Annotated in this window: 47 protein-coding genes (1 of these 47 cut by a window edge); 16 read left to right on the forward strand and 31 right to left on the reverse strand. The window is 60.7% G+C overall.

What is annotated here, in order from left to right; translation table 11 throughout:
* The 4 genes from ACIPY2_RS14165 to pdhA all read right to left on the reverse strand — a co-directional run.
* Positions 1-2,095: S8 family serine peptidase (locus tag ACIPY2_RS14165; RefSeq protein ID WP_400267027.1), on the reverse strand; the 2,095-nt coding region annotated here is incomplete at its 3' end.
* A gap of 201 nt (positions 2,096-2,296) precedes the next feature.
* A complete protein-coding gene (locus tag ACIPY2_RS14170) occupies positions 2,297-3,742 on the reverse strand; it encodes a dihydrolipoamide acetyltransferase family protein (RefSeq protein ID WP_400267028.1) in 1,446 nt (481 codons plus the stop codon).
* Positions 3,743-3,744: 2 nt separating this feature from the next.
* Positions 3,745-4,833 (reverse strand): alpha-ketoacid dehydrogenase subunit beta, encoded by a 1,089-nt coding sequence (locus ACIPY2_RS14175; protein ID WP_400267029.1) that lies wholly within the window; start codon positions 4,831-4,833, stop codon positions 3,745-3,747.
* Positions 4,811-6,022: a pyruvate dehydrogenase (acetyl-transferring) E1 component subunit alpha gene (gene pdhA / locus ACIPY2_RS14180; protein ID WP_400267030.1), complete on the reverse strand. Its 1,212-nt coding sequence runs from the start codon at positions 6,020-6,022 to the stop codon at positions 4,811-4,813. The genes ACIPY2_RS14175 and pdhA overlap by 23 nt, the downstream gene beginning before the upstream one ends.
* Before the next feature lie 171 nt (positions 6,023-6,193).
* Here pdhA and ACIPY2_RS14185 point away from each other — a divergent pair, with 171 nt between their 5' ends.
* From ACIPY2_RS14185 to ACIPY2_RS14210, 6 genes are all read left to right on the forward strand, one after another.
* Entirely contained in the window at positions 6,194-6,658 is a 465-nt protein-coding gene (locus ACIPY2_RS14185) for an Lrp/AsnC family transcriptional regulator (RefSeq protein ID WP_400267031.1), read from the forward strand.
* A gap of 59 nt (positions 6,659-6,717) precedes the next feature.
* Positions 6,718-7,281, forward strand: coding sequence for a YdcF family protein (locus tag ACIPY2_RS14190; protein WP_400267032.1), 564 nt, complete (start codon positions 6,718-6,720; stop codon positions 7,279-7,281).
* 194 nt (positions 7,282-7,475) lie between these two features.
* On the forward strand, positions 7,476-9,125 hold the full coding sequence (locus ACIPY2_RS14195) for a hypothetical protein (RefSeq protein WP_400267033.1): 1,650 nt from the start codon (positions 7,476-7,478) through the stop codon (positions 9,123-9,125).
* 611 nt (positions 9,126-9,736) lie between these two features.
* Entirely contained in the window at positions 9,737-10,897 is a 1,161-nt protein-coding gene (gene wecB, locus ACIPY2_RS14200; RefSeq protein WP_400267034.1) for a non-hydrolyzing UDP-N-acetylglucosamine 2-epimerase, read from the forward strand.
* A 65-nt stretch (positions 10,898-10,962) separates the two neighbouring features.
* On the forward strand, positions 10,963-13,860 hold the full coding sequence (locus ACIPY2_RS14205) for a glycosyltransferase (RefSeq protein WP_400267035.1): 2,898 nt from the start codon (positions 10,963-10,965) through the stop codon (positions 13,858-13,860).
* A gap of 10 nt (positions 13,861-13,870) precedes the next feature.
* Positions 13,871-15,838, forward strand: a complete 1,968-nt coding sequence (locus ACIPY2_RS14210) for a glycosyltransferase (protein ID WP_400267036.1) — start codon at positions 13,871-13,873, stop codon at positions 15,836-15,838.
* Positions 15,839-15,916: 78 nt separating this feature from the next.
* Here the strand turns inward: ACIPY2_RS14210 and ACIPY2_RS14215 are convergent, their stop codons facing one another.
* The 4 genes from ACIPY2_RS14215 to ACIPY2_RS14230 all read right to left on the reverse strand — a co-directional run bounded on the left by ACIPY2_RS14215 (position 15,917) and on the right by ACIPY2_RS14230 (position 20,542).
* Positions 15,917-16,726, reverse strand: a complete 810-nt coding sequence (locus tag ACIPY2_RS14215; RefSeq protein WP_400267037.1) for an SGNH/GDSL hydrolase family protein — start codon at positions 16,724-16,726, stop codon at positions 15,917-15,919.
* Between the two features lie 179 nt (positions 16,727-16,905).
* On the reverse strand, positions 16,906-17,895 hold the full coding sequence (locus tag ACIPY2_RS14220; protein ID WP_400267038.1) for an FkbM family methyltransferase: 990 nt from the start codon (positions 17,893-17,895) through the stop codon (positions 16,906-16,908).
* Between the two features lie 159 nt (positions 17,896-18,054).
* On the reverse strand, positions 18,055-19,344 hold the full coding sequence (gene wecC, locus ACIPY2_RS14225; RefSeq protein ID WP_400267039.1) for a UDP-N-acetyl-D-mannosamine dehydrogenase: 1,290 nt from the start codon (positions 19,342-19,344) through the stop codon (positions 18,055-18,057).
* A 13-nt stretch (positions 19,345-19,357) separates the two neighbouring features.
* Entirely contained in the window at positions 19,358-20,542 is a 1,185-nt protein-coding gene (locus ACIPY2_RS14230; RefSeq protein ID WP_400267040.1) for a glycosyltransferase, read from the reverse strand.
* Between the two features lie 3 nt (positions 20,543-20,545).
* On the opposite strand from ACIPY2_RS14230, the gene ACIPY2_RS14235 reads away from it, so the two are divergent.
* The gene (locus ACIPY2_RS14235) at positions 20,546-20,917 is read left to right on the forward strand and encodes a hypothetical protein (RefSeq protein ID WP_400267041.1); all 372 of its coding nucleotides are present in this window, start codon (positions 20,546-20,548) and stop codon (positions 20,915-20,917) included.
* A gap of 338 nt (positions 20,918-21,255) precedes the next feature.
* Here ACIPY2_RS14235 and ACIPY2_RS14240 read toward each other — a convergent pair whose 3' ends face one another.
* The 5 genes from ACIPY2_RS14240 to ACIPY2_RS14260 all read right to left on the reverse strand — a co-directional run bounded on the left by ACIPY2_RS14240 (position 21,256) and on the right by ACIPY2_RS14260 (position 26,370).
* Positions 21,256-22,149, reverse strand: coding sequence for an ABC transporter ATP-binding protein (locus tag ACIPY2_RS14240; RefSeq protein ID WP_400267042.1), 894 nt, complete (start codon positions 22,147-22,149; stop codon positions 21,256-21,258).
* A complete protein-coding gene (locus tag ACIPY2_RS14245) occupies positions 22,136-23,023 on the reverse strand; it encodes an ABC transporter permease (RefSeq protein WP_400267043.1) in 888 nt (295 codons plus the stop codon). The genes ACIPY2_RS14240 and ACIPY2_RS14245 overlap by 14 nt, the downstream gene beginning before the upstream one ends.
* A complete protein-coding gene (locus tag ACIPY2_RS14250; RefSeq protein WP_400267044.1) occupies positions 23,023-24,606 on the reverse strand; it encodes a glycosyltransferase in 1,584 nt (527 codons plus the stop codon). Before ACIPY2_RS14250 ends, ACIPY2_RS14245 begins: the two co-directional genes overlap by 1 nt.
* Before the next feature lie 164 nt (positions 24,607-24,770).
* Positions 24,771-26,045: a glycosyltransferase family 4 protein gene (locus ACIPY2_RS14255; protein WP_400267045.1), complete on the reverse strand. Its 1,275-nt coding sequence runs from the start codon at positions 26,043-26,045 to the stop codon at positions 24,771-24,773.
* A gap of 4 nt (positions 26,046-26,049) precedes the next feature.
* Complete coding sequence (locus ACIPY2_RS14260; RefSeq protein WP_400267046.1) at positions 26,050-26,370, reverse strand: hypothetical protein; 321 nt, start codon at positions 26,368-26,370, stop codon at positions 26,050-26,052.
* Positions 26,371-27,114: 744 nt separating this feature from the next.
* Between ACIPY2_RS14260 and ACIPY2_RS14265 the strand changes: the two genes are divergently transcribed.
* The 3 genes from ACIPY2_RS14265 to ACIPY2_RS14275 all read left to right on the forward strand — a co-directional run bounded on the left by ACIPY2_RS14265 (position 27,115) and on the right by ACIPY2_RS14275 (position 30,660).
* Positions 27,115-28,683, forward strand: coding sequence for a hypothetical protein (locus ACIPY2_RS14265; protein WP_400267047.1), 1,569 nt, complete (start codon positions 27,115-27,117; stop codon positions 28,681-28,683).
* A gap of 95 nt (positions 28,684-28,778) precedes the next feature.
* Positions 28,779-29,855, forward strand: a complete 1,077-nt coding sequence (locus ACIPY2_RS14270; protein WP_400267048.1) for an LCP family protein — start codon at positions 28,779-28,781, stop codon at positions 29,853-29,855.
* Between the two features lie 82 nt (positions 29,856-29,937).
* Entirely contained in the window at positions 29,938-30,660 is a 723-nt protein-coding gene (locus tag ACIPY2_RS14275; RefSeq protein WP_400267049.1) for a DUF6270 domain-containing protein, read from the forward strand.
* A gap of 22 nt (positions 30,661-30,682) precedes the next feature.
* Here ACIPY2_RS14275 and ACIPY2_RS14280 read toward each other — a convergent pair whose 3' ends face one another.
* The gene (locus ACIPY2_RS14280) at positions 30,683-31,501 is read right to left on the reverse strand and encodes an alpha/beta fold hydrolase (RefSeq protein ID WP_400267050.1); all 819 of its coding nucleotides are present in this window, start codon (positions 31,499-31,501) and stop codon (positions 30,683-30,685) included.
* Between the two features lie 46 nt (positions 31,502-31,547).
* A complete protein-coding gene (locus ACIPY2_RS14285) occupies positions 31,548-32,126 on the reverse strand; it encodes a hypothetical protein (RefSeq protein WP_400267051.1) in 579 nt (192 codons plus the stop codon).
* Positions 32,127-32,407: 281 nt separating this feature from the next.
* Between ACIPY2_RS14285 and ACIPY2_RS14290 the strand changes: the two genes are divergently transcribed.
* Positions 32,408-32,806: a hypothetical protein gene (locus tag ACIPY2_RS14290; protein ID WP_400267052.1), complete on the forward strand. Its 399-nt coding sequence runs from the start codon at positions 32,408-32,410 to the stop codon at positions 32,804-32,806.
* A 337-nt stretch (positions 32,807-33,143) separates the two neighbouring features.
* On the opposite strand, the gene lepB is transcribed toward ACIPY2_RS14290, so the two are convergent.
* The 5 genes from lepB to ACIPY2_RS14315 all read right to left on the reverse strand — a co-directional run bounded on the left by lepB (position 33,144) and on the right by ACIPY2_RS14315 (position 37,626).
* On the reverse strand, positions 33,144-33,866 hold the full coding sequence (gene lepB / locus ACIPY2_RS14295) for a signal peptidase I (protein WP_400267053.1): 723 nt from the start codon (positions 33,864-33,866) through the stop codon (positions 33,144-33,146).
* Positions 33,863-34,849: a hypothetical protein gene (locus ACIPY2_RS14300; RefSeq protein ID WP_400267054.1), complete on the reverse strand. Its 987-nt coding sequence runs from the start codon at positions 34,847-34,849 to the stop codon at positions 33,863-33,865. Before ACIPY2_RS14300 ends, lepB begins: the two co-directional genes overlap by 4 nt.
* A gap of 296 nt (positions 34,850-35,145) precedes the next feature.
* A complete protein-coding gene (locus ACIPY2_RS14305) occupies positions 35,146-35,787 on the reverse strand; it encodes a hypothetical protein (protein ID WP_400267055.1) in 642 nt (213 codons plus the stop codon).
* 204 nt (positions 35,788-35,991) lie between these two features.
* Positions 35,992-36,708 carry a helix-turn-helix domain-containing protein gene (locus ACIPY2_RS14310; protein WP_400267056.1) on the reverse strand — a complete coding sequence of 239 codons (717 nt, stop codon included), beginning with the start codon at positions 36,706-36,708 and terminating at the stop codon, positions 35,992-35,994.
* Positions 36,709-37,179: 471 nt separating this feature from the next.
* Positions 37,180-37,626: a VanZ family protein gene (locus ACIPY2_RS14315; protein ID WP_400267057.1), complete on the reverse strand. Its 447-nt coding sequence runs from the start codon at positions 37,624-37,626 to the stop codon at positions 37,180-37,182.
* Positions 37,627-37,702: 76 nt separating this feature from the next.
* Here ACIPY2_RS14315 and ACIPY2_RS14320 point away from each other — a divergent pair, with 76 nt between their 5' ends.
* Together ACIPY2_RS14320 and ACIPY2_RS14325 are read left to right on the forward strand one after the other, a co-directional pair.
* Positions 37,703-37,957 (forward strand): hypothetical protein, encoded by a 255-nt coding sequence (locus tag ACIPY2_RS14320; RefSeq protein WP_400267058.1) that lies wholly within the window; start codon positions 37,703-37,705, stop codon positions 37,955-37,957.
* 50 nt (positions 37,958-38,007) lie between these two features.
* On the forward strand, positions 38,008-39,564 hold the full coding sequence (locus tag ACIPY2_RS14325) for an FG-GAP-like repeat-containing protein (protein ID WP_400267059.1): 1,557 nt from the start codon (positions 38,008-38,010) through the stop codon (positions 39,562-39,564).
* A 21-nt stretch (positions 39,565-39,585) separates the two neighbouring features.
* On the opposite strand, the gene ACIPY2_RS14330 is transcribed toward ACIPY2_RS14325, so the two are convergent.
* From ACIPY2_RS14330 to ACIPY2_RS14365, 8 genes are all read right to left on the reverse strand, one after another.
* Complete coding sequence (locus ACIPY2_RS14330) at positions 39,586-39,840, reverse strand: hypothetical protein (protein ID WP_400267060.1); 255 nt, start codon at positions 39,838-39,840, stop codon at positions 39,586-39,588.
* 66 nt (positions 39,841-39,906) lie between these two features.
* Positions 39,907-40,686 (reverse strand): enoyl-CoA hydratase/isomerase family protein, encoded by a 780-nt coding sequence (locus ACIPY2_RS14335; RefSeq protein WP_400267061.1) that lies wholly within the window; start codon positions 40,684-40,686, stop codon positions 39,907-39,909.
* Positions 40,687-40,695: 9 nt separating this feature from the next.
* Positions 40,696-41,901, reverse strand: a complete 1,206-nt coding sequence (gene paaE / locus ACIPY2_RS14340) for a 1,2-phenylacetyl-CoA epoxidase subunit PaaE (RefSeq protein WP_400267062.1) — start codon at positions 41,899-41,901, stop codon at positions 40,696-40,698.
* A gap of 8 nt (positions 41,902-41,909) precedes the next feature.
* Positions 41,910-42,458: a 1,2-phenylacetyl-CoA epoxidase subunit PaaD gene (paaD, locus tag ACIPY2_RS14345; RefSeq protein ID WP_400267063.1), complete on the reverse strand. Its 549-nt coding sequence runs from the start codon at positions 42,456-42,458 to the stop codon at positions 41,910-41,912.
* Between the two features lie 5 nt (positions 42,459-42,463).
* Positions 42,464-43,381 carry a 1,2-phenylacetyl-CoA epoxidase subunit PaaC gene (gene paaC, locus ACIPY2_RS14350; protein ID WP_400267064.1) on the reverse strand — a complete coding sequence of 306 codons (918 nt, stop codon included), beginning with the start codon at positions 43,379-43,381 and terminating at the stop codon, positions 42,464-42,466.
* The gene (gene paaB, locus ACIPY2_RS14355) at positions 43,378-43,806 is read right to left on the reverse strand and encodes a 1,2-phenylacetyl-CoA epoxidase subunit PaaB (RefSeq protein ID WP_400267065.1); all 429 of its coding nucleotides are present in this window, start codon (positions 43,804-43,806) and stop codon (positions 43,378-43,380) included. Before paaB ends, paaC begins: the two co-directional genes overlap by 4 nt.
* Positions 43,806-44,801: a 1,2-phenylacetyl-CoA epoxidase subunit PaaA gene (paaA, locus tag ACIPY2_RS14360; protein WP_144659203.1), complete on the reverse strand. Its 996-nt coding sequence runs from the start codon at positions 44,799-44,801 to the stop codon at positions 43,806-43,808. The genes paaB and paaA overlap by 1 nt, the downstream gene beginning before the upstream one ends.
* A 225-nt stretch (positions 44,802-45,026) precedes the next feature.
* Positions 45,027-47,387, reverse strand: a complete 2,361-nt coding sequence (locus ACIPY2_RS14365; protein WP_400267066.1) for a glycosyltransferase family 2 protein — start codon at positions 47,385-47,387, stop codon at positions 45,027-45,029.
* A 220-nt stretch (positions 47,388-47,607) separates the two neighbouring features.
* On the opposite strand from ACIPY2_RS14365, the gene ACIPY2_RS14370 reads away from it, so the two are divergent.
* Positions 47,608-49,176, forward strand: a complete 1,569-nt coding sequence (locus ACIPY2_RS14370) for a chitinase (RefSeq protein ID WP_400267067.1) — start codon at positions 47,608-47,610, stop codon at positions 49,174-49,176.
* On the opposite strand, the gene ACIPY2_RS14375 is transcribed toward ACIPY2_RS14370, so the two are convergent.
* Positions 49,177-50,253 carry a hypothetical protein gene (locus ACIPY2_RS14375; protein WP_400267068.1) on the reverse strand — a complete coding sequence of 359 codons (1,077 nt, stop codon included), beginning with the start codon at positions 50,251-50,253 and terminating at the stop codon, positions 49,177-49,179.
* A 360-nt stretch (positions 50,254-50,613) separates the two neighbouring features.
* On the opposite strand from ACIPY2_RS14375, the gene ACIPY2_RS14380 reads away from it, so the two are divergent.
* Together ACIPY2_RS14380 and ACIPY2_RS14385 are read left to right on the forward strand one after the other, a co-directional pair.
* Positions 50,614-54,042, forward strand: a complete 3,429-nt coding sequence (locus tag ACIPY2_RS14380; protein ID WP_400267069.1) for a response regulator — start codon at positions 50,614-50,616, stop codon at positions 54,040-54,042.
* Entirely contained in the window at positions 54,039-54,956 is a 918-nt protein-coding gene (locus ACIPY2_RS14385; protein ID WP_400267070.1) for a diguanylate cyclase, read from the forward strand. The genes ACIPY2_RS14380 and ACIPY2_RS14385 overlap by 4 nt, the downstream gene beginning before the upstream one ends.
* Positions 54,957-54,964: 8 nt before the next feature.
* Here the strand turns inward: ACIPY2_RS14385 and ACIPY2_RS14390 are convergent, their stop codons facing one another.
* The gene (locus ACIPY2_RS14390; RefSeq protein WP_400267071.1) at positions 54,965-56,251 is read right to left on the reverse strand and encodes a hypothetical protein; all 1,287 of its coding nucleotides are present in this window, start codon (positions 56,249-56,251) and stop codon (positions 54,965-54,967) included.
* 11 nt (positions 56,252-56,262) lie between these two features.
* Positions 56,263-57,671, reverse strand: partial view of an ArnT family glycosyltransferase gene (locus ACIPY2_RS14395; protein WP_400267072.1) — the 3' portion only. Its footprint extends 178 nt past the window's final position; only the last 1,409 of its 1,587 coding nucleotides appear in the window; its start codon lies beyond the right edge, outside the window; it ends in the stop codon at positions 56,263-56,265.

Consider the following 57,671-nt stretch of genomic DNA (forward strand, 5'->3'; position numbering starts at 1 on the left):
AACCGATCTGCTTCGCAGCGAGCCATCCGCCCGATCCGTTGCCAGGGTACAGCCACAGAACACCATTGCCGTCGCGGGCGATCACGTCCGCCTTGCCATCCCCGTTGAAGTCACCCGGCGCATCGATGGCCGTCATCACATTCCAGCCGGAACCGATCTGCTTCGCAGCGAGCCATCCGCCCGATCCGTTGCCAGGGTACAGCCACAGAACACCATTGCCGTCGCGGGCGATCACGTCCGCCTTGCCGTCCCCGTTGAAGTCACCGGCAGACTCGATGGCCGTCATCACATTCCAGCCGAAACCGACCTGCTTGGCCGGAAGCCATCCCCCTGAGCCGTTACCCGGGTACAGCCACAGCACACCGTTAGTGTCTCGCGCGAGGACGTCCGATTTTCCGTCCCCGTTGAAGTCCGTGATCTTGATCCAAGTGGACTTGAAAGCGTGGGTCCATGTGGTGGTGGCGCCTGCGGCCATGACATAATCCTTGGCCGCCCGTGCCGTAACAGTAACGGTGCCAGTGGCGGGATACGTCCCGGCTGCAACCACGTTGCCATCCACCAAATACTCGGCGCCTTCTACCGGCGGGATCTCGAACGTGTCTTTGGCTGTCCCATCAAGGTCGTGGAAAAGCACCTGAGACGGAGCTACCGGCAGGTGGCCGCCATAGGCGATCATGGCAGCCGAGGCATCTACCAGGCCGGCTCCGCATCCTGCGGGGCATCCCGCGGGCAGCGGCCTGGAGGTGTCCTTCAGCTGCTGCTCCAAGGTGTCGGGAGTCAGAGCGCTGCCTTCAGCCGAGAACAAGAGGGCGGCCAATCCGGAGACGTGCGGAGCAGCCATGGACGTTCCCTGCGCAAATGCATAGGCGGGGTCCGCCTGCGTGGTGGTCCCGTAGTTGAAGGTGGACAGAATGCCATTTCGCGCGTCCGTGGTCATGTCCCCACCAGGCGCAGTTACGTCGATGGCGGCTCCATAGTTGGAGTAGGCGGCCCGGGCACCTGTCCTGGTGCTCGCGGCAACCGCGATGACGTTCTGGCAGTTTGCAGGGCTGACATCAGCTGCAGGCCGGTTGGAGTTTCCAGCGGCCACGACGACGACGGCGCCCGCGTTGTGCGCAAAGTTGATCGCATTCTGGTACGTCGCAGAGCAGGTTTTGACCCCGCCGAGGCTCAGGTTGATGACCTTGGCCGGGTTTGGATTGACAGGCACGCCCGTCACCACACCGCCGGCGGCCCAAATGATGGAGTCCGCGATATCGGAGGTGTATCCACCACAGAACGTCATTGCCCTGACGGGAAGGATCTTCGCCCGCGGGGCTACGCCACTGATGCCGCGGCTGTTATCGGCTACTCCCGCGATGGTTCCCGCCACGTGGGTGCCGTGCCAGGAGGAATTCTCAGCGGGGCTGCCCACTGCGCATTCGTTGGCGGGAGCCCAGTCACCCATATCCGTGGGGTCGGGATCCCGGCCGTCACCATCGCGGGCGTCCGCCGCGGTGGAGATCATGTCGTAACCGGGCAGCACGTTGGCATCGAGATCAGGGTGCCTGGTGATGCCGGTGTCCACCACTGCCACCACCACCCCTTCGCCATGGGTGTAGTCCCACGCCAACGGAATGCGCATGCCCCCTGGGCTCTCCCACAAGTCCCACTGTTCGTTGAAGTAGGTGTCGTTCGGCGTCGAAGCGATGTGCATCACCGTGTCCGGCTCCGCATACGCCACGTCAGGGTCCAAGCGCAGGGATTGCACGAACTTTTCGGCCTCCGTGCCCGAAAGGGCGTGGTCAACCTTCACCACGTGGCCGCCGGTAGCAGTGTCGTGGACAGTCCTTGCTGCGACACCCAGTTTCGAGGCAGCCTTGTCGGCTGCATCCTCCACTGATGCCTTGGCGGCTTGGACCGTGTTGTCCTTGACGCCAACGATGAACTGGTCGGTTCTCGATTCAGGAGTCGGCTGCAGCGTCTGTGGTGCGCTGGGAAGAATGTCGTTGTCGCCGGCCAAGGCCGGCTGGACGCCAAACCCTCCGCCGATGAGAAGGGCAACGGCAGTTAAGCCGATGAATCTTAGCGATTTCCTAGCTGAGTTTTTTACCATGATTTGGCATCCTCGGAACATCGCGACAAACCATGGAAGGGGTCGATCGCGGGCAGACTGGAGACCACCAGCTGACCCCCAGTGCATTGTAAGCAGAAATTTTCCGGGTGAGGTGCAACACTCGAATATGACGAGTCCCAAGAACAGCAACAGGTCCCCGATCAGTTCATCGGGGACCTGCTTTGGTGCATGGGGCTGGACCTACATATCCGCGAGCGCACCACCCGGGTTTTCGATTGCGTCTGCCACGTACCGGAGGAAGCCCGCCGCCGTCTCGCCGTCGCACACGCGGTGGTCGAAGGCCAGGGTCAGCTCGGTCACCTTCCGGACGGCCAGCTCACCGTTGACCACCCAAGGCTTGTCGATGATGCGTCCGACTCCGAGCATTGCGACCTCGGGGTAGTTGATGATCGCCGCTGAACCGTCGACGCCGAACACACCATAGTTGTTCAGCGTGAAGGTGCCCGAGCCCAGTTCCGTCGGGGTCGCCTTTCCGTCACGCGCGACGGCGGTGAGTCGCCGGATCTCGGCGTCCAGTTCGCGGGCACTCATCGTGTGCGCGTTCCGTATAGACGGGACCACGAGTCCGCGGTCGGTCTGGGCAGCGAAACCGAGGTTGATTCCGTCGAAGCCCACGATCTCCTGAGACCCATCGGCGCCGGTCTCAAAGCGGGTGTTCAAGGCCGGGTACTTTTTTAACCCAGCCGTGACAAAACGGGCGATGAAGGCCAAGAGACCGGGGGTGTCGTGCGGCGAGCGCTTCTTCAGCTTCGCCCGCATGTCGAGCAGTGCCGTGGCATCCACGTCCACCCACACGGTGGCTTCGGGAATCTCCGAACGGCTCTTCGTCATGTTCGCCGCCACTGCCTTGCGCACGCCACGAACAGGCGTCCGCGCCGACACCGCCAGGCCGGTCCGGCCATCAACCGAGCCCTCGGCAGCCGGAGCCGAAGAAGCAGCGGGAGCGGGAGGAGGGGCAGCAGCCGGAGCCTCCGGTGCAGAAATCGCGGCCTCAACATCCCGGCGCATGATCAGCCCACTGGCCCCCGAACCCTCGATCGAGTCCAGCGAAACGCCGTGGTCACGCGCCATCTTCCGCACCAGCGGGGAGATGACGGCGCTGAGCTTGCCCGGGATGCGGGTCCCGGCTACGGCCGGCTCAAGCGACACCTCGGGGACAGCAGCAGGCTCGACGACGGCGACACTCGCCTTCCGCGGCCGGGTCCGGCCACCGGTGGCTCCCCCAGGGGTGCCGTAGCCGATGAGCACGTTCCCGGAGCCGGCCTTCTCCTCGGTCCGGTACGTCTCCGCAGCTGCGGAAACCTCGGCCGAGGCCTGCACCCCGGTGGAGATAGGGTCTTCAGCTGCGGCGGGAGCCTCCGGCGCAACTGGAGCGGCACCCACGCGAGCGATCGAGATCAGCGGCTTGCCGACGTCGAGCGTTTGACCGGCCTCCCCGTGCAGTTCGGCGACGGTGCCGGCGTAAGGCGAAGGCACCTCGACCATGGACTTGGCGGTCTCGACTTCGGCGATGGGCTGGTCCACTTTGACCTGGTCCCCCACGGCTACGAGCCAGTTGACCAGTTCGGCTTCGGTGAGTCCTTCGCCGAGGTCGGGCAGACGGAATACCTGCATATCTGAGCTCATGGTTAGTCCTCCCACTGAAGGTCGTCGACGGCGTCGAGGATGCGGTCGACGCTTGGCAGGTAGTAGTGCTCCAACTTGGGAGACGGAAACGGGACGTCGAAGCCGGTGACGCGCAGGATCGGCGCCGCCAAGTAGTGGAAGGCACGTTCCTGGACGCGGGCCACGATTTCGGAGGACACGGACGCGAAGCCGTGGGCTTCGGCAATTACGACGGCGCGTCCCGTCTTGCGGACGGACGCGCAGACGGTCTCGTCGTCGAAGGGGACGATGGTGCGCACGTCGATCACTTCGAGCGAGCGGCCTTCCTCGGCGGCGGCAGCGGCAGCGGCCAGCGCGGTGGGAACGGACGGGCCATAGGCGATGAGGGTGGCGTCCGTGCCGGGACGGGCAACAGCCGCGCGGCCCTCGGTGGAGGTCCCGGCGTCGTGCTCTGCGCGCAAGGCACCCAAGTCCACCTGATCCTTGGACCAGTAGAGCTTCTTGGGTTCCATGAACATGACGGGATCGTCGGAGTCGATGGCTTCGCGGAGCATGCGGTAACCGTCTGCAACGGTGGCAGGGGTGTAGACCTTCAGGCCGGCGGTGTGTGCGTAGTAGGACTCGGAGGAGTCGCAGTGGTGCTCCACTCCCCCGATGCCCCCCGCGTATGGGACACGAATAACCATGGGCATTTTGAGCTTGCCCTTGGTGCGGTTGTGCATCTTGGCGACGTGGCTGACGATCTGTTCAAAGGCCGGGTAGGCGAACGCGTCGAACTGCATTTCGATGACGGGGCGCATGCCGTTGATGGCCATACCCACGGCCATGCCGACGATGCCGGACTCCGCGAGCGGGGTGTCGAAGCAGCGCTGTTCGCCGAATTCGGCCATGAGGCCGTCGGTGATGCGGAAGACGCCGCCGAGCATTCCGACGTCTTCACCGAAAACGAGCACGGAAGAGTCGGCGCGCATGGCGTCGGCCATCGCCGTGTTGAGTGCCTTGGCCATGGTGATGCTCTGTGGGCCGCTTGCCTCGGCGGTGGCTGCGGCTGATGCGGCGGCGCTGGCGGTGGCAGCGCTGACGTTTCCGTTAACGGTGGTGGTGACGGTCATTTGCGCTCTCCTCGCGGGCAAGTTCGCTGGCCAGCAGCTCAGACTGTTCTTTCAACTGCGGGGTTTGCTTGTCGAAGACGTACTTGAAGAGGTCCAGCGGCTGTACCGGAACGTCCTCGCCCAGGCCTTCGCGGAGCTGGGTGGCAACGGCTTCGGCGTGTTCGGCAATCTTGGCGCTGGCTGCGTCGTCCAAGAGGCCCGTGTCAGTCAGGTAGGCCTTCATGCGGGTCAGCGGGTCCTTGGCCTGCCACTCGGCGACTTCGCTGTCCGGGCGATAGCGGGTGGCGTCGTCGGCGTTGGTGTGGGCCTGCATGCGGTAGGTGTGGGCCTCGATCAGCAGCGGTCCGGAGCCTTCGCGCGCCAGCTTCACCGCGCGATCCATGACGGCGAGCAGCGCGACGAGGTCGTTGCCGTCCACGCGCTCACCGGCCATGCCGTAGCCAACAGCCTTGTGGGCCAGCGACGGCGCCACGGACTGGTGGCTCAGCGGCACCGAGATGGCGTACTTGTTGTTCTGCACGAAGAAGATCACCGGCAGGTGGAAGACGGCGGCAAAGTTCAGTGCCTCGTGGAAGTCACCTTCGCTGGTGGCGCCATCCCCGCACATGGCCATCACTACGGTGTCTTCACCGCGCAGCTTCGCGGCATGGGCGACGCCGACGGCGTGCAGCAACTGGGTGGTCAGCGGCGTGCACTGGATGCCGACGTTGTGCTCTTTGGGGTCGTACCCGCCGTGCCAGTCGCCGCGGAAGATGGTCATCACTTCTACCGGGTCCACACCGCGGGTCATGACGGCGACAGCGTCACGGTAGGTGGGGAACAGCCAGTCGCCTTCCTTGAGGCACATGGCAGCTGCCACCTGGCAGGCTTCCTGGCCGTGGCTTGAGGGATAGACGGCCATCCGGCCCTGCCGGACAAGCGCTGAGTTCTGGTCGTTGACGCGACGTCCGACGACGAGCTGCTCGTAAGCGGCCATCAGTTCGGCGTCGCTGGGCGTGGGGTACTCGTGGCCGGGTTCGGTGCCTTGCTCGTCGTGCGGGCGGAGGGTGCCGTCCGGGTTCACCATCTGGATCTGGTGCCGGGCGGGGAGCATATAGTCCTCAACGCTGATGCCGAATTTTGTCCGAACGTCAGCAGCCTGGTCCTCCACAGCCGTTTCCGGCGCAGAGTGGTCTGCATGGATCGTCATTGGTCCGTCCTTCTCTAGCCACTATGTGCTTCCAGTATGTTCCCCGGCGATGTTTCGTATCCAGCTTTTGGCCGAATCATGGAAGGGCTTTGAAAATGGGACTATTCTGGAAGACAAATTGTCAGTGTGAGCTAGGTAACTGGCTGCGTTGTAGACGAATTGGAGACGCCGTTGAGCGAGACCGAGGCTGAGCAGAGTGCCGTGCCCCTGGACAACGTGGACCGGGACATCATCCGGGAGCTCACCACGGACGGCCGCATGTCCATCACCCAAGTGGCCGAGAACGTACATATCAGCCGAGCGCACGCCTACTCACGGCTGGCGCGGCTTACAGGCGAAGGCGTGCTAACCAAGTTCACTGCCCTGGTGGACCCCATCAAAGCCGGGCTGCGTTCTTCCGCTTACGTAACCCTGAAAGTCCAGCAACACTCCTGGCGGGAGCTGAAGGAACAGTTACGGTCCATCCCCGAGGTGCATCACATTGCCCTGGTCGGCGGCGACTTTGACGTGATTCTCCTCGTCCGGGCCACAGACAACATCCACCTCCGCCGTGTGATCTTCGACCAACTTCAGTCCATGGACGGCGTGCTGGATACGCAGACTTTCCTTGTTTTCGAGGATGTTGATACGCGGTAATCCTCGCTGGCGGATTTGACGCGTGGGGAACATCCAGTTTGGGACCATAAACTTTCTCCGTGCCCACCAAAACTGCCTCCGTCACGCGCGCCGCGGTGTGGGCCGCCCTGGTGGCTACGGCCGGGTTTATTGTGTGGCTGCTCCTGGCCATCCAGTTCTTCGCTATGCCCCCGCAGGCGACGCCCCACCACACTGATGCTGTGGTGGTTCTGGGAGGCATGAGCCGTGAGCGCCTACCAATTGCCCAGGACCTTCAACGATCCCTCGACATACCCGTCCTGGCGGTTTCGACAACCGGGCTCTCCGGCAACGCGGAGGGTGATCAACTCTGCGACGAAAACTCCGGCGACCCTGATCTTGTGTGCTTTCGACCCAACCCCCTTAACACGCGCGGCGAAGCAGACGCCGTGGCGAAATTGGTTGCTGAACACGGATGGAAGTCCGTCACCGTGGTTACGTCCGATTACCACCTGATGCGGGCAGGCACTTTGATGCGCCAGTGCACGAATGTTGAAGTGCAAATGGTGGGCTCGGAACCCGAGCTTTCCGCAGGGGCATGGCTGGACCGGTTCGTGGTCGAAACGGGCGGGCTCATCGATGTGTGGATGCAGCCGGAGTGTTAGTTGCGGGCACCGGTCTGTGACAAATTCGGTGTTGTTTAATTCCAGCTGGAAAGTCTTCTGTCACAGATGTTTCAGGACGCGCAATAATTTGCTGCCACTTGAAGGTTCCGGTCAAAGCATTGAGTTTGCATAGGTCCGCATGCATCCTTTTGCCATAGGTCCATGGTCTCACCCTACGAGCCCAAGGATCCGCCGTGGCAAAAATCAAAGCCGGGACGTTCATCGACAACGATGTCAACGTACGGCATATAGCAGCGAGCCTTTTGGCCGCACTCGCCCTGATGCTGGGGTTACTTCACGGAAGCCCAGTCCAAGCCGCCGCTCCTCCCCCTGTCTATCCGATCAGCGGATATTTCATTTTCGGCAGTACAAGTGATGACGCCAATCTGAAAAAGTTGACCGACATCAAGTCTGTGGGTGGAGATACTGTCATCACGTTCGGCTCCGTAGTCAAGCCAACAACCCTTGCTCAGTTGCCCTCTGATTGCTCCATATCCGGAGTCAACTGCGTGGCAGCTGCAACCTCGGATGTCAAAGTGAACAGGTATTTCAGTTACAGCGACGGAAACACGTGGGGCGCCCCATCCCTGGCATGCCCACGTGACAAGAGCGTTACGAGTGGTGCCAACGTTTATACGGTGATGGTGATCCCAACGCAAGGCACCGGTTGCAACTCGTCCAATGGCCTTTACGACGTCATATTCATAACCAGTGGAACGGCATCAATCTCTGTGTCGGTTGCCAAGGCTGCCACTTCCCTGGGAATGAAGTTCTACGCTGGCATGCCGGCGCCCAGCAAGAGCACAACCATCACCTACGTTCCCGACCTGACCTACCAATCCACATTCACGGCGTTCACGGCCCGCTTCATCAAGTTCCAAGCGAAAGTTAACAATGTCGCCGGGCTGGCAGGTTTTTACCATCACACGGAGATGCCAGTAGGAAACGGCTCTGTTTGGAACGCAACGCTTACCGTTTATTCCATTCAGAATTCGGCCATCGCTGCCTACATGCCCAGTCGGGCCGCCCTCATCAGCCCCTACATGGACACGAGGACAGACTATTCAGCGCATATTACTGTTGCGCAGGCGAGTGCAGGCATTCGAAACATCGCTGGTACCGCAAACGGTGTGAAGTTGGCCATCGCCGTTCAAGACGGGATGGGTACAGGAAAGGCAGGCTCGTTCTTCAGCAGCGACAGCGGGCAGCAAGTTGACGCTTACGCTGCGTCAATAGCTGGCAGCGGCACATGGGGATCCCGCTATCTGGCCCCGAATCGCGACTACTTTTACGCCATGGCCGATGCCCTTGATGGGACTGGGGTGCAGCTCTGGGGAAACATGGAAGGAATGGCGCCCGGGACGAGTCAAAACCCGTGTGATGGCAACTACCGTGGACAAAGCACGAAAGCTCGGCATGACAAACAGCTCCAGCAGATGGGCAATGCCCCTGTCAAGGTCATCTCCTACATGTGGGATCCTTTCTACACTTGCCGCGGAACCTGGGCGCCAATGATCGACCAGATGAAATCCGGTGCTATGACACCAGTGATCACCGACTCCATCTTTTATGGCAATGGCGACGTACTCGTCACTGGGCAAAATCTCAGCGGCGGCACCATTCAGGTGAAGTGGACGGACACTTACGGCCGGGTGTTCGACAAGACCGTGACGTCTGCCGACTTCAACCCTGGCTACGGCAAACAAACACGCATGAACCCTCTTCTGGAGTCTGTTACGGCCAAGCTGGGTAGCACTTCCCTGGGCACAGGCAAGTACTACTTTGTGAACGTCATCAACGGTTCCGGCGCAAGGAACGACGCTACATATTCCGACCGCGGTTGAGACACAAAAGAGGCGGCCCGCAGACTCAACCTGCGGGCCGCCTCTTGGTCTGCGCATATGGGGAAAGCACGGCCGGCGACCGGCTGCAAGTTGGTACCTCCAGTGGGCGCGAATGTTGCCAAGCGCCGTGCGAGTGCAAGAATTGGTTTGGCCTGATCCTTCTGGACGCAGCTGAGGAGTGAACAAGTGACGGATACTGTCGGACAACCGGTAGTCCTTTCGCCCTCCCCTCGTCACATGCGCAAACGGCGCCTGCTTGGGGACATTTCGGCCTCACAACTGCCCATAAGCCCCACTATCATGAAGCCGATTCCAGAGGGACGCCCGGACGAAGCCCCGGCACCCCTGGCCCCCGAACCTGGCCGTCGTCCTGCCGCGCCAACAAACGCCCGGCCGTTTGTGCGGAATTCGCCTTTCAAAAAGGCCAGCCGCAAGCAAAAACGGCTGATAGCGTTGGTCGCTGTGATCCTCGTCTCGCTCAGCATTCCACTTCTGGTCCTGACCTTGATGTTTGCTGGCTGACAGGATTAGTTCGTCATACACAATTAATCACCTCGATTGGCTTTGCGATAGCATCGGCTGGTCAGCCACTGTCTTTCCCGGGGGAATCCATGCCCAGCGTCATGCCAATTTTCGGTACCCGTCCGGAAGCCATCAAGATGGCTCCCATCGTGAACGCCCTGCAACAGTCGGCAGAGTTCGACTGCGTCGTGACTGTGACGGGCCAGCACCGGGAAATGCTGGACCAGGTGAACCACCTCTTCGGTATTGTTCCGGACCACGACCTCAACATCCTCCAGCAGCGCCAGTCACTCTCCGCGATCATGACGCGCACAATCGACGGTTTGGACAAGCTGTTCTCGGCAAACAAGCCTGACGCTGTGGTGGTCCAAGGCGATACGACGACGTCGACAGCCGGAGCCATCGCCGCCTTCTACCACGGAATTCCCGTCGTCCACGTTGAGGCCGGTCTCCGCAGCGGCAATCTCTTTTCGCCGTTCCCCGAGGAGGCCAACAGGAAGATAACGAGCCAGATTGCCAGCCTCCATCTGGCTCCGACCAGCACAAGCAGGGCTAACCTTCTGGCCGAAGGCATACCGGCTGCCGACATCGTTGTTACAGGCAATACAGTCATCGATGCCCTGCTAACCACCGTCGATAAAAAGGTTGCGTTCTCGGACCCAAAGCTTGAGGAACTCGCCGTCAGCGGCAGAAGGGTCCTTCTCGTCACCACCCACCGCCGCGAAAACCAAGGCGACGCAATGCGTGGCGTGGGCCGTGCGTTGGCGCGAATCGCAGACGCCGAACCGGACCTCACTATCGTCCTGCCGGCACACAAGAATCCCGTTGTGCGCGAAGCTGTCCTGCCAGCGATCGAGGACAAGCCAAACGTAATCGTCACCGAACCGCTTGCCTATGGCGAGTTCACGCGAATGCTCGCACTGGCGCACGTTGTCCTCACGGATTCCGGCGGAGTCCAAGAAGAAGCACCCAGTTTGGGGAAGCCCGTGCTGGTGATGCGTGAAAACACTGAGCGCCCCGAAGCAGTGCACGCCGGCACGGTGGCCCTGATCGGAACAGACGAAGAACAGATCGTCAGGGAGGTGGATCGCCTGCTCAACAGGCAGGACGCCTTCGACTCCATGGCGAACGCCGTAAATCCCTACGGCGATGGCAAGGCCGCCGAAAGGACAGTTGCGGCCATAGCAGAACTCCTGGGAATTGGCGTCCGCATCCCAGAGTTCGACAGTGAAGCACAGCCTGTCAGCTAGGGACCTGGCACGGATGCCGACGCCCGCCATCGTTACTCCCCGACCTGAGAAAATGGAGCCAAGCGTTGCTTCGCAAAATCTTTGATCGCCCTGTACAGCAACAACCCATTTGGACAGACGAGGAGACGGCACAACCGCGGTCTGTGGTGCTGCTGGATGCCAACGAGGCTGCCTCCAACCACGTGATGCTGCGCAAGCGGCCCACTGAGGTCCGGCTTGAAGTTGTCCCTGGCTCTGAGGTAACTGCACGGTTCCAGACAATCAGCAGCCCGGATCAGCACGGCACCAAAGCCGGAATCATCTGGGTTAAGTTCCTGGATGCGACCGGAAACGAGGTGCCAAGCAGGGGCCGCATTAGTAAGGGACGCCAAGGTAACTACATCTACATCGTCCCGGATGCACTTGGCTGGGGCGAGGCAAAGCTATTTGTTCCTTGGGATTGCACAGAGGTAGTCCTTGGCTTTGCCCTGTGGAAGGGATATCCAGGGAGCCTTTCACTCAACAATGAGATGACAGTCACCCACAGCGTACTTCCGCCCTTCCCGGCAAAGGCCGGTCCGGAATTGCGCCGGAACCGCGTGGCACTGTTCACGGGCAGCCAAGCAAGTGCCGGGGTGGCACTCTCAAAGGACCCGTATTCGCTCCATCTCTCCACTCTCGATTCCAAGCATTTCCGGATAGAAGGGAAGTTCGTTGGCACCCCGGCGATCGGCCCCCGTGATGTCGTTGTGCTCCTGAAGTTTGAGGACAAAGACGGGGTCGAGGTTGGCAGCCTGACCGAAGTACCAAGAGGACCAATCGGCGAGTATCTGTATTTGGTGCCCGCTTCCGATGGAACCTACGCGTTCGAGCTTCACGCACCCATCGACTGCGTCAGTGTGCACGTCTCGATAGCTGCCTGGCACGCCGGCGAGGGCACCCTGCGAATCCTGAACGCTGTGGATATCGTTGAACTCGCGCCTGAGTCCGCAAACAAACTTCGCCCTGGTTATGGCGCCCCGCAAACAAACCCGAAGGCCCTGGTTTTCGATCGTCTGCACGACTCCGAAGCAAGCATCAGCGTGACTTCCAGAGCTCAGTGGACACGATTACCTCTAAGCCATGTCCGGGGCCGAACGCTGACGGTGAAGTTCTCGGTACTTCCCAGAGTTGAAGGCCTTTCGAAAAAGAGCGGGCTGGCCTTGGTGGAGTTCGCCGACAGCGGTGGTGGAAGGATTCTTCCCGCCGAGCTTTCCAAGTCTGAGCATGGTCCCTACAAGTACATTGACGGCCGCCAGGCCAACGACTTGATCCTCACTCTGGCAGTTCCCAAGGATGCGGCCGAAGTCAGGGTAGGAACGATGCTTTGGGATGCAGCTAAAAACCAACTGCAGATCAGCAACGGATTCTCGGTCGAAGGAGGGAATGTCCGGTCGGGAGACAAAGCTGTTGCTGCTCAATCATCCCCAGGTAACCAACCCGGTAACTTTGGGAAAAATGACGATGATCCAAAACGGGCCAAAAACCTTAAAGTCGCACTGATTGCGGATGAATTCACTTACAACTGCTTCAAGTACGAGTTCAGTCCCATTATCATTGAGCCGGACAATTGGCGGGAGCGGTTCGAAGCCGAACGCCCGGACCTCTTCTTGTGTGAGTCCGCCTGGTCGGGCGTTGATAGTGTGCGACGGCCTTGGAAGGGCCGCGTATACACGAGTTCAAACTTTGCGCGCGAAAACCGCAGCGAACTCCTTGAAATTCTTGCGTGGTGCAAACGCGAGGGCGTACCGACTGTTTTCTGGAACAAAGAAGATCCCACCCACTTCGACGATAAAGTGCATAACTTTATCGACACGGCTGTCCGGTTTGATCATATTTTCACCACCGATCTCACCTGCGTACCCCGGTACCAGGAAGAATACGACCACCCCAGCGTGCATTGCCTGCCGTTCGCGACCCAGCCAAGACTCTTTAACCCGGTAGAGACTTCGACGCGCACGGAGGGCGTCTCCTTCGCTGGAAGCTGGTACGCGAATCATAAGGAGCGTTCGGCAGAAATGTCCACCATCTTCGAGCAGATACTCGAGGCGGGCCTGGACCTTCGTATTTTTGACCGGTTCTGGGGCTCGGAAGACGAACTGCACCACTTCCCTGTGGAGTATCGCCACCTCACGGAGCCCGCGATTCCACACTCCAAGATCGCAGACGCCTACAAGTCGAAAACTATCGGTTTGAACATCAACACTGTGACCTCCTCGCCTACGATGTTCGCACGTCGAATTTTTGAACTGATGTCCTGTAACACATTGGTTGTCTCAAACTACTCCCCGGGCGTCGCTGCCTTCTTCAAGGACCGGATACTGTTCGCAGGAGAAGGACATTCCGACATTATCGGCCTTGATGCCGGGAGCGCTTCTGCGATCCGACATGCGGCTCTTCATGACGTCCTGGCCAATCACACGTATGAACGACGGTTTGAACGCATCCTGGATGCGATCGCTTTCGACTACGTCAAGACAAACCGCCTTTTGACGCTGGTGTGCCCCGTGGAGAACGAGGCGGAGTTGAAGCAGGCCATAGCGCGTCAGGGCGAGTATGCCGATATTGCCGACCGACTCATCGTTGTTCTGGGCGCGGGATTCGAGAAAAGCGATGCTGCGCACTACCAGGCTAAATATGGTCGGTTTGGCGTCGTGGTTCTTTCCCATGCCTGGGCGAAGAATGAGAACCTCGATGCCGCCAGTTATATAAGTGGTGACGCTTTTGCAGTGATCTCACCACGGTCCGAGGTATCAGCGAAAACCATCTACGAGGCAAGCCTCCACCTCAGCTATGCCGATGGCCCCATCGCCATGGGTGCGGATGCACCGTATCGCTACGTCACGGAACATGCAATTGACAACATCGTTGCTCCTCAAGCGTTCCTCAAGAAGGCCGTCAGCAACTATGGTCTGACCATGTCCGATAACTTCTACCTCGTATAAAGAGTTGAACATGCCAACGCAAGTCCCCGAGGAATCTCCGGTTATGAAGCTAAGCATTGTCGTTCCCTGCTACAACGCAGCAACCAAGATCGGGCCGTGCCTTGAGTCCTTGGAGCGAATCGACCTCCCCGAGCACGATTTCGAAGTGCTCTTCGTCGACGATCATTCGACGGACGGGACCCTGCCCCTGCTTGAACAACGCTGCAGTGCACACTCCAACTGGAGGGTCGTGCCGTTGGGAGCCAACAGCGGCTCTCCATCACGTCCGAGAAATGTAGGGACGTCCAATGCCCTGGGCCAGTACGTCTTTTTCCTTGATTGCGACGACGAGATCCTGCCGGCGGCTCTGAAGCATCAACTTGAGCTGGCGTCCAATGAGGATTCAGACATAGTACGTGCGTCTTTGTACACGGTAGAGCGCGGTAAGAAGCCCCTGCTCCTGAATCGGGTCGCTGACTTCAATGCCTCCGATTCGAGGACGGAGAAGATTGCGAAAATAATACGCGATCAAAGTACGACCAATTCTTCATTAATTCGACGGCGACTTCTCATCGACAACGGAATTATCTGGCCCGAGCACTTGCACATGGGCGAGGACACCGTTTTTCTGAATAACGTGCTGTCGGTTGCCCGGAACATTTCCTACCTAGACGAACCAGCCATTGTCTACCACAAAACCATAGGGTTCATCAGGTCATCCACCCAACAGTATGGTGCACGTGAGCTGGCTTCCCACCTGGAGGTCTGGGAAAGCGCCGAAGCCACTTTGGCACAAGTGGGCCTGAGCTACATGGCTATTCGTGGGCACGTGGCCCTCAGGGTGGCCATAGAGTCGCTTTATCGCTTCAACCGTGGTGATATCGATGCCGGCCTGTTCTCCAAGCTGTCAAGGCTGGTTCACAGCAACTGGGAGGCCATCAGCCAGCGAACGTTCCGGCCTCGGATCAGGGAGACCCTTGAGGTCATCAACGCCGGCGATTACGACGCCTTCCAGCAGAACATCAAACAGCGCTTGTTAATTGCGGGTATGGATCTCAAGTTCATCTCCCCAGCTATCCCTGCAATGCGGGAACTGTATGACATCCGATTGGACGAATGGACCGGCCACGACGCCCACGATCCGGAAAAGAGCAGAGAGCTTCTCGAGTGGGCTGACGTTATCTTCTGCGAATGGTTGCTGGGCAACGCTGTTTGGTACGCCAAGCACAAACGCCCCCACCAGCGGCTTGTGGTCCGCCTCCACCGATTTGAGCTCAACGCAAGGTTTGGTCATGAAGTTGACCAGTCAAAAGTGGACTGCTTCATCTCCGTCTCACTCCACACGAGTGAGGACATGATACGTACTTTCGGCATGGACCGCACCAAGGTCAGGATCATTCCCAATTATCTGGATGTTAAGGCTTACGAGAAAAGCAGCAACCCCGGGAAAACCACCAGGCTGGCGATGGTGGGGATGCTTCCAAAACTGAAGGGCTATCACCGGGCTCTGGAACTGCTTCACTATCTGAACACCCACGGCGATTTCACATTGACCGTCTTTGGTAAAGGTCCTCTTGACCTTCCCTGGGTCTACAAGAACCCCATTGAACGCTCCTACTATGAAAGCTGCGAACAATATATCGTGGACCACAACCTCTCGGAGAAGGTTACTTTCTCCGGCTGGGTGGACACAAAAACTGCCTTGGCCGACTTCGGTTTTGTATTGTCCCTAAGCGATTTGGAGAGTTTCCATGTTGCCCCGGCCGAGGGCTTCGCATCGGGAAACCAAGGCGTCTTCCTGACCTGGCACGGCGTTGACTACATTTATCCCGAGGACTACATCTTCGACGACATCTTTGGGATCAGGGACTACATTTTACGAAATCAAGATCTCGACACCTTCAATAGGAACGCGGAGCGCGGCCAGAAGTTTGTACGGGAACGTTACTCCCTTGAGTTCTTTGTCTCGCTGGTTCAAGAGGCATTGGAAGAAGTCTAGGCATTCTTCAAGATCAACAAAAAGCGGCGCCGCCCCGTCAAGGGGAGGGCGCCGCAATTGCGTGCAGTTCAACGCGTACTAAGTCGTTAGCTTGATGCGCAATTGGTCGGCCAACCAAGCAGCGAAGATGTCGTGCCCTGAGTCGTTCAAGTGCAACTCATCATAGAATGCTGAAGGTTTGTCCAGGAACTCCGTATCAGCATCTATGAATGTAACACCGCTGGTTGCCACAAACTTCTGAACTGCCGTTCGAATGTCTTCCCGCCGCTGCAGCAGGGACAGGTGCTGGTCCGCAGAAATACGGCGGGACAAGTAAGCATCATCCTCCCGCGTGGCATTGCGGTGCGGCGACGAGACAAGGATCAGGTCGATGCCGAATTCCTGTGCCGCCCAGACGGCCAAGCCAAGAATCGCAGTCAGCGCGCTGGAACCTCGCGGCAAATCTCCTGCGGTGGGCTCCACCGGGGGGAGCAGTGGCGCGTAACGGTCCGTGGGGTACCAGTAGCTGTGCGGCCGGAAGTAGATCGGCAGATCGGACTGTGGGAGGAAAAACACAACCTTGCCCCCACGACCAACCAACGGGACCACCTTATTGAGGAACACGTTGAACAGTTGCAAGGTGGTAGCGCCCGAATATCCTCCGTTGAGGCATCGGAAGGTTAGCCCGTCGCTCTGCAGGTGGCGCTCGACCTGGGACACGAACCGGACGTTCTCAGGTGTGAAGGTGGCTTCGACGAACGAGTCACCGAGGAAGACCAGCGGAGGAGCACCTTCAGTCACTTCATTACCCGTAATGATGAAGCCATGCTCATCGGTCCGGACTCGCCACGGACCTTCCCCCACTGTGCCGTCGGTCGCTTCCAGGTACCCCTCGGGCCGGGGCCTCATACCATCCAGATTTGGCGTGGATTCCTTCAGCCGGATGAAGCGGCGCTCTGACACTGTGGGGCTCCCCAAGGATACGACGGACTACAACCTGTCGATCCTATCGTCTGTGCCCCAAAGCCCTGTAATCCGCTACCTTTCGAGGCTGGACCCGCCCCTGAAACCAGAAGGCCCCGACACACCTATAGGACGGGCGGCCTATCTTCGTCATTGTCTTCGGCGCTCCCTTGCCGATCGGCCAGTTGGTTGGAGAGTGCCTGAACATCACCCTCCAACTGCCGGACGCGTGCCGAAAGGGCCGCCAACAACTCTGGAACATCTGCGCCAGCGGCTACCAGTGGAACATTCGTTTCCTGCACATCGCGGACAGTTCGGAGGTCGCTGTTGACCAACCCAAGCCGATAATAGAGGTCCCGCGTATTCCAGTGCGTCCGGGTTACCAGGCTGGCAGCACGGCGTTCGATTTTTGCACGCTCAAGCGGGGTAGCGGAGGGCGCCAGCACGTAAGTGGGCGTAGCGTTGAATTCCGCGATGAATGCGTAGCCCGCCTCGGCAGCGAATTGCTCCAGGTTTCTTTGGTCTGACTTGGTCGCGGCTTCCACCGCAATGATCGGCCGGTCCCGTGAAATCAGTCCTGCAGCACCGCGAAGCACTTGCAAGTCCATACCTTCGGCGTCGACCTTGATGAGGGCCACCTGTCGGTTGATGTTCTCCGCATCCAGGGAGCTCACTTCGAACTCGCCATCAGTGTCCACGGAAAATGACGTCGCACCAACGTTTGCCAAATCAAGCTTCTCCAACTTGGCCTTCGCAGGTGCCGCGCCCACAGCCTTTTGCTGCACTTCAATTTTCGTTTCGAGGGAATTGGCACGAACGTTGCGCTGAAGTACCTCGAAGGCGAGTGGCAGCGGCTCAAAGGCAATCACGTCAGCCCCGCACACCCCGGAGAAGTAGAGGCTATGGTTTCCGATGTTGGCTCCGACGTCGATGACCAGGTCCCCGGGCTCCAGATACTCAGCCAAGGTCCCAAGGAACTGCCACTCGTAGAATTTCCTGCTGGCAGCAAGGGTCGCACCTATGTGGTCACCAGCAACAACTTCCACGACAAAGCGCTTATCACCATGTTCCACGTCAAGCTTTGTGGTTTCGATTGATTCGGTAGAACTTTCCATAGCTTCTTTCACGAGTGATGCCGGTCTCATCTTATGAGTGGATTCTCCCACATGTGCCCGCAGATCCTATATTCGCGCTGCCATTGCAAACGGAGAAGGCCGGGGCACTATGCCCCGGCCGACTCTTGCCGCATATTCTTCTTTCGAATCTCCCTGAAACTAGGCCTTCGCCGCGGCGGAGATCTCCTCGGTCACCTTGTCACGCCAAATACCACGTGTATCGATGATGGACTTATCTGCCAGGGCTTCGGGCGACACCGCCTTGAACTCATCGTGATCCACGAGTACGACCACAACATCGGCTTGGGCAATGGCGTCGTTGGTGTCCGCAAGCAGGACATTGGCCCGGCCTTCAAGGGCCCGAGGCAACGCATCCACGTGCGGTTCGGCCACAAGGAGCTTCGACCCCGGAAGCTTATCCGCCAGCTCCGCCGCGATGCCGATAGCCGGGGACTCGCGCAGATCGTCAATGTTCGCCTTGAACGCCAGTCCAAGCGCTGCAATCCTGGGCTCATTTCCGTGAGCCAGGGCTGCCTCCCGAACCTTTGCGACAACCCATTCGGGCTTTGCGTCGTTGACTTCCCTCGCAGTCCTGATGAGCCGTGATTCCTCCGGGGCAGCGTCCACGATGAACCAAGGATCCACGGCGATGCAGTGACCTCCAACGCCGGGACCTGGCTGAAGAATGTTGACGCGAGGGTGGTGGTTAGCCAGACGGATCAGTTCCCAAACATCGATGCCGAGTTTGTCGCTGATGACCGAAAGTTCGTTGGCAAAGGCGATGTTCACATCACGGTAGGAGTTCTCAACGAGTTTGGCCATCTCGGCAGTGACGTCATCCGTCAGGAGAATCTCACCTTGGCAGAACACTGCGTACAGGTCCTTCGCCAATTGGGCGGCCTCGGACGTGATGCCACCAACAATGCGGTCGTTGGTGACAAGTTCGATCATCACGCGTCCTGGAAGGACCCTTTCGGGGCAATGCGCAAAGTGGATGACAGGTGCGCCGCCCGCTCCATCCAGAGACAGATCCGGGCGCAACTCCAGAATGTAATCTGCGAGATGGCGTGTAGCACGCGGAGGCGACGTCGATTCGAGAATGATCAGTTCATCGCCAGTCAACTGTGGTGCGATGCCCCGGGCGGCGGCCTCAATGTAACTTAGATCGGCAGAACGGTCGTCCAGGAATGGTGTCGGGACCGCAACGATGTAGGCCTGCGAAGCAGGGGTCTCTGTGGTCGCGCGCAGGTTTCCTTGGCTGACCGCGCCGGCAACGTGCACCCCGAGGTCCGGTTCCACGAAAGGCACTTCCCCGCGATTTACGGCGTCGACAGTCTTTTGATTCACATCCACGCCTACAACGCTGATGCCGTTGGTGGCCAGGATCGCGGCGGTAGGCAGCCCGATGTAGCCTAGTCCAATCACTGCAACGGAATTGATATCAGTCATTTCTTCCCCTTTTTTAAACAGTTATGTGTTCTTTGGGATCTCCAAAGAACTGAATTTCGCCGGAAGCCGCCAATTCTTCATCAGAGGCATTCCAGGTATGGCCTTCGGAGTTCCGGATCTGACAGAAGTTGAATCTGTCCGAGGCGTAAATGAGGCCGCCGGCATCCGACACAGATTTGAGGAATGCCGTATCTTCGCCTCGGTTGAGGGGTTCGAAAGGATGCGACTCGAAGACCTCCCGGGTAGCCGTGATGGTGGGACCCATGACGAACCGGCTGTACTGATGCTCATGCTGGGGCATGCGCAAAACGGTCATCTTGCTCAAAGTGAAGTGCATGTGATGTGCGTGCTTCCCGACAACGTCAGCCTTGGAGTAATCAAGGGCATGAAGCAAGTCCGCCAGATAATTCGGACCGTAGTAGTCGTCATCATCCATTTTCGATAGCACCGCTCCCGACGCAGCCGCAACACATTTATTGAGGCACTCCCCGAGCGTGGTCTCCCTGGGTTGAGAGAGAACCGTGAACCTGCCGACCCCGTGCTTGGACGCCAGTTGTTGTAATTCCCCGGCAGCGGCCTCAAAACCGTGTGTCAGAAGTACCAACTCCACGTCGACGCCTTCCTGGGCGCCCACTGTGGCGAAGATGTGTTCCACCTGCTGCGGCCTGATCGTCGAAACCAGTGCGCTAACGGAAGGCAGCACCACCGGAATGCTTCGCTCAGGCAGGACCGAGGCAACGACGGTCTCCGCTCGATGGGCGTAGGTGTTGCCGCGCCAGATGCGACGCTGGCCCCTGTGCACGACCCGGGCGTTGAACTCAGGGCTCCGGGCCAGCATCCGTATCTGGTTTGCACCCTCCTTCCGTGTCTCTGCAACCAGCACTTCATCGGCGGCAAAGAACTCCCGGATCGCAGCACTCTTGGCGGATACCACCGGTGTTCCGGAAGCAGTAATCTCAAAAATTCGTCGCGCACACATGCTGGGCGAATCCACGACGGAGTTCACATTCAGGAATACCTTGTAGGCCCTGTAGGCAGTCAGCATTCGGGAGTATTCCAAGCTGCCAACAACATGCTCGTTGAACGGGACAGGAAATTGGTAGTTTGAGTCTCCGCCCAGTTGGCGCGAGTAGATCTCCAGCTCCGGGCCACCGGTGCGCGTAGATGCGTCCCGCGCCGCCGAGAGGATCAAATCCATCTGTTGACGCCGTTCGGGGTACTTGTGGGCAAAATACATTCCCGCGAAGGCTACCCCACGGGCGTGCCAACCCGGCCCCACCCTCACCGGGTTGTGGATGGCTGGCTGCGCGGCAAATGGAAGTGCCGCTACGCGGGCATGACCCAAATCGCGCTGATAAGACGGGATTTTTCCGGAATCGCTTGTGAATACGACGTCGAACTCTTTGGCCGCTGGAAGAAAATCATCGTAATGTGGCGGGTCTTCCTTATTCCAAAATACGGTTGGAATTCCGTGCTGCCTGCACCAAGCAAGGAGTGCCAAAAACTCTGGCTTCGGACCGGAAGCACCCATCAGCTGGTATTTCCAGGATCCGCCGTTGCCATTCCAGGCTGATTCCACGAACAAGAAGTCCACGGATGTCGCAGACAGCTGCTGCAGCCATTGGTCCTTGCGCAACTGGACAATGTTCCACTCGAATGAAAAAGCCGCGGCGGAGAAGTCGTCCAAAATGACACCAACAGTCAGATCGGACCGTCGCGGATTCCGATCAGGAATCCGGTGGGGCGCAAAAACCGGAGGGCCGAGCTGCTCGGGTCCTCGGTCTCCGGAGCGTTCGTTCCAGGCACCGATACGCTTTTCTATTCCGCGGCGCCGCCTCCATTCCGTGAACTGGAGCAAGCCCCCTTTTCGAAGGTGCCACAGTGCCTTGCGTGCATCACCCAGAACTGCCATCAGCGTCCCTCCAACCGGCGACCGCTTGCGCGCTCAAGAACCTGCGTGGCCACAAGGTTCGCTCTCGCTTGGTCTTTGATCTTGGCAGCAGTGATGTTGTTTCCCTTGGAAAGATGCGAGGAGAACTCGTGATAGAGCTGGGTGGTCTCCTCAGTGTCTCCATCCATGATCAATTCCCCTTTGTCCAGCCAAATCACCCGGCTGCACATCGTTCGGATCGTATCGAGGCTGTGGCTGACGATGAACACGCAGCCGGCCTGGGCCCGCAACTCGTCCATGCGGGCCTTGCTCCTGTTGTTGAACTGCGCGTCGCCTGTATTCAGGGCTTCGTCGACAAGCAGGATTTCCGGATTAACGGATGCGGCAATTGCGAAGCGGAGCCTTGAAGCCATACCCGATGAATAAGACTTCATTGGGAGGTAGATGGCGGAGTCGAGTCCAGAGACTTCGACAATGCTGTCGAAACGCTCGTTTATCTGCTCCAGATCCATGCCCATCGCGAGGCATCCCAAGACGACGTTCTGGTCCCCGGAAAGATCGGGGACCAGTGCCGCGTGGACGCCAAGCAACACGGGGGTGCTCGAAGCGTAAACAGCTCCGTGAGTTGGGGCGACCTGACCGCTGATGAGCTTCATCATTGTGCTCTTGCCTGAGCCATTGCGCCCGATTATTCCCACCGACTCACCTCGCTCAACTACCAGCGAGATCTCCTTCAGTGCGCTGACCGTGACGAGGTTGGACTGCTGGAAGAGCTTCTTTATGGCACCCCGGAAGCCGCTTCTACGGGCCGAGGTCCGGCCATCGGAGGAGGGAACTTTGTAGGTCATCCGCACCTTGTCGACGACGACGCACGGTGGGCCGTCCAGGAACACGGCTTCATCAATCGCGACCATAAGTCTCTTCACCCCTCCAGAAGAAAACAAAACCGATCAGCAGTGCCGCAAGGGCTACGACGGACAAACTTGCCCACGACTCCCAAGACGGAACGGTGTCGTATAGAACGCAACTGCGAACGATGTCAATCACGTTGAAAAGTGGGTTGTATTTCATCACGGCCAGCAAGGTGGGTTCATGGATGAAGCGTTCGTAAGAATAGAAGACAGCCGACGCATACATCCAGGCGCGGATGGCAAATGGGAGCAAATGCGTTACGTCATTCACCATCGATATGATGCGAGCGAGGATCATGCCGATACCCAGGTTGAAGATACCCTGAAGAACCACTGCCGGCACGATGAGCAGCCATAGCCAACTGATCTTTTCTGCCGGCGGAATGATGACGATGAGAAGCAGCATGCCAAGAATCAGCGGCACCGAAGACAGGATCTCACGGATATTGGCCCCGATGGGAAGAGCCGCCCTTGGAAAGTTGAAGGCCTGCACAACAGACTTTCCATTGCGAATGGAGCGGGCACCCTCGGTGATCGCACCGGCACTGAACTGGAACATGAAAATGCCCACAATCAGATAACCAAGAAAGTTCTCGATCCCGCCCTTTGTGTTGAGAAGCAGACCGAAAATTAGATAATACGTCAACCCGTTGAACACGGGATTGAGCAGCAGCCAAGCGCTACCCAGGCGGTCCTTGCGGGTTCCAGTCTGCACTCTGGCCCGGGCATCGTAGAAAATAAACTGCCGATAGTCCCAAAGCTGGACCAGATAGTCGAGAAAGCCGGGTCTCGATCCAACCCGGGACAGCTTGCGCATGTCCACGGACATCGGCTGGATGGCCGCTGGCGGCGGAAGCTTTGCCTTTTTTGCGGACACTAACTGGCTCTCCTCATTTTCCGGCGCACCAAATCTTCATAGGCATGTCCATACGCCTGGGCATTGGAATCCCACGTTCTGGTGCGCAGCACCTGTTGACGACCCGCAGCTCCATAAACCCGGCGTGTCTCTTCTTCTTCGAGCAACTCCAGCAGCACTTTCGCCAAGAGTTCTGGATTTTCGGGCTCGGTCAGCTTTCCGTTGACGCCGTCCTGCACGATCTCGCCGAGGGCTTCCAGTCGGCTGGCCACCACTGGTCGACTTGATGCCAAGGCCTCAACAGGCTTTAGCGGCGTAACTGAGCGCGTCACGGCCAAGTCCTTTCGGGGTACTACAAATACGTCCAAGGCCAAATGATAAAGGCGGGCCCTGTCCGGACTAACTCGCCCCGTGAAGATGGTCCTCTCGGAAAGCCCCAGTTGGCGCACTTGCTCCCGAAGGGCGGGGGCGGCAACACCATCACCCACCAAAACCAGTTTCAACTGTGGCAGCCGCGGCGCCAGCAATGCAAATGCTGTGACGAGGTCATCCAGCCCCTCATAGTCAACCAGGCTGCTCACTGTACCGATGAAGAGGCCCTGGGCTTCGAGATGCAGTGCCCTTCTTGCAACGGCGTGATGCAAGGGCTCTGCAAGGTAGTCGTCACCGACGGCATTGGGAGCGATCAGGATCTTCCCGGCCGGAATGCCAACACCCTCGATATTCCGTTTCATGGTTTCGCCCAGCGTGACAACGAGGTCCGCGCTCCTCATGACTTCTGCTTCCCGCTCCACAAACAGCTGATACCGCTCGCTTCGGCGCGCGGCCTCCCCTCGAGTAGAGGCCCAGGTGTCAGCCAACTGGCCACGAACTTCGTAAACCCAGGGGATGTCCAACGCATCTGCGACCTCCCGGGCTACCAAGCCATTAACGAAGTGCGTGGTTGTGTGCAGGATGGACGGTCGGAAGTTCCTGGCCACGGCGAGCAAGTCCTCGGCTTGCTGCTGCAGGCGTCCGTCCATGGTTGGCTTCATGCGCCCGGGCAATAGCCGCTGGTACGGAATGCTGTCGACCAGATCATGTGCGCGGGCCGTCAACGCACCCACCTGAACGGGATAACCCAAACGTGTCACGGCCAGGGGTTCCCAACCAGCACTCTTTTGGGCCTTCAATATGGAGTGGGAACGCCGCGCGTATCCGCTGCCCGTATGGGGAACAGAGTTGGTCAGCAGATGGAGCACCTTGCCATCGCGCGCATCGGCGTTTGTTCGCTGCAAAACAGGCCGCCAGCCGCCAAATACCCGAAGCTCGGACCGAAGGCGTTGGCCCTGCTTGGAAGTGTCCATCCCGTCGTTTTTCAATACGGCGATGGCTCCTGACATATCGCCGTCGTACCACCGACGGCGGGCAAGAGTTGCCGAAACCTTGGGAGCACCTTGCGCTTCGGCAAGAAAACGGTCGGCCCATCCCGGATGTCCGGCAGCCAAGGCAACCTCTGCCGCCTGTCTGGCCCGCGCCGCCGTGGGGTCGGACGAGATTCCGTGCTCAAATCGGGCGTGTAGTCCCTTTGCATCCCCCGCAGCAAAGGATGCAAGCAAGAGCACCGGGTGGCATGACGTCGGGGCGAACCTCGCCACCGCCCGGGCAAACGGCCTCACCAAGCGTGTGGGAAGTTTTCGAAGTACCTGGATTGCCAATAAGAACGGTGACTCTGTCAGCTGCTCCGATACTGTCGCAGCAGCCAACCGCATATTTCGCAGGACCTGCATTACGAAGTCCGCCCTGGACGGGCCACCGCGGCGGAACCAACAAGAGTGGTGATGGCTTCCATGTACCGGCCCGCCAGATTTGCGTAGTCCGCGTTACGGCGTACCCAGTCACGACCGCTCCTACCGGAGGAGAGACGGCTGCGGTCCAGTGCCAATTCCTGCCACAACCTCGCCACTGCCTCCGGGCTTGCTGCAACAACGTCGCCGCCATGAGCCTCCAAAATGATGCGTTCGGCTTCACCGCGCACGACTGCAGTCACATGGCGACCGATGGCAAGGACCTCATAAGTCTTGGATGGGATTGTCGTCTCAAACGACTTCCAGTCGTCTCGCAGGGAAACGATGCACGTATCCGCTTCACGGTACTTTTCCATGACAGCCGGGCCGTGGAGCGATGGAAAGAATGTGACGGGCGCATTCAGTTCACGGGCCAACTTCACCAGCTGAGGCCTGCTGGTGCCTTGACCGACGAGGGTCAGATGAAACTTGTCGCCCAGGAGCGCGCTCGCCCTGATGAGGATGTCCAGCCGCTGGCTCTTGCCGTGGTTTCCAAGATAAAGCGCATGAAACACATCCCTCTGCGCCGGAGGTGGCTCCAGGAAGGGCATGGATCCAAGATCGAGACCGTTGCTCACGGTGACTACGTTGGCCAGGCCGCGGTCCCGGAGTGTCTCGGCAAAACCCTCTGTAACGGTCACGACCAGTTCTGCACGAAATTGTACAAATTCAACGACCCGCTCGATGAGGCTCTTGACGCTGCCTTGCACGATGCGGGCATCGCGGGCGAGGTCTGGCCAGGCATCCCGCATCTCCACTATCAGAGGCACCTGACGAAGTCGGGAAAGTACATATCCAGTAGCCAATGTCGGAAGGCTTGGTGCTGTCGCCACGATCGCATGAGGTCTGGGCCCGAGGAGCCCTACGGGAACAGAAACGACAGCAGAGAAAAGTTGATCAATGAAGCGCGCCAGGGAGGACGAACCAATATGTCGCACATAGGGGACCCGCCATATGGTTTCGCCGTGGGGACCTTGTTGTTGGGAAAAGGCAACGCCGGCTTCCCGACGCGGCAGGTTTCGGCGTCCATTCGGGTAGTGCGCAACTGGCGCTACGACATCCACCTTCCATCCTGCTTTACGGAATTCCCGGACCAGGGACGACCATCGGCGTTGGGGTGGGCTGTGCTCCGGCCAGTACGAATGCGTCAATAACATGAGCCGCACCGGCGATGCCGGATTCTTGGCAGCCCGGTCCCTTGACAGGGATCTAAACATGGCCCTACTTGCCGTTTAGACGGGGTCCGCGGATCCCTTTGGTACGAAGGGCGCGGAAGTAGGCCACGCCCAAAAGGATGAGGACCAGGACCATCAACCCTTGAGCCAGTGGATTATTTTCAGCCACAGGGGCAAGGGCCACCTTGAGGGGACCTGCAATGTCCGCGCTTGCCACTGGAGGCACTGCCGTCTTGGTCGGCGCCGGCGTAGGTGTCGGCGCAACTGTCTCTTCCACCGCAGTGCTCGGCTCCGGCTCGGCGGGCGTTTCAGGTTCCGGAACGTAAGTTTGCGCTCCGAAATCCACGGGCACCGTGGGCAATGGCACTATTGGCACCACAGGAGCGATGGTTGGTTCCGCAGGAGGAGCAACCGGCGCTGGAATTTGAACCGGGGCCGACGGTTCCGCTGGAGCCGGTACAGTCTCCTGTGGTGGCTGAACGGAGGGTACGGGTTCCGGTTCCAACGGTGAAGGGCTCGGATCCGCGATCACTGGCGGAATAATGGGCGGGATGATGGGCTCAGTGCTCCCATCGCCGGGTCCTGGTTGTTCTGTTCCCGGTGCGGGATCCGTTTCGGTAGCAAGGGCAGGTTGGGTTCCAAGGAACCCGAGGATCGCCAGCAAGAAAACGACCATCGCGGCCTGAACACGTCTGATTCCAGTGCCCAACTTCCCCCCTTTACATGTACTTCCAGAACGCTGTCAGCGCTAAGTAAATCGTTGCCGCCCGAGACGAGGGCACCAACGAGCCTGCCACTGTAGGAGGCCAGCGCGATTTAGTTTATCGTATGGATTAGCCACCTCAACTCCCCGCGATCTCCCGTACCCGCTGCCGGTTTGGTTGATAGAGTCGTCATGCTGTCGCCGACAACCTAGGAGCCCATGACACCCCGGACGTCGCCCAGGCAGAGGTCTGGGCGGATTTCCCAGTTCACCTGGCAAGTTCCCTTTGGAGACAGAGGCCCGCTTTGGCTCTTGCCTCTTGTCCTTCTCATGGCGACCGTGCTGCTCACCAGCGACTCCCTTGTAGCTTCCTTTGAGCCTCCTCGTGTCCAGGCACAACAGTCCCTCATGCCTGAGCCACCGGTCCAGGCACCGGTGGCGACACCCCTGACCACGCCAACGTATCCAATCAGTGGCTTTTTTATTGCCGCCAGCTCGCGGGATTCCGCCAACTCCCAAAAGCTGTCGGACATCAAAACGTTCGGTGGCGACACGGTCATAACCTTTGGGACTGCGCTCCAACCCGTCAGCCAGAAGACTCTTCCGAGGGACTGTCTCATCGACGGAAAGAGTTGCGCTACCGTCGTGGCGGGGCCCCTCAAAATCAACCGATACTTCACGTTTCTGGACGGCAGCCACTGGGGACCGTCGATATTGCGATGCCCCGGAGACAGAAGTGTCGTAAACAACGGTTTGACCTTTGCCGTGCTGCTCATCCCCAACGAGGGCCAAGGGTGCACCTCCACCAACGGAAGCTATGACGTTGTGGTGGCGGGAGGCAGCGCGGCCAATGCCAGCGATCAGTATTCATCCCTCGCGTCGGCGGCGACGAAACTCAAGATGAAATACTTCGCGGGCTTGCCGGCGCCGGCCAAAAGAGCGGATATCCGATACCTTCCGGATCTGTCCTACACGCGAACGTTGGCGATTTTCACCGAAAGGTTCTTGCAGTATCAATCACAGGAGAACGACCTCCCCGGCTTGGCGGGCTTCTATCACCACACCGAGATACCCCTGGCAGACAGCCCAACCTATGATTCGGTACTGGCTCTCTACGCAAGCCAAAACCAACTGATTCATCGGATCCTGCCGGATCGGCAAGCCGTTGTCAGTCCTTACATTGAGGCACGGCTTGGCAAAGCCAGCTCCAGTCCGCAAGAGGCCGGTGTTGCTGTCCGCAAGATCGCGCAGACCTCCAATGGCGTGGTTCTCAACATAGCCATCCAGGACGGCATGGGCACCGGAAAGGGCGGGGCATTCTCATCCAGCGAAGCAAACTCACCTGTAGATCCATCGAGTGCCGCCGCCGTAGGCAAGGGATCCTGGGCCAGTAAATACGTAGCGCCCAACCGAGACTATTTCGCGGCTGCCGCAGCAGGCGTCGCCGGCACGAGCGCCGTGCTCTGGGCAAACGTGGAAGGCATGACCCCTGCCAGCAACACGTCATCCTGTGGGGACGGCTTCCGCGGTCTGACCACTAAAGCACGATTGGACCGGCAGCTGAAGCAGGTGGTCAACGCGCAAAAAATCGTCTCCTACATGTGGGACTCTTTCTTCAACTGCGCCGGCAAAGGTACTGCGCTCAAAGACCAGCTTGAGGCAGGGCTGAAAACCCCGATCCTGACGGATGTCACCTTCAGACCCGACACGGGCCAGATTCAGGTGGCGGGTTTCAATCTCCAGGGAAGCTCAGTTAAAGTGCGCTGGACCACAGCGGAGGGTCATCCCCAACTCAAAGTCCTTAAAGCCTCAGGGACAAATGCCGGCTATGGTCTGCAACACGGACTAAATCCGGGGCTTGAGATGATTTCAATCGGCGTCGGAAAAACAACGATTGAAACGGGCTCAACCTACTCACTCACTGTGACGAATGGCTGGGGTGGAACTGCGCCGCAGTTCTTTTCCTCGCTTGGATAAGCGGTGTCATTGACCGTGGCTTGGGAGCCCACTGCGGCAGCATCCTCTGGGCACTTGATACGATCAACTCTGCTGAAGCCAACACCAAGGAACACATGACGCTCCCGACTGACACAGAAAATACCTCAAGGGAATCCCGTCCCCGACGTCAGAAGAGGGGCAACAAGACGGCACGCAATGTGCTCCTCGGCTTTGCGGCCGTGGTTCTTGTAGTGGGCCTGGTTTGTGGGTTGTACCTCTTCAACCTTGCCCAGACATTCAACAACGGAAGCAACAAGATTGACTCCGCCTTCCCGGAAGAATCCACCCGTCCACAAAAGACCGAACCCGTAAACGGGACAGCTGCCATGAACATCCTCGTCATGGGCAGTGACACCAGGGGATCCGATCACGTGGATCTGGAGACCAACGCGGCAACAGACCAGCGGTCCGACACGCTGATGCTCGTGCACGTCCCGGCCGACCGGAAGAATGTCTATGCAGTTTCCCTGATGCGCGATCTCTGGGTGAACATCCCGGGGAAGGGCGAGTCCAAGATCAATTCCGCACTTGCCTACGGCGGCGTTCCACTGGTTGTACAGACTGTCGAGTCCTTGTTCCAACAACGCATTGACCACGTCGCAATGGTGGATTTCGAAGGATTCAAAGGTCTCACCGATGCATTGGGCGGAGTTGAGGTTGACGTCAAGATTCCCTTCGCCCCGGCATCAGGGCCGATGAAGGGCCACTATTACGCAGCCGGCAAGCAAACGTTGAACGGCGACGAGGCCCTCGCCTTCGTCCGCGAACGAAAGTCCTTCAGCGACGGCGACTACCAACGAGTGCGCAACCAGCAGGCCTACCTGAAGTCGATCATGAGCAAGACGATTGCCAAGGAAACTCTGACAAACCCTGTCACGGTCAACAACATGGTCTCGGCAGTCTCCCCGTTCGTGAGCGTCGACAAGGGCTTTGACGCCTCCGCGATTGGAAGTCTCGCCCTGAGCCTGAAGGACCTTCGCCCGTCCAACACAGTGATGTTTACCCTGCCAACGTTGGGAACAGGAACCTCGGCCGATGGTCAGTCGATTGTGGTCGCTGATAAAACCGCGATAGCCGACATTGCGGCCGCACTCTCAAAGGACCAACTGGGAAGCTATGTGTCCGCCCATGCCTTGGAAAAGGGCAACTGAGGCGAAACGGCCGTAGCCCTCGTGCCTGTCCCGGCACCAGGGCCAGGTCATCCGCGTCCTCCCGCTGATGTAGTCTGGCCAAGTGCCATCGATATTCATATATGGGAGTTGTGTATCCCGCGATCCGTTTGAAAAGCCGAGTGACTTCAAGCTCGAGGGATACTTCGCCCGGTCCTCACTGGCGAGTGCTTTCAGCGAACCTCCGGCTCCCGGCACTCCCTTACCTGATGTCGAAGCCCTCAGCAGCAACTTTCAAAAGAGGATGCTTGAGACCGACATCAAGAAGTCGTTGCCCGCTCTGCTGAAGTCGACCCCGTTCGATGTCCTGGTGGTCGACTTCATCGACGAACGTATGAGCACCCTGCAACTGGGTGAAAGCACAATCACAGAGTCTGAGGAATTGAAGGCGACGGGCTATCCGATACCGTCTTCGGACGTCTATGAGCCGTGGAGCGAGACAGGACTCGCTTTGAGGCTTCAAGGTATTCGCGCGCTGGCAGGTGTGGTGGACCCCAGCAAAATCATCGTAAACCGCGTCTACTGGGCCACCGTTGACACTGATGGGGTGCCCTTTCCCCGTTCGCGTTGGTTCGACCGCAATAACAGGTTGCTGTACGACCTGTATAAAGAAATCGAGAAAATTCCCGGAGTCCGCTTCATCGACTACCCCGGCGGCGCTCCCATGGCCGCTGCGAAACACAAATGGGGCCGGCAGCCGTATCACTATAGCGAGCTCGCAAATGATCATTTTCTGGCTGAATTGAAGCGCCTGACCGGTTCCGAGGACGAACTCCGGGCGCCGTAGATGGACTGGCCGGCCTCCATACCTATTTCCGGATGCTCAAGCCCACAAAATCCCGTACATCCTCCGCCACCCGCTCCGGGCATTCCCAGAGCACAAGATGCCCGGTGTCTTCGTAGGTTCTGAGCACGGCGCCGGGAATGCGCTGTGCCAGCGCCTCTTGGTGCGACCGTGGAACCAAGTGGTCGTGGGCTCCCCGGATGATGAGCGTCGGCACTGAAATCCGGCCTTCCTGGGTGGGTGGCGCGGCTTCGCACAACCCACGCAAGGATGCCCGCCACACGTCAGCAGGAATGGACATTCCGTCCTGGACGCGGTCCTCGATGTAGTCCGGAGGAACGGTGTGCAGCAGCTGGTACCAGGACAGCGATCTTCGCACCCACGCCTCAGTGACGGGGTCGCGGAGTTGTTCCAGCTCATCCCCGAACGGGGGCTTCCCTTCAAGGCTCAAAGGTGCTCCGACCAACATCAGGGACTGCACCAGCTCCGGGTGCAACACCGCCAGCTGCTGGGCCACGTAGCCGCCGCTCGAGGAGCCCAGCACGTGGGCTCGGCGGACGCAAAGGTGCTCGCTAAGCGCCGTTACGTCCTCTGACACTTCCACCAACGAATATCCGCTTCCGGGTTTGTCCGCTCCCCCATGTCCCCGCAAGTCGGGCGCCACAATGGTGGCGGAGGGCAGGGCGGCAATCAGCCGGGTAAAGCTCCGCCAGGACTCGCCCCAGGCGTGCAGCAAGAGCAGGGGCGCGCCGCCCTCGTCGTTCATCTTCCCAACCCGGCCCCGAACAAAACATTGGACAGTGACTCCCGTGCGGAGCCTGACAGTCCTGACCCCGGACTCCATGTGCCCACGCTACGCCGGCGCAGCGGTCGGCACGAGGGTCGTCCGGCTACTTGGTGCTCAGGAAAACAACCAGGCCAATCACCACCACGGCAACGAGCACCAGCGTGAAGTACTTCATCGCGTTCATCGGGCTCTTCTGCACAAGAGCGCCAGTCTGGGGAAGCGCGTCCTGCCATGCCTTGATGGCCTCCAGTCCCTTGTAATAGGCGAACTGCATGGCCGCGCCTCCCGCCGCGCCGGCCACAGCCCCGATTGCTTCGACGGCGCTAAGAGCAGCACCCGCTGAACCAGCGCGGGTCACGCTTGAATTGTTTTGCAGACCACCGTCGACGGCGGCCAGCTGCACCGATGACGGTTGGGGGGACAACGTAGCTCCCACACCCACAACGTCGTACTGGCGTCCGTGAATGGTCAGCATCATGGTGCCCCAGTTTGTGAAACGAACCGTTGCTTGGTTCGCGGGGGCAGCGAACATAGTCACCATTTCGGAGTCCTGCATTCTTATGACACCGGCGGGGTCCAGAGACAGAACAACCGGGACGGTGGCAGCACCGTTGAGTTTGCTTTTGCGCCAGTACAGGAGCGACTTGATGGGCCGGACGGGGATACGGGCAGAAGAAACCATAGTCACCAGCATATGCATTCATCTGTGCCCCTGACCGCTAATTGTTCGATTGCTTATTATTTTCCCGGCAATGAATTGGTCGGTAATTCGGTGTACTCTCAACAGCAGATCAACAGAAACCCTGCTGAAACTTGCTTTCGGCGGGCAAATAAGGGATTGGGGAACCGTTGGGGGCGGATGAGCTATCGGCTCGGTTGTGGCGTGAGCGAAGGCAGCTTGATTACCTGCTATTCCTGCTGGAGACGCAGATACTGCACCTGCAAACAGGCAATTGGCACCGCTTGAACTACACATCGGCCGAGCTTGAAAAGGTCATCGAGAATCTGCGTTTCGATTCCCTGACGCGAGGCGTGGAAGCGTCCGCACTGGTTGCGAAATGGAATGCACCGAACCAAACAACCCTCCCGGCCATCATTACAGTCTCGCCGGCCGGTCTTTGGCACGATCTATTGGAAGACCACAGACGGGAGTTGGGCCTCTTGTTGTCAGGCATTGATGAGGCGGTCAAAACCAACATCTCACTGCTGCTTGACCCTGCACCTCCCCACCCCGGCGTGAACACGTACCCCCCGCCGACCGACGAGCTTGCCCACATGCTCCGCGAGTCCAATACCCGGCGTGCGTTGGCTGCCGTTCAGACCGCTTCCTTGCCGGCTGTCAGGGAATTCCTCGGTCTCTGACCCTGCAGCGCCAAGGAAACTGCGCGGAAATTAGCATTTACCGCTCATTCTGTAACCATCAGGCTCCTTCATAATGCGCGTAAATAATCATCTTTTGCGCGGAATGACGCATGCAGGACCTCGAGTCTTTACTGGTCAACCAGAATGAAATCCTTGATCACTTACCGCCCATCCTCCATTTTGAGATGTAACTCCAGTGCCTTCACGATAGTTATTGATGCGTCCGGCCTCCGAATCCACATCCAACCCTTTGCCGGTTTTGCCGCTTGTCCACGTCGACTCGCCGGCGAAAGGACGGCTGTGACCCCCGCCTCCGTGCGTACCGGTTTTTCCAGGCTCAGAATCTACCGCTCAGGTTTTGGTTCCCGCCCCATTTATTGAACGGGAACAGGAACCAGTCCACCGTGCCCACAAGGTCCGAGCGTTGCGCCGTTTTCAGGCATCCTGGCTCCGCTTGGGAGCCACGGCAGGCCGCCACCGAGTCTTCCGAGTTGGCACGGTGGTCCCCCAGGAGCAGGTATTGGTCCTGTGCCAGGTGGAACGGCCCGAAGCAACGTGGCGAGTTTGCCGCCGTCGAGCATTCCATCCCCGCGGCCGCATCAAAAGGAAGGTCCTGGTAGACAAAAGGCTCGTCGACGCCGATGCCGTTCACCTTCACCCGTCCGGCGGCGTCGCAGCACTCAACGGTGTCCCCGGGCAGACCGATAATCCGCTTCACGAGGTACTCGGTGTTGCCTGGTCCGATCCCGGTGAGGTCGCCCAACCAGCCCGCAGCAGTCCGAATCGGACTGCGTTCCGGGGCCGTTCCCCAGCCTGCGGGCTTACGGAAGACCACCACGTCGCCGTGCCGCGGCTCGGAGAAGGAGTAGGCCATCCGGTTGACCAAAACCCGATCTCCGACGTTAAGGGTTTGCTCCATGGAGCCGGACGGCACCTGATAGACCTTCACGAAGAAGCCCTGCACCAGGGCCACCACCACCAGGGCGAGCAGTGCATGGACCCACGGCGAGCGGGGCCATCGGCGACGGCGGGCTGGAGCCTGCGCTTTCACGGCTGTCATGGCACGGGCACCGGCACACGGACAAGAACGCCTGCCTCGGCGAGGGCCTCGAGGACTCCGACCACGGCATCGGCAAGTTCCTGTCCCGGAGGCACGCCAAAGAGCTTGTCCATGCGTTCCAGCAGTGCTTCGAAGCTGAACCCCTGGCACACAGACCGCCAAATAGTCGGAGCCACGCCGTCCAGGACGTGCACCATGCGGTCGTTGTTAAGGACAGCAGTCTGCCCGCCGGCCTCCACGGCATCGATCACGGGGACAGGAAAATACGACGCCGACCCGGCCGACGTATCCAGGCCGGCCAGGTCCTGCATTGGCAGCACAGCCACCCACCGTTCCGGTTCAGTCCGGGCAAGAAGTTCCGGAACCAGCGGCAATACTTGCTCGGCTTCACCGTAGGTGATCTTCTGGATGGCGCCGCAGCGGTCCACATGCGCGGCAATGGCCTGCAGCGGCCTGTCCATGTCCGCAAGGTAGCTCGCCTCGGGAACGATCGCGGCCAGCGCTTCGCAAAGACCCATCGTGGTGATCTCCGGAGCTCGGGCAAAATCCTCCTCGCGGGAGACCACAACCAGCGCCCCGAGGCGGAGGTCCGCAACCGGAAGGTCCTGAAGTCCCAGCTCAGATGGCGCCAACTGGTCCTTAAACGACTCCCCCGGGCGAATCACGGAGAGGGGCTTGCGGTAGGGCTGGACGGTCCCGTCGGCCTCGATGCCCACAGTCTCATCGGTGACGTACCCAAAGCCGGTCCCCAAGGTGCGGGCCAATGTGGTCTTGCCGCGGCCCGACGGACCAATGAAGGCCAAGACACGTCCTGATTCATCGGCCACGCCGGCCGCATGCAGCATCAGCAGCCTGCCCCGCTTTGACTCGATGGCCGCCAGGGTGGCGTAGGTGGACAGTTCCGCAACGGAACCGGCAGTGCCGTCGTCGTCCGGGAAGCGCCACACCACTTCCGCAACGGGATGGCCGACGTCGGTAGTCACCCCGGCACAATCGGGCGAGGCGTCCCGCCACGGTTCTTTGAATTTTGCGAATCGGCGCTCATCAAAAGCGTGATCGGAGAAATCCAGCCGAATCCTGACCAAGCTGCCCAAGGCAGCCACGGTAATGTCACCGGTCCGCATTTATCCCACCCAAAGAATCATCAGCCGGCGATTCAAGGTAAGGAACCTTGCATTATCCGGGCACAGAAGAAGCTGAATCATGTAAACAGGAAGCAGGAAAACGCGCCAGGCAAATACTGACGCGTTTCCGTTTGCAAAGTTCATCAAGGAAAGCTTTAGAGAATACCTGCTCCGACCGGTACGGAGATAGTGCTGGTAGCCGTCAGGGTACGGGTTCCCAGATCCACGGTAATGGTTACCGGGAATGTCGCGAGGAGGCTGACCGCGACTCCCGTGCTATTGCCCGCGAGACCAAAAACAATGGGAACAGCGAGCGCCCCGTTGCTGGCAACGTTGATGAGCTGCGTGGTGGTGAACGTGGTCAGCGGGAAGCCGAACTGGCCAATGATGGGAGCGCTCTGGTAGGTGGCGGTGCGCTGCCCGGCCGTGCTGTTCACGCCGTTGTATGAGTAGACGCCGAAGCCACGGGCCCGGCCAACCGGGATGTTGATACCGGCAGGACGGCCGACCGTCACAGTGATGGTGGCTGTCTGGTTGATCGCGCCGGCGCCGTTGGTCAAGGTGACCTCAGTGGGAACCGTGGTCAGCGCCGTAGCAGTCAGGGTGCCACCGCCGTCGAGCAGGTTGAGTGTCAGCAGAGCGGTCTTTGAAGCCGTGAAGGCCAGGCTGGCGTTGTTCACGGAAGCAACCGCGGCGGGCGCTGCAACAGCAGCCGCAATGACCGGAATGGACCATGCTGCGCCCTTCACCACAGCACGGCGGGTGCGCGGCTCGGAGACGGTAAGTTCGTCGCTCATAGTTCTTCTTTCGGCTAGGGATGAAAAACCATCGGTTGGAATCCAGCACACGCCGAGTTCCCCCATCTGGCATAGAGATTACCCACGCGTTTTGCTCAAAATAGCCAGATCGGCCGCCCGCGGGAAAGTTGTCGCTAAATGGTCCAAGGTGTGCACGAAATGGTCTCCCGGCCCCGTGATTCCAGCGGATTTCGGGTCATCGGACTAGCCTGCACTGCGCCGTTCCCTGAGATCGGTAGGTCCACATCCATAGAGTTCATCGAGCACCCGCCGGAGTGCCGCGGTGGTTCCAAAACCGGCCTGTTCGGCAATCTGCTGGACGCTCAGGACGTCGTAGCGGGCGTCGGTCAGCAGGGTCCAGGCAAGCCTGCCGCGCTGCCTCCTGATCTCCGCCGCGATGGAATTTCCCACCTCTGCGAAGGCCGCCTGAACCCTGCGCAAGGAGGACTGGACAGCCCTGGCCACGGCTTCCGGATTCAGTTCCCGGTCGGCGCAGCGTTGGGCAATGACAGCCATGGCCTGGTCGCGCAGCACGGACGTCACGGATGTTGAATGCCAGGAGACACCACAGCGATCCAGGAGCAAGCTGCCCATGAGTTCCAAAAGGATCTGCTCGGTGGCATAGGACTCAATCGCTGAACCCCTCGCTGAAGGCCGGCCCAGGATGGCACCGGCGAAGGCAGCGGCAGCATCGTCCAACCTGGAACGCACCGGCGCTACGGTCACCGCGTCCAAGGCATGCGGCACGAAAGTCTCTGCCGCGGCGCGCTGGATCCTGATCCGGGTTGCCTCCGTCTCTCCCAAGAACGGCCACTGCAGCGCCTGCCCGCCCGGAACGATGACCACCGCACCTGCGCCCTGAATGATGGCCCCGGATTGGGGAGTGCGGATAACTCCCGAATGTACAAAGAAGATATCCACGCTTTGATAGGACGCGCCGTGGCTTGGTTCTGCCAAAACCCCGGAATGCTTGCTCAGCGAAACGGCACCGAAAAAGCACTCCTCGGGCCCTAATGAACAGCTTTGAGGCTGCCCGACGTCCTGCGCGTCCCGTTCAAGAAAGTCAGTATCCTGCATTGTTACAAATCCCCCATCGCAACTGCGGGTGAGCCGCCCTTTAGAACTGCACGTTACGATATCCCTGACTCAGTTCAAGGACTGCGCACCTATTTGTGTCGATGCCACACAACATCAAGGGGACAATTCCATGGCACTAACGGACTATTGGAAGGTCCTCCGCGCACACTGGATGTCAGTAATTGCCATCACCGTCCTCGGTGGAATAGTGGCATTCAGCTGGACACTGACCCAGGCCTAGGTCTTCAGCGCACCCCCGCACGGACGGGGCGATCGTGGTGAGCCAGGCAGGCAAGACCACCTGGGCTAGCACCTCTAGCTGCGGTCCTGCTGCCGTCCCAAAAGCCACTTGGCCGCGAGCGCCCCAAGCACGGCCCCGGAGGTATTTGCAATGACATCCGAAAGGGCCGTTACCCTGCCCGGAATCAACAGCTGCGTGAGCTCAATGAAGGTGGACGTGGCCGCGCCGAGAAGAAGCATCCGCCACGAGTTCCAACGGCTTGGCCAAAGGAAAGCGACCAGCCCACCGAACGGGACGAACATGACAATGTTGGAAATGAACTCCACCCCGGCGGCTGCTTCTGTGTACGGCAAGCCCAGTGCCGCCAGCCAAGCGGCGATGACTCCCACGAAGCCGGTGACAGTGCCGGCTTCCTTCGACGGCAGGAAAACCACCAAGGCCAAAGCCACCAGGTAGGCGACGAAGGTTGCCTGCAGCCACCGCTGCCCGCGGTTTGTGGCTGGGTTCCGGGCTGTGGTCATTGGCCCAGCCTAATGGCCTGTGCCCCATATAGAATGCTGCTATCGACGCACGGGCGTCACTACTTATGGGGGAAACATGATCGCTTTGGCTGATGGCTCGCGCGCGCTCGGCGGGGTGAACCAACAACGACGACTGGCGAGGACTACCGCCACGCTTGGCGCGTTGACGCTGCTCCTTCTTGCAGGCAGCAACGCCGCTCCTGCAACTGCCGACTCAGTGGTCAAGATTGACACCGTTGGCGACAACCCTGGAACCATCGCAGTAAACACCGCCACGGATACGGCCTACGTGTCCACCGTGGAGGGCATATTCAGCGTGCGCGGGGCGTAACAGGGGGCGGACGGATCTACCAGCCCGGTGACTACTCTTCGCGACTGGCAGTGAATTCCGCGACCAACAAGATCTACGCCACCGACGCCCAGTCCCTGGCCGTGATTGACGGAGCGACGACCGCGGCAACGGTTGTTCCAATCGGAGCAACGGCAGACGCGATCGCCGTGAATGAGAAGACCAACAAGGTGTACGTGGGCACGGGAAACGGGCTCACAGTCCTCGACGGCGCCACCAATAAGACTACTGCCGTCCCCCTCGCCGGGGGAGTGCAGGAAATAGCCTTCAACACCACGACGGACAAGACCTACCTGCGCTCGGCAGGAACCGTGAAGGTGATTGACGGCGCCGGGACGGTCAGCCCGATCGCGGGAGCCGCCGGGGTAGTCGATATCGCCGTCAATGCCAAGCTCAACAAGGTCTACGCCGCCAACAAAGACAACTTGCTCTCCATCTCCGGCAGCAGCGATACAGTCACAAGTTCGATGGGCTTCAACAGCTCCATTTACCAATTGGCCGTCAACTCCGTCACGGACAAGGTCTACGTAGGCGCTGCCACTAATTCCGTAGAAGGATCCATCCGGGTGGTGAACGGAGCCACCATGAGCGAGAACGCGAACATAGCCACCGCCACCCGTGTTCGGACGATCGTGGTCAATGAATCGAACAACAAGGCCTACGCGACAATGAATGGCCGTGGAACCACCGTCATCGACGGCGGGGACAACAAAAGCTCAGCGGTCTACACAGGGATGGAACCCAACGCCGCAGCCGTCAACCCGTCCAGCAACAAGGTCTATGTTGTCAACAACGGATCCGCCTCAGTTGCTGTCATCGATGGGAACATCGACCAGCCCCTCAAGAACGATTTCAACGGCGATCGTCAACCCGACATCCTGGCCAGGGACGCTTCCGGTGTGCTCTGGTTGTACCCGGGCAACGGCTCGGGTGGATGGCTGCCCCGCACGCAAGTTGGTCAGGGCTGGAACATCATGACAGCACTCGTGGCTCCGGGCGACTTCAATGGTGACGGCCAAGCCGATGTTTTGGCCCGCGATGGCGGCGGAATCTTGTGGCTGTATCCCGGAAATGGTTCGGGCGGCTGGCTGCCCCGCGTGCAGGTTGGCAGTGGCTGGGAAGGCATGAGCGCAATCGAAGGCATCGACTTCCGCGGCGACGGATTCACGGACATCGTTGCCCGGGCCCGGGACGGTGCCTTGTGGGTGTACCACGGTGACGGCAAGGGCGGTTGGCTCCCCCGAACCTGGGTGGGTTCCGGCTGGAATGGAATGTCCGAAATCACCGGTGCAGGCGACTTCAACAACGACGGCACCTCGGACTTGGTGGCCCGCGACGGCGCCGGAACACTGTGGCTCTACCCGTCCAACGGATACGGCGGCTGGCTCTCCCGCCAGGCCATCGGCCAAGGGTGGAACGTCATGGACTCCCTCGTTGGACCCGGTGATTTCAACGGCGACGGCAGGGCCGATATCCTCGCCCGGAATTCCGCCGGTGAACTGTGGCTCTACGCAGGTAATGGCGCTTGGGCCTGGCCCAAGGCCACGAAAGTTGGCTCGGGATGGAATGGGATGACGGCGATTCTCTGAGCCGTGCGGGCGGGCACGGCGTCAGCTGGCGGCAGCAACGTCGTCGTGCCCTACCGGAAGCAGCACGGTAAAGGTGCTGCCCTGGCCAATCCGTCCCTCAACGGCCATCGAAGCTGCCACCTGATCGGCAATGACATCCGTGGGAACCCTGACTGGTTTCGCCGAAGTAGGAGAGTTGTTGAGATCGACCCGGCCGTTCGAAGCCTGCTTCTTCCGCCGAAGGGCGTCCGTGAGTTCCGAAGTGTAGCCAATCCGCTTTATCTCACGTCCTAACATTCCAGGTCTATGCGCAACCGCCCGGGTTCAGGCGGTTTACCTACATTCTGCCATTCAAATGACCGCCTACCCCTTGAAAACCGGCGCCCGCTTCTCCTGGAACGCCCGGAATCCTTCAGCATAGTCGTCGGTCTTGCACAGGCGTGCCTGCTCGGTGTTTTCCTCGGACATGGACTCCCACAGGCCCAGGCGCTGGTCGCGGATGTGCGCCACCAGTTCCTTGGACGCGACGAAGGCCTGCGTGGCGCCGGAAGCCACGCGCTCCACGATGGCACGGGCCATAGCCAGCAGGGCGTCGTCCGGCATGGCCCGGCTGAACATGCCCTGGGCCACGGCTTCGGTTCCTGAGATGAGGTCCGCGGTATAGATCAGGTCCAGCGTGCGGTGCATGCCCAGCCGCTCCGTGAAGTACCAGTGCCCGCCGGAGTCCAGGGTCGCCCCAAGCTTGGCAAACGGCGAGCCGAACTTGGCATTCTCCGCCACGTACACCACGTCCGTGGCGAGCAGGAGCCCGAGTCCGACACCCAGGCATGCTCCGTGCGCAGCAGCGAAGGTGGGCGCAGGGAAAGCTGCCATCTTCTTCAACAAAGGCTCAACCAGGCCACCCAGGTAAGCCTGCGCGTCGTCGGTTTCCGGTGTGACCCGTGCGATGTCCCGCCCGGCGCAGAAGGCCCGGCCCTCTCCGCGAAGGAGCAGCGCCCGCACCTCGCCCCGGGAGGCGGCGGCAGCGGCGTCGTCGTACGCCTTGCCCAACTCAAGCAGCGCGTCCTCGTTGAGCGAGTTCAGCTTTTCCGGGGCGTTGAGGACAATTTCGGCAATGCCGTTGGCAATGGAGAGCTCGATCATGGGGACTCCTTAGACGTCGAAGTCGACGGTCACTTCTTCGCTGGTGGGGTGGGCCTGGCAGGTGAGGACGTAGCCCTTGTCCAGTTCGTCCTGCTCCAGGGCGTAGTTCTCGTCCATGGACACGGTACCGGTGATGAGCTTCGCGCGGCAGGTGCCGCACACACCGCCGGCACACGCGAACGGAACGTCCGGGCGGACACGCAATGCGGCGTTCAGGATCGACTCGCGGGCATGGGTAGGGCTGGCGACGTCGCCCGTAAGGCCGTCCAGCTTGAACGTAATCTTGTACGTCTCCTGCGACTCGTCCTCCACAACAGGACGGCCTGCGTGGCCCTCCGGGCGGTCAGGACGGCCGGTGGTGAACAGCTCGAAGCGCACGTGCTCCGGCTCCACACCGCGGGCAGCAAGCGTGTCGCGGCACAACTGGACCAGTTCGAACGGCCCGCACAGGAACCACTCATCCACGTCCTCGGAGTGAATCGCCGAGGAGAGCAGCGCCTGCAGCTTCTCAGAGTCGATGCGCCCGGTCATCAGTGGCGCGATCCGCTGCTCGCGGGACAAAACGTGATGGAGCGCCAGGCGGGACGGGTACTTGTCCTTCAGGTCCGCCAGCTCCTCCAGGAACATGACGTCCATGGCGGCCTTGTTGGCGTACACGAGGTCGAACGTGGTCTCCGGGTTGGCAGCGAGCAGCGTCCGCGCGATGGCAATCACCGGAGTGATGCCCGAGCCGGCGGCGATCGCCACGAAGTTGCCCGGCTCCCCCGCCAGTTCCTCCGGATGGTTCATGGAATTCATGACGTTGTGCTGGACTGCAGCGCCGTCCTTCCCGTGCCGCGAGATGAAGGCACCCTGCGGGCTCATCACGTCAAGGACGTCCCCGGCCTTCAGCTCAGCGTTGGCCCACGTGGAGAACAGGCCACCGAGGTCCTTCTTGATGGCCACCCTGATCTCGCTGCTGCCGTCCTCGAAGCTGCGCGGCTCTGCGCAGATCGAGTAACTGCGGCGGACCTCGTGCGGCTCACCGTTTTCATCCGGCAACGTGGTGCGCAAGGCAACGTACTGGCCGGGCAGGTAGTCGTACTGGCCGGCCAACTCGGCCGGAACACCGAACGTGACCTCGATGGCATCGTCCGTGAGGCGCCGGACTTCCGCGACGGTCAGGTTGTGGAAAGACGCACGACGGCGGCTGGCCGTCTGTGTTTCGGTGGTCATGGATTTCCTTAGAGGACTTTGAAGTAGTCGAACGGTTCCTTGCAGTCCTGGCAGACAAACAATGCCTTGCAGGATGTGGAACCAAAGCGGGTGAGTTCCTTGGTGTTCAGCGATGAACACTGTGGGCACTTGACCGCGAGGCTCAGGCGGACGGGACCCGAATGCCCACCGGCAGCTGCGCGGCCCGAGGGCGGAGCGATGCCGTACTCCTCAAGCTTGGCCTTGCCGGACTCGGTCATCCAGTCCGTGGTCCACGCCGGGGACAGCACCAGGTTGATGTCTACACTGGCGTAGCCGGCGTTGCCGAATGCGGTCCGCAGGTCATCACCAATGGCATCCATCGCCGGGCAACCCGAGTACGTGGGCGTGATGGTGACCTCGACGGCGGTACTTGCAGGGCCGGCGTCGTGCGTTTCCGTCGCTTCAGCCGAGGTGACCCGCACGCCGCGCAGGATCCCCAGGTCTTCAATGGTGAGAACGGGAATCTCCGGATCGCAGACCGTGGCAGCAATCCCCCAGGCCTGCTGCTCGGCGCTGGTCAGCGTTTGCGTGGACACGCTGATCACCAGCTCGCGCCCGGGTGCTCGCGCGCCAGGACCTGCATCTCGGCAAGAACGTAGCCCAGGTGCTCGGAGTGCTTGCCGCGCCGGCCGCCGCCCAAGGACTGGGGAACGCCAGGGATCTCCAGTTCGGCCTCGGCGAAGATCTCCCCGGTGAGGCGGTCGAAAGCTTCGCGGAGGCTGGAGGGCTGCACCGTGACACCGGCCTCGCTAAGGCGCGTAGTGAGCTCGTCATCCTCGAAGAGCTCCTCGACGTACGGCCATACGAGCTTGAAGCCCTGGATCATGCGCGCCCTGGACTCTTCCGTGCCGCCGGCCAGGCGCAGGACCCACTGTGCGCTGTGATCGCGGTGGTAGTCCACTTCCTTCACGGCCTTCGCGGCAATAGCTGCCAAGGTGGCATCCGTGGATGCCGTCAGCGCCGTGTAGAGCTCGAACTGGTAGAAGCTCACGATGAACTGGCGTGCGATGGTCACCGCGAAGTCACCGTTGGGCTGTTCGAAGAGGTGCGCGGAACGGAACTCGTGCTCACGGCGGAAGTAGGCGAGGTCGTCCTCGGACTTGTCCCAGGCGGCACCGGCGTAGGTCAGGAAGGACCGTGCATGGCCCAACTGGTCCAACGCGATGTTGCCCAACGCGATGTCTTCCTCAAGTTCGGGAGCCCGGGAGATCCAGTGGCCCAAGCGCTGGGCAAGGATCAGGCCGTCATCCCCGAGACGCAATGCGTATTCGGCCACGTCTTCGCTGGGCTTCACCTGTCCGCGGCGGACCTCAAGGGCGATGTCTTCGGGACGCAGGGCGTTGCCGGGAGTGATGCGGGTGGCGCTGGCCGAACCGTCGCCGGAGGCGCCGGCGCCGTGGACGCCGACGGAGATGTCGCCGTGGCCTTCGATGGCGAAGTCGGTTTGGTTGGTACTCACAGGTGCTTCACGCCTTCGCTCTTGGTGTAGTACGTCGCGTGGCGGTAATCCTTGCCTTGCGGCGACTCGAAGAAGGAACCCTTGGAATCGGGATCGCTGGAGGAAATCGCCTCGGCCGGGACAACCCAAATGGACACACCCTCATTGCGGCGGGTGTACAGATCACGGGCGTTGCGCAGGGCCATGGCGGCGTCAGGTGCGTGCAACGAACCTGCGTGCACGTGTGACAGGCCGCGACTGGAGCGCACGAAGACCTCCCACAGGCTCCAAGGGGTCTCTTGGTGGGAGGCACCGGAGGTGGTGGGTGCCGCTGGGGCGCGTTCCGGCGTCGTGCTTTCCGCCGTGGTGGCAGCCACCTTGGGTGCCTCGCGCTTGATGTCGCCGGCAGCGCTTGCCGGTTCTTCCGGGTTACCGTGGGGAGCCATTATGCTGCGTTCACTTTCTCTGCTTGCTTGCGGGCGTACGCCACTGCTGCTTCCCGAACCCAGGCACCGTTTTCGTGTGCCTCGCGGCGGCGCTCGATGCGCTGCGAGTTGCAGGGACCGCGGCCGGCCAGGACTTCCTTGAACTCGTTCCAGTCCAGGGGTCCGTGCTCCCACTTCTTGGTTTCTTCGTTGAAACGGATGTCCTTGTCAGGCAGCGTGAGGCCCAGGACCTTGACCTGCTCCACCATCATCCCGACGAACCGGCTGCGCAGTTCGTCATTGCTGAAGCGCTTGATGTTCCAGGCCATGGACTGTTTGGAGTTCGGTGAATCGTCATCCGGCGGGCCGAACATCATCAACGACGGCGCGTACCAGCGGTTCACGGCGTCCTGGGCCATCTGCTTCTGAGCCGGCGTGCCGTTGGACAGTTCCAGCAGGATCTCGAAACCCTGGCGCTGGTGGAAGGACTCTTCCTTGCAGATGCGCACCATTGCGCGTCCGTAAGGACCGTACGAGGCACGGCACAGGGGCACCTGGTTGCAGATGGCCGCGCCATCAACAAGCCAGCCGATGGCCCCCATGTCCGCCCAGGAAATCGTGGGGTAGTTGAAGATCGACGAGTACCGGGCCTTGCCGGCAATGAGGTCTTCCATCATCTGGTCCCTGGACTGCCCCAGCGTCTCTGCTGCGGAGTATAGGTACAGGCCGTGGCCCGCCTCGTCCTGGACTTTGGCCATAAGGATGGACTTGCGCTTCAGGCTAGGAGCGCGGGTGATCCAGTTGGCTTCGGGCTGCATGCCGATGATTTCCGAGTGTGCGTGCTGCGAGATCTGGCGCAGCAAAGTCTTGCGGTAAGCCGCAGGCATCCAGTCGCGCGGTTCGATGCGCGAGTCTTCCGAAATGATGCGATCAAAGTACGCCTGACCGGCTGCCTCCCGCTCCTGTTCCTCCGGGGACAGCTCAGCGGGCACTGACTGCAGATTCTGCGATGCCATGGTTGCTCCTAATAAATTACCGACCGTTCGTTCAGAATATGCGGAGCGGGCGATTGCCGTCAACCTTTTGCGGCACGATTCGGGGCGGGAGCGGGATTCTGCCGGATCATTCGTGTTTGCCGCCGCTGTGGGCCGTCTTCCCGGGCCTCGGGACCGGAAGCGGCGGAATGATCCAGCAAAAAACCCGGGCCCGGCACAGTGCCGGGCCCGGGTTTGGACAGATCGCTAGCGGAGCGAGATCCGACGACGGCGGTCGGTTCCGCCGCGGAGGTCCCGGTTGAGCCTCCGGTCGCCGTGGTACAGGATCGACTTCCAGTCCACTTCCTCAGCAGTCTTGGGAACCACCGGCGATACTTGCGGAGCCTTGGACTTGGGCGTCACGTAGAGCCAGTTCACGGTCCCGAGGAACACGTCAACCAGCGAGTTCCAGATCCCGATGTAAGCCTGGATGCAGGTCATGGCAAGGACGGCGTTCAGGCTCGCGAACGCGACGTTGCCCCAGTTCTGCTGTTGGACGTCCCGCCAGATGGTCAGGACGGAAAAGGCCACGATTGCATACGGGATCAGCACGTAGATCGCCGGCGCCGCGGTCCGGTCCTTGACCTTGGGTGTTCGGACGAACGGAATCTTGTCTCCAGTCAGTCCCTGCTGCAGGGATTTCAGCACGCCTGCGAGGTTCACCGGAAGCAGGATGAGGTTGAACCCGTAGATCCGGAAAATGTCGCTGAAACGGTGGCCGCAGTCGCGCAGGTCCGAGCCCATGCACAGGAAGTACGGCAACGCGGCGATGAAAACAGCCGGGCTGAGGAGCCTGCTGTCATAGGGATAGGCGAGCAGGAACAACAACCCGAAACTGGCCCAGGTGATCGATGCCATGTAATTCACCCGCAGCAGCACTTCACGGATGAGGATCCGCTGCCGCTCGCTCCGGCGCTGCGCCAACTGGTTCCACAGCTTGGGCAGGATCAACAGGCCGCCGTTCGCCCAACGCCGCCTTTGCACCACCAAGGAACCGAAGTCCGGCGGTGTGGCGCTGTAGCTCAGGCGCTCGGGGTAGTTGACCAGGGTCCATCCATGCGTACCGAGGTCGATGCTGGACTCCGTGTCCTCAATGACCGTCCGGTCCTGGATGTAGGTCCTGACCTCAAAACCGCCAACGGTTTCCACTTCCACAATGTCTTCAAGGGCACGCTTGCGGATGATCGCGTTGGCCCCAACCCAGAAGGTGGCACCGTAATAGGACATGCCCTGGTGCAGGATGTGCTGGATATCCGTTGTGGCGCCGGCAATGCGTTCAATACGTGTAGGGGCACCACGGAATGACGAGTAAGGAGTCTGTGTGACGGCTACCCGCTCGTTCCCTGCGGATTCCAGGAAGTAGACCAAGCGAAGGCAGTAATCCCGAAGCAGGAGGGAGTCGGCGTCGAGGGTCAACAGATAGGTTGTGTCCGGGACCACCAGGTCATCCTCGCCGGGTGTGGACGCCGGGCGCAGCACTACGCTGCCGTCCGTTTCATCCTTCCGCCACCGCTTGCCCATGAGGGAGATGAACGCATTCAGGTTCATCGCCTTGTTGGCCTCGTGGGAAAGGTTGCCGTACGCCTTTCGCTCGAACGTATCCATGCGGACGTTGAAGATCCACGTCAGCCTGAGATACAGCTCCTCCATACGGGCCGGGCTTGGCGCGGAACCCTGGGCTTTGGCGGCGTCCAGTGCCAGCAGCACCAGGCGTAGCTCCCGCGCCAGTCCCATGATGACCAGGTCAACGAAGAACTCGTCCACATGGTCGGCAACAGTCTCGGCCTCCGCCATGGCTTCGAGCCAGTCCACGGCCGCATGGTACTCCGTGATGAGGGTCTGCAATTCCTCAGCCGTGGCCGCTTTGGCAACGGCGTTCCGTGGAGCGTTGGCATAACCGGCCCGGAAACCGGCAAGGGCCGCGTTGGCACGTTGCGCCGGACCCGACATTGCCCTCTCGATCTGCCCGGCAAGGGCACGGGTCTCTTCGAGGCGCTGGATCTTGTCAGGGTCCGTGGGGTTGGGCGGATCGTCAAGCAGCAGGACTACCCGCAAGTCCGGAAATTCCTGGAGCGCTGCGGACCACAGGGTTCCCCGAACAACCCCTGGTTCTTCCGCGTAGGAAGGCACAAGAACGGTAATTCCGTCCGAATAGTCAGCGAAGTGACTATCCAGTTCTCCACGCGGAACCCGGCGGTGCTCCTTAAAGCGGTAAAGCGCACCTTGCCTGGCCATGAGGTACATGAGGGCCGAAAAGGTCAGAAAAGTGACAACAATCAGATAAGAAACCGATTCCAAGCCAAACCGGAACCCTGAGTTCGGGTTATCCACGAACTGGCGGATGATGGTCGAAACAACGTAATAAATCCACGATGCCACCGTCACCAAAATGGCTAAGCGGCCGAGGACGATCTTCCTCGACGAAGGCACAGGGTGGACGATTGCGAGGGGCTCTGACCTGCGCTCGGACCCCCACTGACGCCTGCGGCCCTTACTTTCAGGCGGTTCCTGGGATGGTTCATTCCGATTCCGCGCAAGGTCAGGTGTATCCACCAATTGGTCTGTCATTGATCCCCATCAGACTGCATTTTCGGGTGTCGGGCCCGATAGCCGGTTCGACGTGCGCCTTCCATGCCCCAAGTCACATCGATTGCCCTTATAGTAATCGAGGTTGGACGCCTGTCGATTCCAGTCGTGAAGCATTGACAGGAACAGTTTTATTCAGGCCGCTTCACGGCAATGTTTGCTTCAGCTCCGCCTTTAATCCGGTAACAACGTTGGGTGCTCCATGTCGAAATATTTCCCGGGACGAAAACTGTCCCTATTGCGGCTCACCATGCTTTTGGCCTTGGTTTCAGGATTGGTGGGCGCCGGCGTGGTTTCCTGGCGCAGCTTCGCCGATACCCAGGCCGCTGCGGCCTCGCCCTCCGTCTTCGCCGGCTACGTCGACGTCACCGCCACGCCCCGCTATGCGTTTGAACAACCCGTCAGCGATAACGCCAAATCGGTGGTGTTGTCCTTCATCGTGGCCGACGCGAAAGACGGTTGCACGCCCTCGTGGGGGACGTTCTACAGCCTGGACAGCGCAGCCACCGGCCTGGACCTGGACCGCCGGATCGCCCGCTTGCGGCAAGCCGGCGGCAGCGTCTCGGTCTCCTTCGGCGGCTTGACCAACAAGGAACTGTCCACGGCCTGCACTGACCAATCCAAGCTCAAGGCCGCCTACTCCAGCGTGGTGGAGCGCTACGAACTCAACAGCATCGACCTCGACATCGAAGGGACAGCCCTGGCCGACGTGAACGCGATCGCCCGCCAATCCACCGCCGTCTCCGCACTGCAGAAGGAGAAAGCAGCCAAGGGCAAGAACCTGGCGGTCTGGCTGACACTTCCCGTGGCGCCGGGCGGACTCACGGCCGAGGGAACGTCCGCGGTGAAGCAGATGCTGGCCGGCGGAGTCGACTTGGCCGGGGTAAACATCATGACCATGGACTACGGTGAAAGCCGCGTGCAGGGCCAGTCCATGCTCCAAGCCTCCATCGCCGCAGCAGAAGCCACGCACTCGCAACTCGGCGACATTTTCAAAGCAGCCAACCAGGACCTCGGCTCGCAGACCCTATGGCGCAAGATCGGGCTGACGCCGATGATCGGGCAAAACGATGTGGTGGCCGACGTCTTCTCTCTGGCCGACGCCCAAGGCCTGCACGACTTCGCCGAGGAAAAGGGCCTAGGCCGCATGTCCATGTGGTCCCTCAACCGTGATGCCGAATGCGGCCCGAACTACCCGACGCTGACGGTCGTCTCCGATGCCTGCAGCGGTGTTTCCCAAGGCGGAGCGCACTTCGCCAACGTCCTGGGCGCCAAGATCAGCGGGCCCTCCAGCGACGTCGTGGCCTCTCCGGCACCCAGCGGCATCACCACCACCGCTGCCGCCGTCGTGGATGACCCTGCAACCAGCCCATACCCCATCTGGTCGTCCGTGGCCACCTACGTGAAATCGGACCGTATTGTCTGGCAGGGCAACGTCTACGAGGCGAAGTGGTGGACCAGGAATGAGGTACCCAACAACCCCGTGGCGGCCGGCGCGGCAGCACCCTGGACGCTGATCGGTCCCGTCCTCCCGGGTGACCGCCCGCAGCCGGAGATCACCGTCCCGGCCGGAACTTATCCGGAATGGTCGGCTGCAACCGTCTACCACAAGGGCGATCGGGTCATGCTGGCAGGCCGCGCTTTCGAAGCGAAGTGGTGGGTCCAGGCCCAGAGCCCGGAGGCCGCACTTCAAGGTTCCGCGGATACGGCCTGGCTGAAAATCCCCAATGACGAGCTGGCAAAGCTCCTTTCCAGCCCGCCGGCCAAGTAGTCAGCAGGTTCCATCCTGCGTGAAGTTGCCCTGGTTGAGGTTACCGGCGCCGGGTACGACATAGATCTTCCCGGCTGCACAAGCCTTGTTGTTGGTGGCGACCACGTTGGTGATCGGACCCTCTCCATCGAAGTCGCCTATGTGGGTGGCATCATGGCTGCCGTCGGGAAACGCGTAACCGGCCTTCAGGTCGTGAATGTAGTTCCCGGTCAGCGTGATCCCGCTGACCGCACCCGTGGCGTCGTCGTAGTAGCCGGTGCGGATCCCGTAAGGCGCGCCGTAGAACTCATTGCCCGCGATTGTCAGGTTGTAAATGGAGTAGTTGCCAACGGCCAGTTGCATACTGTTGCCTCGGGATCCGCCCCGGACCTTGTTTCCGATGTAGTTGATGTCGTGGGTGGTTCCGTTGATGGTGTGGGCTACGAGGCCGTCGTCGCCGTCAGTCCCCACGCGCTGATCGATGGTGTTGCTGATGACGTCGCCGAACGATGAGTCCAGGACATGGATGCCGTCGAGCTGGTCATATTTTCCGCTGGTACTGGCGATCGTGGTGCTGTGTTTCACGCAGAACCTCGTGGTTGCCACGGCGACGATGGAGTAGGTGAACGGATTCTTCACCTGTACCCCGTCCACGACGTTGTTGGAACCGCCCCGTACGTCAACGACGTACTCGTCCAGGCGACCGTCCGTGTCGGCGCTCGCTGCCAGGGTGTCGCCCGATTGGTCCACGGTGAGATTGGTGATCGTAGTGTTGCTCGCGTTGTTGGTGGTGACGATCGGATAGCCGCCTGACGGTCCCCTGTTGGACAGGAAGCCGGGGCCTGCCTTGAGGACCGTGGCCGGCCCTGCGCCCTCCAGCCTGACATTGTTGGCCATCCGCAGTTTGCCGTTGATGATGTACGTTCCCGCCACAAGTCTCACCACGCCGCCCCCGGCCGATCCTGCGGTGTTGATCCGGTTCTGGATGGCGTTTGTATCGTCTCCGGCGTCGTTGACCGTAGTGGAAACCGTGTACACCGTGGTTGCATTGCTGCCCGTGGCGCCGCTTCTCGCGCACGTTGGTGGCAACACTGCCATGGCAGGAGTAACAGTCAGCCCGGTCAAGGAGAGGGACGCGGCTGCGGCAGCAACCGCGAAAGCGGGCCTCCGCCGTCGTGATTGTCCCGGGTTGCCTCTTACGGAAAGTCCGGAATCAAGCTCGACAGTTTCCGTTGCAATCCCCCCAAGTACCAAGCCGCTCCCTACGCGCAGTTGGCAGGAGTCTATGTTTGACGCACTTACCGGGAAAAACTCCCCCCGTTGACTTGTGGATAAGGTCCGGGAAGACTGCGTCACTTTCGTGTTTAGCGGGGCTTTTCTGGCGTATGCTCTCCTCATCGCAACGGCTTGAATGCGTAGTTCGCTTTTGGTGGGGCCACATTTGAAGGCAGGGGTTCAGTGGCAGGAGTGAAGCACGAGGTTCCGCCTGTGCGCCAAACATGGCAGGCATTGCCGATTTTCCTTATCGCCGCAGGATTCTGCGCTGTGTTGCTGGGCGTTATGGTGGCCAGCGGAACCGGCACCGCGAACGCGCAACTTGCGGGCGACCTGGCCATCCTGACGGCGGTTCTGACTGCCCTGGTCATCCACGCACGGGCGGCGCTGAAGCGCCAGGACACCGTGGTGGCCCGCTGGTTCGTGGTGGGAGGCCTGGCCCTCTGGAGCGCAGGACAAACAATCTGGACGATCAACGGAGTCGTCCTTGACCATAACTACCCGTTCCCGTCCGTCGCGGACATCGGGTTTGTCTGGTACGCCCTCCCTGTATCCATTGGCCTGATACTCCTTTCCGCACGTCAAGGCGTCCGCCTTGCCGTGAGGCGCACAGTGCTGGATGCGGGGGTTGTTGCCAGCGCCATGTTCTTCATCGTCTGGGCTTCCCTGCTGGGGCCGATAGCCGCAGAGACCGACCAAGACCCGTTCGCCCGGGCAACACAGATGGCCTACCCCATCGCCGACGTTTTCATGGTCTCCGTAGTAATAGTCCTGACAATGCGGGCGGCCCGGGGGCGCCGGCTTCCCTGGCTTTGCCTTGGCATCGGGTTTTGGATTCTGGCCATCACGGACCTCACCTACATGCGCTTCACCCTCGAAGGCATTGGTGGCGTGACGGGTTCGCCCCTGACCTTCGGATGGGTATTGGCATTCCTCCTGGTGGCGCTAAGCCCTTTGGTGCCGCAGTCGGAGAGTTTCCGTAAAGACGGCCGGGCCTACGCGGCCATGCTCGAACTCCTCCCCTACCTGCCCGTTTTCAGCGCCGTGTTTTTCTCCCGGAGCAGGCCCATTGGCGAGGATCGCGTCCTCCTGGTCACCGGCTTGATCGTGCTGGCGTTCGTGATCGTACGGCAGGTGCTGATCGTCGTCGAAAACGTCACCCTGACCAGTGAGCTGGAATCCAAGGTGGCTGAACGGACTGCCGAGCTTGAAGGCCTGGGTGCGATCGTCAATTCCTCCGGCGATGCGATCGTCGGCAAGACACCCGACGGCATCATCACCAGCTGGAATCCGGGCGCCGAACGGATCTATGGCTACCCGGCGTCGGAAGTCATCGGCAAGCCGAGCGACTTCTTCATACCGGCCGAGCTCTTGGAGGAAGAACGCCAGGCCCTGGCCAAAGCCGCCGGAGAAGGCACCATGCAGAACTATGAGACACGGCGGACGCGCCGGGACGGCACGACCATCCCCGTCTCCATCACGGTATCCCCCGTCCGGGGTGCCGACGGCATCCACGGAGTGGCAACCATCTCCCGCGACATCACCGAGCGCAAAGCGGCCGAGGCCGAACTCCTGGACGCCCGCGAGGCCGCACTGGAAGCCAGCCGCCTCAAGTCCGAGTTCCTTGCCACCATGAGCCACGAGATCCGCACCCCGCTCAACGCGGTCATTGGCCTGACCTCGCTCATGATGGACACCGAGCTCAGCGAAGCCCAGCGCCAGTACGCCCAGGGAGTCAAGGGGGCCGGGGAGGTCCTGCTCGGCCTGATCAACGACATCCTCGATTTCTCCAAACTCGAGGCCGGCAAGGTTGACCTGGACGTCCGCCCGTTCGATCCACGGGCCCTGGTGGAAGAGGTGGCCGGACTGGTGGTGGAAGCCGCCCAAAGCAAAAACCTCGAGCTGATTTCCTACTGCCACCCGAACGTCCCCGAGCGCCTTATGGGAGATGCCGGCCGGATCCGCCAGATCCTCCTCAACCTGTCCTCCAACGCCGTTAAATTCACTCCCGAAGGCGAGGTGGAAATCCAGGTAGCCGTCCTGGAGCAGGACGGGGAAAACGCAAAGCTTCGGTTCGAGGTCCGGGACACGGGCATCGGCATCAGCCCGCAGGACCATCAGAGACTCTTTGAATCCTTCGCCCAGGCCGATGCTTCCACTACCAGGCGTTACGGAGGAACGGGCTTGGGCCTGGCGATATCGCGCAGGCTCACGGAAGTGATGGGCGGCGCAATCGGCTTGGACAGCGAAATCGGCGTCGGCAGCCGTTTCTGGTTCGTGCTGGACCTGCCGGTTGGACCGGCATCCTCTGATACGGCCACACTCCCCGAGTCCCTAGCCGGCCGCAAAGTCCTGGTGGTGGACGACAATGCCACCAACCGCCTGGTCCTGGAGAACCAGCTGGCCAGTTGGGGCATGGTGCCCATCGCCGTACCCGACGCGCGGACAGCCCTGGACGAGTACCACACGGCCACTGCCTCCAGCAGTCCTTTCGACCTGGCGGTGGTGGACATGTGCATGCCGGACACGGACGGCCTGGAACTCGCCCGGCAAATCAAGGCCGACAGCAACGGAACGCCTGCACCCCCAATCATCCTGCTGACCTCCACCATGGCCGTGGACAGGGCGGACCTCACCTCGGCGGGCATTCGCGAATACCTCACCAAGCCAGTGCGCAGCTCCGAGTTCTACAACCGCTTGCTCCGCTTGGTGGCCACCAGGACACAGCCCCGCAAGGCCCCGCTCCCCGCCGCACAGCCCGCGCCGACCCCGCGGCCCAAGGTGCTGCTCGGCAGGCTCCTGGTGGCCGAAGACAACGAAGTCAACCAACTGGTGGCCCGTGGAATGGCCGCACGCTTGGGTTACGAAGTGGACATCGTGGACGACGGCGCGCAAGCAGTGGCCGCCACGCTCACCGGGGATTACGCGGCAGTGCTGATGGACTGCCACATGCCCGTCATGGACGGCTTCGAGGCAACCCGGACCATCCGCGCACGCGACAACGGCGGCCCACGGATCCCCATCATCGCCATGACCGCCGGTGCCCTCGACGAGGACCGCGAGCGCTGCTTTGCTGCGGGAATGGACGACTACATCAGTAAGCCCGTTGATGTGGACAAGCTGGGCGACATCCTGGCCCGTTGGGTGCCGAAGGCCGCCGCACCTGACGCCACGGCGAGAGACCGTACGACGCCGGATGGCCAGGGAGCACACGCCGCCCCGGCGGGTGCCGCGGAGGTGGCGGCAGCACCGCCGTCGGACGATGTCCTGGATCTCGACCGCCTGCAACTGCTCCGGGAGCTCGGGCCGAGCCTGCTTCCGGACGCCATCCGTGCCTTCCGCGAGGAAGCCGGAAAATCCCTGGCCACGCTGCAGGCAGCCTTGAGCGAACGAGACTTCGGGACCCTGGCCGGCTCGGCGCACAAGCTCTCCGGCGCTGCCGGGAACATCGGTGCAGTAAGGGCTGCGGCACTTGCCAAGGAGCTGGAACGGCTGGGCCGCGCTGCGGACCCCGGATTCCGCACCGAGGGCGGGCGCCTGCTGGAGCAATTGGAATCGGAACTGTCCCGGGTGGACGACGCACTTGAACGTACTTTGTTGGGAGCCCCATGAAAGTCCTGATCGCCGACGACGACCAGATTTCGCGGATGATCACCAAAGCTGCCGTGGAGCAGTCCGGCCATGAGTGCCTTGTGGCAGTGGACGGCGACCAGGCGTGGGAGCTTTTTAAGCTGCACCGGCCCGAGGCCGTAGTCACCGACCTGATGATGCCCGGCCTCAATGGATTGGACCTGTGCCGTTCCATCCGTGGGGCCGAGGATGACTCCTACACCTACGTCATCCTGGTGACCTCCCACGGTTCCCGGGACGACGTCCTGGCAGGCATGGAAGCCGGCGCGGACGACTACGTCACCAAACCGCTGGACCCCTTCAACCTGCGCATCCGGCTCCTCGCCGCACAGCGCATCACCTCCTTGCACGCAGACCTCGCCCGGTACCGGTCAGCATTGTCCGAGCAAGCACGCCGGGACCCCCTGACCAAGCTGCACAACAGGCTGAAACTTACCGAGGACCTTGGCGAACTCCACAGCCGTGGCTATTTGGGCAACTACTGCCTGGCCATGGTGGATGTGGACAACTTCAAGAGCTACAACGATCTCTATGGACACCAGGCCGGGGACTCCGCTCTCGTGTCCATAGCTGCCACGCTGGCCGGCGAAGTCCGGGAATCGGACGGCGTCTACCGTTTTGGCGGCGAGGAGTTCCTGCTGGTGCTCCGCGGGCAGACCCCGGAAGGCGCGGGAGTGGTCATGGAGCGTGTCCGTTCCGCCGTGCACTCTCTCCAGATTGAACATTCCGGCGACCCCGACGGTGTCCTGACCATCAGCGCAGGGCTCGCCGCCTACACCGATGAACACCGCGCGGGGATCGAGGAGTTGCTCAAGGAAGCCGACCTCGCCCTCTACGCCGCGAAGGCATCAGGGCGGAACCGGGTGCGCGTGGCAAGTTCACTCACGACGGAATGAGTTGGCCTTTACCGGATGACGCCCCGGTAGTCGTCCACGGTGACTCCGCTCCGACCGTCGTCGAAAAGATTGTCTTCGAAGCCGAACAGGAACATCGACATTCCACATTCCGCGGCATAGCGGGGTGCCCTGCTCAGTTGATCTGCGAGACTGTCCGACCATTCCGATCCGCCCGTGGAGGGTGAATCCGGAGGCCCCGGGTTCTCACCCACCAGCCCCAGCCCAGCCCGTCGTGCCAGGGCGCTCGTGTATCTGTGTGACGACCACAAGGCAACATCTCCCTCCACCGCATGGTCATCCCCCGGTTGGCAACTGTCCTGGTTCGCCAGGGCGGCTCGCGCCTTCACCGCAGACACGTCGTCCAAGCCGGTAAAGTCCACGTCCACCCCGGAAAGCTGTGACAAAACTTTGAACTGTGCCACGTAATCCAGACCCCGTTCCTGCGCCCCGTCAGGGTTTGCCCGCCCATCCAGGTAACCGGCAATGGCCTTCGCTTTGTCGGCAGGCAGGACCCCGCGACCGGCAACCGGAACCTGCACCCGTCCTTGATACCCGAGGGCCCGCAGCTCATTGACTTGCCAGACCACAGCCCCAATTGCCGCTCCCGCATACCAGTCCCACCACTCCTGGACTTGCCGGCTGTTTACGGCCCGACCATTCCATGAAGCGGAGCCGGGAATCCATCCCGGCATGGGGGATGGCAGGACCCCTGCGGCCAAGCCCTTACCCTGTTGGGGAGCATCGCCGAACCCCCAGTACCGAGGGTCATCGCCGTCGTCGGAGGGGCCCGGGTATCCCAACTCCCCGGTGGCGTTCGTGCCTACGCGTACGGCTGCTATGTCTTCCACCCCGGTGATGGAAAGCAGACGTGCCAAGTACTCTTTCGCCGCTTCCCTTACCTCCGAGCTGAAGATCACTTCCGCCGGTCCATTCTTCAGCACGCCGCCGTCGTTCGCCTTCAGCTGCCCGCCGGGCAGCTTCCGCACCCAAGCCGGCGGATACTGCAGGCCGGGAGACAAGAGCACTTTCAGGCCGGCATCCCGGCAGGTCTCCAGGCGCTTCCGGACATCGGCGACGTACTGACGATCCGTCCCTCCCCGCCGCGGCTCGAAGCGGTCCCAAGCCAACGGCAATTCCACCGCCGACACCCCCGCCTGCCGAAGTGCGGCGACGCGGTCAGCGGAACATGTGGCCCCGAGAACCCCGAACGCCATGGACGCAGTTGCATGCCGCTCTGCGCTTGAATCGGCGCCCGCAACTGCGATGATGACCGTCAGGATGGCTACCAAGACCACATGCCTCCGCCTCACCGGTATCCCCCTGAGACGGGAGGAATAGTGAGCCCACCCGCGACGGCCTGGTCAAGCTTGGTTCGGTCGAGGTGCCAAACAACGGTGTCACCCGAGGTGGGGCCAACGAAGGTGAACACTGGCTGTGCGTTCTTCTGCAACCAGTCAAGAAGCTCCGGAGCAGCGAACCCGTATCCTTCGCTCAGTTGCCTGCCCTGCGTCAGCACATAGTCCGCGCCTTCCGCGTCCAAGGACTGCAAGGACGGCAGTACGTCCCAATTCCCGTGCGGCAACAGGGCATACTCACCCGTGACGGAGGTCAGGCCCACCTTCGACCCCGCAGGCAGCGAGGAGGTCATCCAATCCCGTGCCCGAACCAGCCCGTCGTCCACCACCGTCCTTGCCTGGATACCCAGGAAGAGACTGCCAAGCGTCATGAGGGCCGAGCCCACCAATACCAGCGTCCGAAGCCGTGGCAGCCATTCCGCCAGCATCACTGCGGCAATCGGCGTGGAGACCAGCCCGGCCAGCACCACACAGTAGCCGAACTGTTCCTCAGCAGCCCCAAAGAAGACGGAATAGACGCCAACCACTCCCGTGAATATCGAGAACAACCCGATTGCCCGCCGCTGCGCCGTGCCGGAAGCGGCAGCCACTACCACTCCGGCCAGAATGGAAAGCCCGAGCAGCAGGTAGCTGGTGGCAAACCGTCCCATAAGATCCACCAAGCGGTCCGTCAGGCTTACCTCCGTGACCGAGTTGAAGCCCGTCATCTGGACGGCACCAACCATTCGAAGGACACCCACAGATTTCTGCTCCACGAACTGCGGGAACAGCCCATGGGCGGCAATCAGGCCCAGGTACATCGCATATGGCACCACTGCGCAAAGGACCACCCTGCACGCCGTTCCCAGGGGCACGGTCCTGCGCCACGCCACCGACGCGGCCAACGGAACCACGGTAAAGACGGCGGTCATGTCCTTCATGACAATGGCAAGCCCGAACAGCAGGCCGGCGCCTGCTTCAAGCCACCAGCGCTTCCTGCTCCGCTCGCGGTCCAGGACCATCAGCATCACGAGCCAACCTGTGAGGACCGCCAAGCCTGCGGGCGTCTCCATCATCAGGCGACCGTCCATGCGGAGGACAAAGGGATCACTGGCCAGGACCACACCCGCCACGGCCGCCGGACCGACGCCGGCCAGGCGGCGAACCAGGAGGAAGCAAACGACGACGGTGAACACACCCAGGACACTGTTGACCCAGCGGAGTTGCAACGCCAGATCCATCGAATTCCCTTGAAGGCCGAAGATCCGAATGACCAAGCCGTTCAGGGCATAGGTGCCGGGAGGGTGGAGGAAAAACGGAGAACCCAGAATCGATGGAAGGTGTCCCTCTGCCATCTGCCGTGCAAGGTCTGCGTAGGTCA

It is taken from the genome of Paenarthrobacter sp. NPDC089675 (assembly GCF_044749185.1).
In the GTDB taxonomy this organism is placed as follows: domain Bacteria; phylum Actinomycetota; class Actinomycetes; order Actinomycetales; family Micrococcaceae; genus Arthrobacter.

What these genes read in the sequence shown, in the direction of transcription:
- lepB (WP_400267053.1), bottom strand. Translation starts at nt 33,866, where the DNA reads ATGACAGCCGTGAAAGCGCAGGCTCCAGCCCGCCGTCGCCGATGGCCC.
- ACIPY2_RS14365 (WP_400267066.1), bottom strand. Translation starts at nt 47,387, where the DNA reads ATGACAGACCAATTGGTGGATACACCTGACCTTGCGCGGAATCGGAAT.
- ACIPY2_RS14285 (WP_400267051.1), bottom strand. Translation starts at nt 32,126, where the DNA reads ATGGTTTCTTCTGCCCGTATCCCCGTCCGGCCCATCAAGTCGCTCCTG.
- ACIPY2_RS14220 (WP_400267038.1), bottom strand. Translation starts at nt 17,895, where the DNA reads ATGGAAAGTTCTACCGAATCAATCGAAACCACAAAGCTTGACGTGGAA.
- ACIPY2_RS14280 (WP_400267050.1), bottom strand. Translation starts at nt 31,501, where the DNA reads ATGGAGTCCGGGGTCAGGACTGTCAGGCTCCGCACGGGAGTCACTGTC.
- ACIPY2_RS14320 (WP_400267058.1), top strand. Translation starts at nt 37,703, where the DNA reads ATGATCGCTTTGGCTGATGGCTCGCGCGCGCTCGGCGGGGTGAACCAA.
- ACIPY2_RS14375 (WP_400267068.1), bottom strand. Translation starts at nt 50,253, where the DNA reads ATGGCAGTGTTGCCACCAACGTGCGCGAGAAGCGGCGCCACGGGCAGC.
- paaE (WP_400267062.1), bottom strand. Translation starts at nt 41,901, where the DNA reads ATGACCACCGAAACACAGACGGCCAGCCGCCGTCGTGCGTCTTTCCAC.
- ACIPY2_RS14315 (WP_400267057.1), bottom strand. Translation starts at nt 37,626, where the DNA reads ATGACCACAGCCCGGAACCCAGCCACAAACCGCGGGCAGCGGTGGCTG.
- ACIPY2_RS14210 (WP_400267036.1), top strand. Translation starts at nt 13,871, where the DNA reads ATGCCAACGCAAGTCCCCGAGGAATCTCCGGTTATGAAGCTAAGCATT.
- paaB (WP_400267065.1), bottom strand. Translation starts at nt 43,806, where the DNA reads ATGGCTCCCCACGGTAACCCGGAAGAACCGGCAAGCGCTGCCGGCGAC.
- ACIPY2_RS14215 (WP_400267037.1), bottom strand. Translation starts at nt 16,726, where the DNA reads ATGAGGCCCCGGCCCGAGGGGTACCTGGAAGCGACCGACGGCACAGTG.
- ACIPY2_RS14240 (WP_400267042.1), bottom strand. Translation starts at nt 22,149, where the DNA reads ATGGTCGCGATTGATGAAGCCGTGTTCCTGGACGGCCCACCGTGCGTC.
- ACIPY2_RS14175 (WP_400267029.1), bottom strand. Translation starts at nt 4,833, where the DNA reads ATGACCGTCACCACCACCGTTAACGGAAACGTCAGCGCTGCCACCGCC.
- wecB (WP_400267034.1), top strand. Translation starts at nt 9,737, where the DNA reads ATGCCCAGCGTCATGCCAATTTTCGGTACCCGTCCGGAAGCCATCAAG.
- ACIPY2_RS14335 (WP_400267061.1), bottom strand. Translation starts at nt 40,686, where the DNA reads ATGATCGAGCTCTCCATTGCCAACGGCATTGCCGAAATTGTCCTCAAC.
- ACIPY2_RS14230 (WP_400267040.1), bottom strand. Translation starts at nt 20,542, where the DNA reads ATGGATTTGATCCTCTCGGCGGCGCGGGACGCATCTACGCGCACCGGT.
- ACIPY2_RS14305 (WP_400267055.1), bottom strand. Translation starts at nt 35,787, where the DNA reads ATGAGCGACGAACTTACCGTCTCCGAGCCGCGCACCCGCCGTGCTGTG.
- ACIPY2_RS14330 (WP_400267060.1), bottom strand. Translation starts at nt 39,840, where the DNA reads ATGTTAGGACGTGAGATAAAGCGGATTGGCTACACTTCGGAACTCACG.
- paaA (WP_144659203.1), bottom strand. Translation starts at nt 44,801, where the DNA reads ATGGCATCGCAGAATCTGCAGTCAGTGCCCGCTGAGCTGTCCCCGGAG.
- ACIPY2_RS14170 (WP_400267028.1), bottom strand. Translation starts at nt 3,742, where the DNA reads ATGAGCTCAGATATGCAGGTATTCCGTCTGCCCGACCTCGGCGAAGGA.
- wecC (WP_400267039.1), bottom strand. Translation starts at nt 19,344, where the DNA reads ATGACTGATATCAATTCCGTTGCAGTGATTGGACTAGGCTACATCGGG.
- ACIPY2_RS14255 (WP_400267045.1), bottom strand. Translation starts at nt 26,045, where the DNA reads ATGTTTAGATCCCTGTCAAGGGACCGGGCTGCCAAGAATCCGGCATCG.
- ACIPY2_RS14370 (WP_400267067.1), top strand. Translation starts at nt 47,608, where the DNA reads ATGTCGAAATATTTCCCGGGACGAAAACTGTCCCTATTGCGGCTCACC.
- pdhA (WP_400267030.1), bottom strand. Translation starts at nt 6,022, where the DNA reads ATGACGATCCATGCAGACCACTCTGCGCCGGAAACGGCTGTGGAGGAC.
- ACIPY2_RS14265 (WP_400267047.1), top strand. Translation starts at nt 27,115, where the DNA reads ATGCCTGAGCCACCGGTCCAGGCACCGGTGGCGACACCCCTGACCACG.
- ACIPY2_RS14385 (WP_400267070.1), top strand. Translation starts at nt 54,039, where the DNA reads ATGAAAGTCCTGATCGCCGACGACGACCAGATTTCGCGGATGATCACC.
- ACIPY2_RS14270 (WP_400267048.1), top strand. Translation starts at nt 28,779, where the DNA reads ATGACGCTCCCGACTGACACAGAAAATACCTCAAGGGAATCCCGTCCC.